The following is a 57,671-nucleotide window of genomic DNA, read 5'->3' on the forward strand; positions in this document are numbered from 1 at the left end:
GGTGAGGTGGTCGACGAACTGGCTGAACACGAGCGCCTTGTGGCGGTTCTCCAGCAGTTCATCCGCGAGGCGCGCGAACGTCTCCAGCTTGCTGCTGCGGATGCCGCTCTCCGGCGCGACGAGCGCGGGATTGCAGCACGCGCGGCGCAGCTTCATCATCTCGGCCAGGATCTGGATCTGCTTCTGCGATTGCGGTGCCTCCAGCGCGGCGATGCGTTCGAGCGCTTCGCGCCGCAGCGATTCGTACAGCGCCGTCTCTTCTTCCGACAGCTGCACCGGCAGATCGACCTCCGTGCGCGGCGGCAGTTCGGACAGCACCTGCGCCTTCGTGCGGCGCAGGATGAACGGCTGCGTGAGGCGGCGCAGGCGCGTGCGCGCCGCCAGTTCCGCGCGCTTGTCCGATGCCTTTTCGATCGGGCCGGAGAAGCGCAGCTGGAACTGGTCGCTTGTCCCGAGCAGGCCCGGATTGATGAAGCGGAACAGGTTCCACAACTCGCCCAGGTGATTCTCCAGCGGCGTGCCGGTGGCGACCATTTTGAAATCGCCCGTGAGCGCCATCACGGCGGCCGAGCGGCGCGTGTACGCGTTCTTGATGGCTTGCGCCTCATCGAGCACGATCGTGCGCCAGCGGATGCCGTCGAACAGCGCGGACTCCAGCTGCAGCAGGCCGTAGCTCGCGACGATCACGTCGAACGGTCCCGCGTCCTTCAGCATTGCGGCGCGGTCGCCGGGCCCGAACAGCTTCATGTTCAGCGTGGGCGCGAAGCGCTCCGCTTCCGCCAGCCAGTTCGTCGCGACGGACGTCGGTGCCACGACGAGCGTCGGCCCGCCCGGCGCGCGCGACAGGATCAGCGCCAGCGCTTGTAACGTCTTGCCGAGGCCCATGTCGTCCGCGAGGCAGGCGCCGACGCCCCAGTGCGCAAGGCGCGACAGCCATTCGAAGCCTTCGACCTGGTAATCGCGCAGCTCCGCCTGCAAGGTGTTCGGCAACTGCGGCCGGTATTCGGCGTTCTCCTGCATGTGCTTCAGGTGCGCGCGCCACGCTTTATCCGCGTCGACGCCGCCCGCTTCCAGCGCCATCTCTTCCAGCGCGAAGCTGGCGAGCGGGTGGAAGCGCAGCGCCTCCTGGTCCGCATCGCTGTAGGCGGAGAGATCCATCAGGCGGCGGTGCAGCTCGTGCGTGAGCGCGAGAAACTGGTTGTCGCCGAGGGCAATGAAACGGTCTTCGCGCACGCGTGCGAGCAGCTCGCGCAGGTCCATCACCTTGTTCTCGTCGACCTGCACTTCGCCGTTCGCGGCGAACCAGTCCTTGTCGCGCCGGATCTGGAGGCGCACGGACTTCGACGTGATTTTCTTCGACACGCGGAACGATTCGCCCTCGGGCCACGCGACGACGACCTTCGCTGCATCCAGTTCCTGCAGCTGGACGACGAGTTCCAGGCAGTGGATCGGCGCCGCGAGCAGCCATTCGCCATGCTCGTCTTCCGCGTGCTCCAGCGCCGGCAGGTCGGCCAGGAGCTGGCGTTCGGCCTCGCGTTCGGCATTCAGGTCGCGGCGCGCTTCCGTGCGCACGCCGCCCACGTCGGCGATCACGCTTTCCGCGCCGTCGCCCGGGCGGAAGTAGGGGCCCGCATCGGGCAGCGGCCGCACCATCACGTGGATGCGCAGGCCCTGCTGGTAAGGCAGCAGGTTGATGTGCAGGCGCGGATCGGCCGTCACTTGCTCGATGTCCGCCGCGCTGCCGCCGATATCCGACTGCACGGTGACGATGGACGAGATGGCGCTGATCGCCTGCAGCACGCGCTTCTCCGCTTCCAGCGGCACTTCGAGCCCGTCGCCGACGATGGCGCCGATGCGCCGGTGCTCGTCTTTTACCCGCACGATGCGCAATCTCGTCGGCGTCTCCTTCGTGACGACGACCTCGCCCTGCTGCTCGCGCAAGGGCGGCACCAGCGTGATCATGACCTTGCCGCCGCCGGCGCGCACGACCAGTTGCGGCTCGCCCGGCAGCAGTTCGATGCGCGTGCCCGGCGCATCCATCCAGAACAGCAACGGGTGGCCGGCCAGCGCGGCCACGGCCTTGTCCAGGTCGAATTCGTAGCGCGTGCCCGTGCCGCTGTAGTAGCGGTAGGCGCCGATGCTGCTCGCGACCTGCACGTCCTGCGCGGTCAGGAAGTCCAGCTCCGCCGCCTCTTCCGCGAGACGCTTGAGGCCCAGCGGACGGCCGCGCGTCCAGCCGCCCTGCACGTCGCGCTTCTGTTCTCTCGGTTCGATGGCGCGGATGCCGAGGTGCGCGTCCCAGCTCACGAGCCACGCGAGACGCGATTCCTTCACCACCTCCACGTTCACCGCGGGCTGCAGGTTGATGAGGGCGTTCAGCTGGCGTTCCCACGGCTGCTCGCGCTCGAACCACAGCGCGAGGTCGACGAAGCGGTGCCGCTGGCGCAGCGCGATCGCCTGCTTGTCGATGCCGACCATGCCCAGCTGCCCCAGCACGGACGCGATCTGCGCCGCGATGAAGTCGAAGCCCGCTTTCCCCGCTTCTTCGAACTGCCGTTCCAGCATGGCGCGCTGGTCCGCCAGCTGCGGCATGCCGAGCCACCAGTGCAGCAGGGCGCGGAACATCACGGGCTGCAGGCTCGTCTCCCAGTTGCGCGACGGGAGCACCTCCGCATCGACCGTGCCGCCGCGGATCTGGCGCAGCATCGACAACTGCTGGTACACGGCCGTATCGTGGCTTTGCACGGCGCGCGTGGCGCTGTCCAGATACGACTCCACGGCCTTCGCATGCCTGGTGTCGGCGCTCCTCAGCAGCGCCGTCACGTACAGATGGCCGCCGATGCCCTCGAAGATGGCCTTGCGTTTGCCCGTCTCGCGCCGCAGCGCTTTCAACGCCTTGTCGAAGCCGGCCAGCGCGGGCTCCGTGTCGCCGCGCAGCAGTTGCAGCACGCTGCGGTAGTACAGCGTCGCGGATTCGTCGAGGTCGACGAGCAGGTCGGCCGCCGCGTCGAGGCGCCCGCACAGGATCAGGTGCTCCGCCAGGGCCGTGCGCAGCGCCATCGATGCGCCGCCCTGTGCCACGTGTTCTTCCGCATACGCGCGGATCGCGGGCGCGCTGGCCGGCTCGCGCTGCGCGTGGTTGACGAGGACCGCGAGCACGTCGTCGCGTACAAGCCCGTTGATGCGCTCCATCAGGTCCGGTTCGAACGGCCGCGCGCAGATGTCGACGAGCGGATGCAGGTACGCCGCTTCGTGGCAGCGCAGGCACGCGGCCAGCAGCGGCGCGACGGCTTTCGGGCCATCGCCGGCGAGCAGGGCGAAACGCAGCAGCGCGACGCCCTGGCGGTAGCTGCGCAGCATGGGCGTGCCCTGCCAGTCCACGCGCAGCGGCGTCACCTGCTGGTAGACCTCGCGCAGCTCGTTGAGCCGGCGCGTGCGCAGCGCCCACTGGATGGCGGGCCAGGCGACATCGGCGGCGATCGTGTAGCCGCGCGACGGCAACTCGCCGACCAGGCCATCGGCGCGCAGGCGCTCCATCGGCTCGGCCAGTTTTTGCTCGCCCGCGCTGGCCTCCAGCGGCGCCAGGTGTTCGTGGATGCGTCGCCGTCCCATCGGCTCGCCGGCCAGCGCCAGCAGCGCGAGGATCAGCTTGCGTTGCTCGTCGCAGGCTTCCACGACCGCGTGTAACACCTCATCGCTCATGCAGGGAGATTCTCGATCTCGACGGCTGGCAGGCTTTCGGGGACCGGGATGCCGAACACGCGCAGATAAAAATACAGCTCCGCTTCCAGCGTGCGCACGATGCTGTCCGCCTTGCGGAAGCCGTGGCCCTCGCCGGCCAGCGTGATGTATGCGACGGGCACGCCACGCGCGCGCAGCGCGGACACCATCACTTCGGATTGCGGCGGCGGCACGACCTTGTCGTCGAGACCCTGGAAGAAGATCATCGGCCGGTGCAGTTTATCGGTGTGGTTGATCGGCGAGCGCTCGGCGTAGACGCGGTCGGCGCTTTCCTTCGGCGCGATCAGGTATTCGTTGTAGTGCGATTCGAACTTGTGCGAATCCGCGTCCAGGCCTTTTAAATCGGACACGCCGTAGTAGCTGGCGCCGGCCTTGAACACGTCGTGGAAGGCGAGGGCGCACAGGGTCGTCAGGCCGCCGGCGCTGCCGCCGCGGATCACGAGGCGCTCGCGGTCGACGAGATCGTTGTCGACGAGGTGCTGGGCGCCCGCGACGCAATCCTCGACGTCGACCACGCCCCATTGACCCTTCAGCAGGTCGCGGTAGGCGCGGCCGAAGCCCGTGCTGCCGCCATAGTTCACGTCCAGCACGGCGATGCCGCGGCTCGTCCAGAACTGCGTCGCCAGCTTCAGCGTGCTGGCCGCCATGCTCGTGGGGCCGCCGTGGCCGATCACCATCAGCGGCGGCAGCTCGCCCGGCTGCGGCGCGAAATCGCGGTTCGTGGGCGGGTAGAAGAACGCGTACGCCGTTCTCCCATTCATACTCGGATAGCGGATGCTTTGCGGGACCGACAGATAGCTCACGTCGGGCAGCTGCTCGATCGAGCGCGCCAGCACGTCGCGCTGCCCGGTCGCGAGATCGATGCCCGCGATTTCCGCCGCCAGCGTGGGCGCGCCGCCCAGCAGCGCGACCGTGTCGCCTTCGATCTTCAGTTCGCTGATCTGTTCGTAAGGCGTGGCGATGGGTGTGAGGTGGCCACTGCGCGCATCGAGGCGTGCCAGCTTGCTCACGCCATCCTCGATGAACGTGCAGACGATTTCCGTGGCCGAGCGGAAGCCGTACATGCTGTTCCCGAAGACCCAGTGCGGGCCGCCGAATTCCGCCGCGCGCGGGCACACGGGATGCACGACGCCGTGCTCGTAGCGGTACAGGTTCCACCAGCCGCTGCGGTCGGACACGAAGTGGAGTGTCCCGTCCGGCGACCATTCCGGCTGCACGATCGCTTCGTCTGCCCCGCCGGCGATCAGGCGGCCGTCCAGCAGCGTGCCGTCGTCGCCGATCTCGGCCAGCCACAGTTCGGTGCCTTGCCACGGCATGCGCGGATGGTCCCAGCTCAGCCACGCGAGGTGTTTGCCGTCGGGGGAGATGCGCGGCGACGAATAAAAATCGTTGCCGTCGACGAGGACGGTGACCGTGCCGTCCGCGCCGAGCGCGCCAAGCGTGTTGTCCGGGTACGTGCCGCCGGCAGAGTGATCTTCGCGCACGCCGATCAGGCGCCGGTGCGCGCGGTCCAGCACGAAGTCGGCCCAGCGCTCGCCGCCGCCCGCGCTGACGGGGACGGGTTCGCCGCTGCCGGCGCGGTCGAGGCGGTAGACGCGGTTGTCGGCGAAGTTCGAGAACCAGATGTGGCTGTCCGCGACGAGCGTGGCGCCGCCGCCGTACTCGTGCACGCGGGTGCGGACGTTGAACGGGGCCGGCGTCAGTTCGTCGACCTGGCCGCCGCGGCGGCGCAGCAGCGTGTTGCGGCCGCCTTCGCTGGCGCGGCCGGCCAGCCAGAACACGTCGCCGCCGTCGAGCAGCACCTGCGACAGCGGCGTGGCGCCGGCCGCGACGACGGCGGCGGTGATCGGAGAGGTCCAGGTGCCGCAGGGCGCGGCCTGTTTGCGGGTGGTGTCGGTCATGGTCGGTTCTGGAGACGGGCAGCGGGAAGACAGCCATTATAAGTGTCTGCCGCGCGGGTGTATGTCCACGTGGATGCGGTACGGGGGGCCAGTGATGCGATAATAGAGGTTTGCCCACTCAACCCGCGAACGGATTGTCAGCCATGCCACAATTTGCCCCGCTCCAGAACGACACCTTCCTGCGTGCGCTGCTGCGCCAGCCGACGGACTACACGCCGGTGTGGCTGATGCGCCAGGCGGGGCGCTACCTGCCGGAATACCGCGCCACGCGCGCGAAGGCCGGTTCGTTCCTGGGCCTGGCCAAGAATCCGGACTTCGCGACCGAAGTCACGCTGCAGCCGATCGACCGCTATCCGCTGGACGCGTCGATCCTGTTCTCCGACATCCTGACCGTGCCGGACGCAATGGGCCTGGGCCTGTATTTCGAGGATGGCGAAGGCCCGAAATTCGAGCGCACCGTGCGCACGGAAAGCGATGTCGCCGCCCTGCGCGTGCCCGACATGGCCTCGTTGCAGTACGTGTTCGATGCCGTGACGTCGATCCGCACGGCGCTGAACGGCCGCGTGCCGCTGATCGGCTTTTCCGGCAGCCCGTGGACCCTGGCCTGCTATATGGTGGAAGGCGGCGGCTCGCGCGAATTCCACACGATCAAGAAGATGCTGTATTCGCGTCCGGACCTGATGCACCGCATCCTGGAGATCAACGCGGAAGCCGTCGCGCAATACCTGAACGCCCAGATCGACGCGGGCGCGCAGGCCGTCATGATCTTCGACTCGTGGGGCGGCGCGCTGGCCGACGGCGCTTATCAACAGTTCTCGCTCGCGTACATGGAGAAGGTCGTCGCGAAGCTGCAGCGTGAAAAAGATGGCGTGCGCATCCCGGCCATCGTGTTCACGAAGGGCGGCGGCCTGTGGCTGGACGCCATGGCCGATATCGGCGCCGACGCGCTGGGCCTGGACTGGACCGTCAACCTGGGCCGCGCCCGCGCGCAGGTGGGCGACCGCGTCGCCCTGCAGGGCAATCTCGATTCGGCCATCCTGTTCGCCGGCCCGGACCAGATCCGCACCGAAGTGGAAAAGGCGTTGGCCAGCTACGGTACGCCGTCCGCAGGCCACGGCCACGTGTTCAACCTGGGCCACGGCATCTCGCAATTCACCCCGCCGGAATCCGTGACGGCGATGGTCGACGCGGTCCACGACTTCAGCCGCCGCCAGCGCGCCTGATGTATCTTCAGGCACCTCGAAAAACCGTCGCGAGCGGCAGCAATGGTGTTCCAGACGCGCAGCTGTACGAAAGTACAGCCGGTCCGCCGTCGCGGAGCATCGCAGGACGCCAGTGCAACGCGCAGCAGGTTTTGCGACGTGCCTGCAGCACGGTGAGCAGGCAATCACACTTATTCACAAAAAATCGGATTCGATCAGCGTGGACTGTAGAAATGTACAGTGCCCGTCCCAATATGGTAAGTGATTGATTTTATTGGATTTAATGCTGGGTCAAGGGCGGCCTGGCGAGGTGCTCCCAGAGGAGTGACCAGTTATCCACCGAAGCTGTCAGCCTATTGTTCACAAAGTTATGCACAGGTTCTGTGAATAATCCGGAAAAGTGCTTGGTTTACCGTGGTTTACGAGTTTTCTTCAAGTGTTGTATCAAGAATTTGCTGCACTGCGCTCAAGTTTTTCACCGGAAAGGCACAGTTATGCACAGAAGCGCGCAAGCGATGGGATATTTCACCTGCTCAAAGTAGAAAATCGTAAGTCATTGAATTTATAGAGAAAATTTCTGACTTTATGTAGAGAATTTCCTAACGTTTTGATCTAGCGTAAACCTTCTCCACGGTCAACTTTTCCATTTTCCACAAAGTTTTCCACAGTTTTCCACAGCTTCTCGACAAGGTACCGGATTGTCCCACTGCATCCTGCAAATCGCGCTCGACACGCCGCTCGACAGCCTGTTCGACTACCGCTGGGCATGCGAACCCGGCAGCGAGCCGGAAGTCGGGCAACTGGCGCTCGTGAACTTCGGGCGGCGCGAGGCGGTCGGGCTGATCGTCGCGGTCAAGCACGAGACGGACGTCCCGGCCGACAAGCTGAAGGATGCGCTCGCCGTACGCAGCCAGTTGTCTCCGCTGCCGGAGCGGTGGATCGCGCTGGCGCGCTTCGCCGCCGCGTACTACCACCGGCCGCTGGGCGAGGTGGCGATGCCGGGCTTGCCGAAGAATCTGCGGCTGTCGACCACGGTGGCGCTGGACCGGGCGCTGAAAAAACTGAACAAGGTCGAAGACGCCCACGATCCCACGCCGGCCGATATGCCCGTCCTGAACGCGGCCCAGCAGCAGGCGGCGGATGCGATCGGCGGCGCGCAAGGATTCAGTCCGCTGCTGCTGTACGGGGTCACGGGCAGCGGCAAGACCGAGGTCTATCTGCAGGCGTGCGCCCAGGTACTCGCGCGCGATGAAGACGCGCAGATCCTGATCCTGGTCCCCGAGATCAACCTGACGCCGCAGCTGGAAGCGAACATCCGCGCGCGCTTCCCCGGCGTGATGCTGGCCACGCTGCACAGCAGTCTCTCGGAAGGCGAGCGCATGCTGCACTGGCTGGCCGCGCACACGGGCCGCGCGCGCATCGTGCTCGGGACGCGGCTGGCGATCCTCGCGTCGCTGCCGAATCTGAAGATGATCGTGATCGACGAGGAGCACGACCCGTCGTACAAGCAGCAGGAAGGCCTGCGCTATTCGGCGCGCGACCTGGCCGTGTGGCGCGCGCGCCAACTGGGCATCCCCATCGTGCTGGGCTCCGCGACGCCGTCGCTGGAAAGCTGGCACCACGCGCAGACGGGCCGCTACCGCAGGCTCGAACTGCGCGAGCGCGCCGTGCGCGACGCCGTACTTCCGCGCGTGAAACTCATCGACATGGAGCGCGACAAGCCGAAGGAGGGCCTCACGTCGGCGCTGATGCAGGCGCTGCGCCTGCGCATGGAACGGGGAGAACAGTCGCTGCTGTTCCTGAACCGGCGCGGCTATGCGCCCGTGCTGTGCTGCGAGGCGTGCGGCTGGATCAGCAACTGCACGCGCTGCACGGCGTTCATGGTCCTGCACCGGCCGGAGCGGCGGCTCCGCTGCCACCACTGCTCGCTCGAACTGCGCATTCCGCACGCGTGCCCGACCTGCGGCAACATCGATTTGCAGCCGCTGGGCCGCGGCACGCAGCGCATCGAGGAAGGCCTGCAGGCGCTGTTCCCGGACGCGCGCATCCTGCGCATCGACGCCGATTCCACGCGCCGCAAGGGCAGCGCGCAGGAGGCGTTCGACACGGTGCACCGGGGCGACGTCGACATCCTGATCGGCACGCAAATGGTCGCGAAGGGCCACGATTTCAAAAGGCTGACGCTCGTCGGCGTGCTGAATCCCGACACGGCGCTGTTCTCGCAGGACTACCGCGCCAGCGAGCGGCTGTTCGCGCAGCTGATGCAGGTCGCGGGCCGCGCCGGTCGCGCCGGATTGGAATCCGAGGTGCTGATCCAGTCGCGCTACTGCCAGCATCCGCTGTACGGCGCCGTGATGCGGCACGACTATGACCGCTTTGCCGGCAGCCTGCTGGAAGAGCGTCACCAGGCGGCGCTGCCGCCCTACATGTACCAGGCGCTGCTGCGTGCCGAGGCGCCCGAGCTGGCGACGGCGATCGAATTCCTCGGGGCGGCGCGCGACGCGGTGCCGTCGGACACGGTCGTCATCAACGAGCCGATCCCGATGACGATGACCCGCGTGCACAACGTCGATCGCGCGCAGCTGCTCGTCGAATCGAATTCGCGGCCGGCGCTGCAGGCGTTTTTGACCGAGTGGGTCGACGTGCTGCGGGCGATGAAGTCGCGGGTGCGGTGGTCGCTGGAAGTCGATCCTCTTGATATTTGAGGCATGTGCCGGTTTCCCTGGAAAAGAAAAGACGACGGCGTGGCTCTATTACCAGGGCACGCTCTGAGCGCAAAATGAAATGCCTTGTAATTGGATTTTACAATTACCCCGTCACTATCTGTCGAGAGTATTTACACTAAATCAGGAAGCGCCAAATCCAAATCAGCAAGCACTTGATTTCATTGAAAATTTAAAATTGGCATGGTAATTGCTGAATCTCAATTCGCAGTAAAGGGAGTCTTGATTACCAACCGAATGGAGAATGATATGTCTAGTGCACTGTATCGAGTCAAAAGAATGCTCGGATCATTCATGGTGATGCTGGCGACCCTGTTCGCGGCTCAGTATGCCTCAGCAGGTGCTGTTTTCCTGATCGGGAGCGATGCGATCGGCTTTCACGGCGACGCGAGTTTCGTCAATCCTGTCATCAACCAGCTTGCGGCCTCGGACCCTTCGAAGCCGGTTCTATTTTTGAACAACGTGGGGCGCACGTCGGTAAATTACACCGCAGGTACTGCCCTGATCGACTTCCAATCGTACGGGTTCCTGACAACGGCAAACCTTGCCAATTACAGCGGTGTGTACGTCGATTCACCGTATAACTGCTGCAGCGATGCCGGCCCGTTCATGACCCCTGCAGATAGCACGAAACTCGCTGCTTTTGTCGCGGCCGGTGGCAGCCTCGGCGTGGGTGACTATCAAGGTGATTCGTTCTGGGATGCCACTTTGGGCTTTTCCGGCAGCCCCGGCGTAACTGTTCCCGGCCCCACCTGCGTCGACCCCGGCGTTTCCACCGCATCCGGCCTCGCCTTCGGATTTGCGCCGTCGTATTCTGAAGGGTGCTTCGTGCATCAGGAATATGATCCCGCATTCTGGTCTGCCCATGGTTATTTTGCGCTGCAGGTGACGGACAGTGGCAGCTGGGTCACGATGGCGGCGGGCTTCGTGGAGCCGGGCACCGTGCCCGAACCGGCAACGCTTGGCCTGCTGAGTGCTGGTTTGATCGGCCTGGGCTGCGCGCGCCGTCGTAAATCCGCTTGCGTCTTGTAATATTCAAAGCGGTGAAAATCGCATAAAAGCCTGAAATCCATCGAAGACGATCTTTCCCCCCCCAGAATCCGTGATTCGGGGGGAAAGAGCCCGAATAGTAATCTGCAGCTTTTCCTTTGTTCCTCCCTGCATGCCCCGGCCTCGCGCTGTCGAGCCATCAGCGGAAACTCCGAAAATGGCGTATCGTCATGGGCGAACCAAAGGAGTGGAGATGCAAAAAATAATGGTCGACGTGGCCGTAATCGGCGCCGGCACGGCGGGGCTGGTCGCCTACCGCGCCGCGAAGGCGCAGGGGGCGCGGACGGTGCTGATCGAACGCGGCGTGTACGGCACCACGTGCGCGCGCGTGGGCTGCATGCCCAGCAAACTCCTGATCGCGGCCGCCGAGGCTGCCCACATGCTGCACCTGGCCCCCCAGTTCGGCGTCCATCCCGGGACGACCCGCATCGACGGCGTCGCCGTGATGGAGCGCGTGCGGCGCGAACGCGACCGCTTCGTCGGCTTCGTGGTCGACGGCGTCGACGCGATGCCGGATGAAGACAAGGTGCGTGGCCATACCCGCTTCGTCGATCCGCACACGCTGCAGGTCGACGACCACACGGAGATCGACGCCCGCCGCATCGTCATCGCCACCGGGTCCAGCCCCACGCGCCTGCCGACGCTGGAAAATGTGGGCCCCGGCGTGATCACGAGCGACGACGTGTTTTACTGGAACGACCTGCCGCGGTCCGTGGCCGTGATCGGCACGGGCGTCATCGGCCTGGAAATCGGCCAGGCCCTCGCGCGGCTGGGCGTGCGCACGCGCGTGTATGCGCGCGGCGGCAGCGTGGCGCAGTTGTCCGATCCGGTCGTGCTCAAGACGGCGTCGCGCGTGCTGTGCGAAGAACTCGACATCCATTTCCAGTCGCGCATCCTGAAAGCGGAACAGGACGGCGACGACGTCGTGCTGACGACGGGCCGCCACGACGAGGCGATCACGGAACGCTTTCAATACGTGTTGCAGGCGGCAGGCCGCACGCCGAACGTGCACGACCTGGGCCTGGAAAACGCCGGCATCGCGCTCGACGCCAGCGGCGTGCCGGTCTTCGACCCGCGCACCATGCAGTGCGGGAACAGCCACATTTTCATCGCGGGCGACGCCAACCAGGAGCGCCCCGTGCTGCCGGAAGCGGCCGACCACGGCAAGATCGCGGGCGACAATGCCGGCCGCTTCCCGGACATCCGCCCCGGCCTGCGCCGCGCGCCGCTGACGGCCGCGTTCACGGAACCGAACATCGTCACCTTGGGCGCCAGCTACAAGGCGCTGTGCGCGCCGGGCAAATCGAAGTTCGCGGTGGGGCAGGTGTCGTTCGAGAACCAGGGCCGCAGCCGCGTCATGTTGCAGAACAAGGGCATGCTGCGCGTGTACGGCGAATACCGCACGGGACGCTTCCTCGGCGCCGAGATGATCGCGCCGCGCGGCGAACACATCGGCCACCTGCTCGCCTGGGCCGTGCAGTCGCGCCTGACGGTGGACCAGATGCTGGAGATGCCGTTCTACCACCCCGTGATCGAGGAGGGCGTGCGCACGGCGTTGCGGGATCTCGCCGCCAATCTCGCGAAGGGAGAAAGCGATATCGATCCCGACGAGGTGGAACCCGGCACGTAGGGTGGGCGGCCTCCGCCCACGCGGATGCGGACATTACGCGTGGGCACGTATCATTTGAGGCCCCCGGCCTCAAATGCCCACCCTGCGAACGCATTTACGCGATCGGGCGCGTGCGGTGCCGTTTCATTCAATTCAAGAGCGAAGCGTCCAGCTTCCCTTCGGACGCCAGTTGCCGCACGATCTTGATCGTATCGATGTCGGCTTCCTGATACGCCGACTTCTTGAAATCCTCGTACATGCGGCCCGTCTCGTCGGTCGCCGACGCATTGCCGTCGTCGTACAGGAAACGCACCCACAGCACACCTTCGGACGGCGCCTCGATGGTCATGGTCAGCAGCGACTGGGCAATATCTCCCTGCGCCGGCACTTCGTAGCGCACTTCGTGCAGCGGGTGCAGGACCACCTTGTCGTCGATGACGAGGTCGCCGTAGCGCAGGCGGCGCATGAAGCTGCCGCTTTCGCGCTCGCTGATCGTGCATTCGTCCAGATGCGGCACGAACATCTTCGGATCTTCGGCGCGCAGCACGAGGCCGCGCCACAGTTGTTCGCGTGTCATGGTGTCCGCCAGCGGATTCAGCGGGTCGTTAATCTCGATCAGGTGTTCAAATTTCATGTCGTATCCCTCGTTGGCTGCTGCCCGGTCATGTTAGCGCATGCGTGGCGGGACTGATGCAAAAGGCACATGTGGAGGCGGCTTGCGGTTTACTCAAGCGGCGTCGCCGATTCGACACGAACGTTACGCATGAGGTCCCAGCTTCGCTACAATGCTGGGCTGTCCTCTCCAATATTTCCAATGTCCAACACCCCGAACTTCGGCCTGAACGGTCCGCAAAGCGAAGCCGTGCTCTATCTCGACGGTCCGTGCCTGGTGCTGGCGGGCGCCGGGTCGGGCAAGACGCGCGTCATTACGCAAAAGATCGCCTACATGATCGAGCACCGCGGCTACGACCCGCGCACGATCGCGGCGCTCACCTTCACGAACAAGGCCGCGCTCGAGATGCAGGAGCGTATCGCCAAGCTGCTCAAGCAACCCAAGCAGGCCAAGCAGCTGACGGTGTCCACGTTCCACTCGCTGGGCGTGAAAATCCTGCGCCAGGAAGCGGCCGGCGTTGGTTTGAAGGACAAGTTTTCCATCATGGACAGCGACGACTGCTACACCATCGTCTCCGACCTGGCCGTGACCACCGACAAGCAGGAAATCCGCCGCATCCAGAACGCCATCTCGCTGTGGAAGAACGGCCTCGTCGACCCCGAGGACGCGATCCGGGACGCACGCGACGAGGACGAGGCCCAGGCCGGCCGCATCTACCGCAGCTATGTCGCGACCCTGCAGGCCTACCAGGCCGTCGACTTCGACGACCTCATTCGCCTGCCGGTGGAATTGTTTCGCAATAACGAGCCGATCCGCGACCGCTGGCAGCGCCGCCTGCGCTACCTGCTGATGGACGAGTACCAGGACACCAACACCTGCCAATACGAACTGGTCAAACTGATGGTGACGGGCCTGGGCAAGAAGCCCATGTTCACGGCCGTGGGCGACGACGACCAGGCGATCTATGCGTGGCGCGGCGCGTCGGTGGAAAACCTGCGCACGCTGCAGACGGACTTCCCCGACCTGAAAGTGATCAAGCTGGAGCAGAACTACCGCTCCACGACGCGCATCCTGCAGGCGGCCAACGCCGTCATCGGCAACAACCCGAAACTGTTCGAAAAGTCGCTGTGGTCCGAGCACGGCTTGGGCGAGCCCATCAAGGTTCTCGGCATGCCGAACGACGAGACGGAAGCGGACCAGATCGCGATCATGATCTCGGCCGACCATTTCCAGCGCAAGAATAAATGGTCCGACTTCGCGATCCTGTACCGCGGCAACCACCAGGCCCGCGTGATCGAGCAGGCGCTGCGCAAGGAGCGCATCCCGTACACGATCTCGGGCGGCCAGAGCTTCTTCGACAAGGCCGAGATCAAGGACATCATCGCCTACCTGCGCCTGATCGCGAACCAGGACGACGACCCGGCCTTCATCCGCGCCATCACCACGCCCAAGCGCGGGGTCGGCATGACCACGCTGGAAAAGCTGGGCGAATTCTCGCGCCAGTGGAATTGCTCGCTGTTCGAGGCGGCGCGCAAGGGCGGCATCGAAGCGCTGCTGCAGGAGCGCCAGCTGTACCCGCTGCGCGAGTTCTGCCACTGGATCGACGAACTGGAATCGCGCGCCACGCGGCCCGGCCCGTCGGGCAGCGGAGACAATGCCGCCGAGCTCATCGACGACATGATGAAGGAGATGAATTACGAGCACTACCTGTACGAAAACTTCGACGACAGGGCCGCGCAGGGTAAATGGCAGAACGTGCTCGAGTTCCTGAACTGGCTGAAGGAGAGGGGCCGCGGCGGACGCGACCGCGACGGTGAAGAGAAAAACCTGCTGGAACTGACGCAGATGGTGGCGCTGATGTCCATGCTCGAGGGCCAGGACGAGGAGCCGGACGCCGTCCGCATGTCGACCCTGCACGCCTCCAAGGGCCTCGAGTATCCGCACGTCTACCTCGTCGGTTGCGAGGAGGGCATCCTGCCGCACAAGGGCGATCCGGACGACCCCGTCGAAAAGATCGCTGCCCGCATCCAGGAAGAACGGCGCCTGATGTACGTGGGCATCACGCGCGCCCAGCGCAGCCTGCACGTCACGTGGTGCAAGAAGCGCAAGCGGGCAGGCGAGCTCGTGCATTGCGAGCCGTCGCGCTTCATCAAGGAAATGGCACTCGACGTGGGCGATGCGCCGCCGAAGGAAAACGAAGTGCTCACGCCCAAGGAACGTCTTGCCAGCCTGAAGGCGTTGCTGGCCACGCCGAAAGTGTGACGTTCACCCGCAGGGGGGGCGCACGATTGAAATTCTTATTTGACTTCAACTGTTGCGCGGGAAATACTTTCATGAATCAATTTTCAAGCAGCAAGCATCGTTAATTTCATGGCTACCGTATCTGACATCACGACCACGCCCGTGTCCGGGTTGAACCACATCGATGCCCTGCTCGATACCGGTCCAGACTGGAACTATTTGACGGATGAATTTGGAAAGCCCGTCTATCAGCTGACTTACACGTTTTCCATCGCGTCCGGTAACGAAGATCCAAAAGATACGCAAAAGAATTTCACTGGCGCCCAGCAGATATTCACCGCTACACAGCAACAGGCTGCTCGAGCCGCCTTTGACTATCTCAAGCAAGTCACGGGCATCGAGTTTGTCGAGACCCCCATAGGTAGCGATGCGCAGATTCATCTGTCATACGCTAACCTGATAGCCACGAACGTGACCGGCCTGTGCAGCTGGCACAGCAGTTTCACAAACTATCAAAGTGGCCAGCTGATGACTTACGACGCGGACGCCTACGTCTACCTCGACAACGACGCGACCTGGGGCGCACAGAACGCGAACCTGAGCAAAGGCGGCGACGGCTACGAGACGCTGCTGCACGAGCTGGGCCATGCGCTGGGTTTCAAGCACCCGTTCTATGAGCCTGACTACACAGGCGACAACAAGGCCGTGCTGCCGGACGCACAGGACAACACGGCCTATACCTTGATGTCCTACGACGCCAATGGCGGCCCGTACGCGACATACCGCGACTACGACCTCGCCGCATTGCACTGGCTGTACGGGGACGATGGCCTCGGTGGCGCGCAAGGCATGAACTCGACCGGCGGAGGGCGCTATATCACGGGAACCGGCGGTACGGACACCCTCACCGGAACGAGCGCCGATGACAAGCTTGCAGGAAATGGAGGAAACAACATGATCGACGGAGGAGCAGGAAACGATACCGCCGTATTCAGCGGCGCGCGCATCGATTACACGTTCACGAAGCTTGCCGACGGCGACTTGCGGGCCGTCGACAAGACCGGTACCACGACATTGCATTCGATCGAACTGATCCAGTTCGGCAGCAGCAAGGCCGTCAGTGCCAGCACGGTCCTCAGCAGCGACACGACGCCGCCCGGCGCGCCCGTGATGGCGGTCACCCGCAACGGCGCCGGTTATGCGCAGGGCAGCCAGCCGTACGTGAGCGGCACCGCGGAAGCCAATGCCGTGGTCAAGATCTACACGGCCAACAACGTGCAGGTCGGAACCGCCCAGGCCGATGCGAAAGGCGTGTGGAGCACGAACCTGAGCCCGTTCGCCGACGGGCTCGGCTACACGATCTACGCGACCGCCACCGATGCGGCCGGCAATACCTCGACGCACAGCGGCACGGCGACGTTCAACGTCGACGCGACTCCGCCCGTCATCCCGACCTTCAGCATGCAGTACGCGTCGGGCGACAACATCGCCACATTCAGCGGCACCGGCGAAGCCGGCACGCTGATCCAGGTCGTGCGCGCGGGGGCGACCGTCGACGACTACATCGACATCGCCACCACCACCGTCCGCCTGGACGGCTCGTGGTCGGTGACCACGTCGCCGCTGCCCAATGCCGGCTACCAGGTCAACGTCGTCTCGTCCGACAAGGCGGGCAACGCCACCGCCAGCTTCAACAGCGCAACGTTCACGGTGGCGAACAGCGCCTTCCAGGGCGGTACGGCCAAGGACGACGTGATCAAGGTGACGACCGCGAACGGCGGTCATGCGATCGACGGCGGCGCGGGGCGCGACACGGCGGTTATTGCGGGCAAGTTTGCTGACTACAAGGTGGTCAAGGAAACCTGGGGCTACGGCGTCACGGACAAGCTGGGCAGCGGAGGACACGATTCGCTCATCAACGTCGAGCGTCTGCAATTCAACGATGTCAATGTCGCGCTGGACATCGATGGTCCCGCGGGCCAGGTCTACCGGCTGTACAAGGCCGCGTTCGACCGTGAACCCGATCCCCAGATCAATTACTGGATCGATCGGGTCGACCATGGCCTGCAACTGGAAGACATGGCGAAGGAGTTCATGACCAACCAGCCCGAGTGGGACAGGATGTACGGCAAGACCCCGTCCAACGCGGACTTCCTGACGAACCTGTATGCCCACGTCCTGCACCGCGGGCCGGACGGCGAAGGTTACGCATTCTGGCTGAATGCGCTGGACACCAAGATCGCCACGCGCGAACACCTGCTCGCCTTCTTCAGCGAAAGCCCGGAAAACCAGTTGCAGGTGATCGGCTCGATCGAGAACGGCTTTACCTATACGCCTTTCGGCGCCTGACGCCGATGCACGCAGAAGGCCGCCGCGACTGGCGGCCTTTTTTTCGCCCACGTATCATGCAGCTTTTACTTCACCGGACATCCACGTGAGCGACGAGAACCGTTTCATCGACATCGAAATCAAGCTGGCCGACCAGGAAAACCTCGTCGATACCCTCAACCGCACGATCTACGAGCAGGGCCGCCGCATCGACCAGCTGGAAGCCATGGTGGCCAAGCTGGCCGACCACGTGCGCGCGCTGCGTGACGCGGGGCAGGGCCCGATCAACGACCGGCCGCCGCATTATTGACGCATCACCGGCAGTCCATATCGATTTTTACAAGATGTCACCCGCGGTCCTTGCCTAATCTGTGATTTTTTTGGCGGGGGGCTGACATGATGGCCATACGGAGTCTCGGGACGAGTCCGCGCGCGCTGCCTGCGCCTTGGGAAGCGCGTCCCCGCGCGGCGCGTTGCCCGGACAGGTTCGAGCTGAACGTCGCGACCGCCTATCACGACCGCCCGGACATCCTCGCGGCGTGGCACCGGATGCTGGCTGCGGCGGCCGGTCCGGAAACGCTGTACCAGTCGCCCCAATTCTTCAACCACCTGATCGACATGGATCAAGGGCGGGACGCGAACCATGAATTGTTCCTCGTCCGCCGCAGTGTCGATTACGCGATCGTCGGCTTCATTCCCGTGCGCATCCTGCCGTGCCGGATCGCGTTCCATGCCGGCCCCGTGCCGCTGTTCGGGCGGACATTGCGCGCCTGCCAAATCCTCGGCAGCGTTCCGTTGCTGGACCCGGCGGAACCGGGCCTCGCCGAATTCATCGCGCGGCAGCTGCTCGTCCGCTTTGCGCAATGCCACGTGCTGTACCTGCAGGCCGTGCCGCAAGATGGCTGGAAAGGCATCGCGGGCGTGGCGGCGTACGTGCTGAACGGCTGGCGCGCGTGCCATACGCAGCCGCTGCCGGACGGCGTCGACGCCTATTTGAAGCATTTCAGCGCCAAGAAGCGCTACAACCTGTCGCGCCAGGTCCGCCTGCTGACGGAAGCGGCCGGCCCGCTGCACGTGCTGCGCATCGACCAGCCCGGCCAGGTCGGGGCCATGCTGGACGCCATGGTCGCCACCGACGCCTCCCGCGCCGCCGGGCGCGCCGGGGAGCAGGCGCGCCTGCAGAGCCTGGCGCGCCATGGCCTGCTGCTGTCCTACGTGATCCGTTGCGGCGAGAACGATGTCGCCGTCGTGTACGGCATGCGCTCGGCGTCCGTCTGGCATGTCTACAAGATCCTGTGCCGGCAGGACTATATGCATCTGTCGGTCGGCACCAGCGCGATCCACCTGGCCGTGCAGGACGTGCTGGCCCATTGCACGTTCGACCATATCGACTTCGGCTACGGCACGCCGCACGCGGAATTCCGCTCCACGCACGTGCTGGAGACGCGCGGCCTGGTCCTGCTGCACCGCGCGCGCAGCCGGACGGCCTGGCTGCTGAACGTCCACGGCCGGTACGATGCGCTGAACGGCGCGCTGATCCGCCAGGTGAAGCGGTTCCGGAAATGACTGTTATAGTGGCGCACCTCCACCTCAATCCACGATGACTCATGAGTGACAACGCCCCCAGCCCGGAATTCTTCGACCGCGCCAACGCCCTCATCAACCTGGCGAACGACCAGTGCGCGTCGACCCATCCGAGCGAAGTCAGCGCATCGACGCTGTACGCCTCGGCGCGCTTCAACGCCTTCATCGTCGCGGCAACAACCGGCAACGCGGAGACCATGACTTCGGAAAAGGCGCGGGCGCTGGAGTATTTCACCGACCAGTTCCGCAAGATGATGGAAGCGAATCTCGACGATTTCATCGAGAACTTCGACACCTACATGAAGCGGGCGGACAAGTAAGCGCCTTGCGCTCTACACATGGCCGCCGCGTGCGGCCATTTTCTTGCGCAGGGAAATGGCGTTCAAGCGGTACGCCCGTGGTGGCGGCTATCATGATGTCATTGTGAACTGAAGAGGTATCGATGGTGCAATTCGAATTCAGGCCGCAGTGGAAAGAGGAACTGCTTTGCTCTTGCGCCCTTGGTTCATTCACGTTGGACATGCCGATGGGCGTCATGTCCGTGTACCTGCCAATCAAGGCGTGTTGGCATGAAGTTGCGCCACCATGGGCATCGGAACTTTGGGACACGTTGCACCAGCAATTGCGAGCGTGGTGTGAGGAGAGAAACATCCCTCTTTATTTTTGTTAGTGCCACAACAATTACCACAAGGACTTCGTATGAAACCTGCCGAATCGGTACAAGCATTCCGGGACTTCGCTGCATCAAAAGGCATTGATTTGAATGCGTCAACGCCCCGAGTAGGCATCGAAGCAATGCTTGAGTTTCGTGCCCAGGCCGGATGCGTTGCATGTTCCGATGATATCTTGCTGTACCAGTGGGGAACCTACGACTGGGGAAACGGAAAATACTTCGAACTTGACATCACGCGTCAATTCATCGAAGCAGAGCTCGAGGATGACGGCGCGATCAGCCAGCTGAGTCTTACATACAAGTACCAGCCAGGCGCTGAGCTGGATGCGCTCGGAACGAGTAACTGCTGGGAGGATGCAACACCGGACTTTCGCCGGTTCATCCTTGAGTCCGCTTCATTTATTTCGGTTGCAGACGCAAAAGCGGAGCAGATCGATCTCCGCCATTCTTACGTATAACGTTCACGAGAAAAGAGATGGGCAAAAACCGGCTGGAAGCCTTCAGCGACGGCGTCATCGCCATCATCATCACCATCATGGTGCTGGAACTCAAAGTCCCGCACGGCGCCACGTTCGACGTGCTGCTGCCGCTGTGGCCCGTCTTCATGAGCTACGTGCTCAGTTTCATCTACGTCGGCATCTACTGGAACAAGCTCCAATATTGGAGTTACCCCGCACGGACGAGCGTTGCAAAATAGCAACTCCAGTGCACAGGAGACATAAATTTCCTTGCATTGCCCTTTTGCAACTTGGTTCGGTATAAGATTGTAATTTCCCTAACCATTAAATCAACATGATAGTTCGCGAATATATTATTTGTGATACCTGTCAACATTCGCACATGGCGCGTATTCAGGTAGGACATGGAGGACGTCAGGAACATTCTTTCCTGTGCGTTAATTGTAAAGAACCTATTCGTCTCGCAATGGACGTCGATAACGAAAATGTTACTACTTCGGTGCATTTGCTGTCGAACTGTACTCCAGGCGCAGGGGAAAATCCGACTCCCGTATATCTAAGCTCGGACTTTGTGGCAGACGAAAATAAAATCAATGATCCATTTTATTTTGGATCTTTTGATTTTTTTAATTCGGTTGCGGCTTCCGGTCAAATTAAAAACATGCTTAGTCCCGTTGACGGAGAAACGAAAAGTATTCCGGAAGCTTGGGGGAAGTTGCAAAAAATATGGCGTTTAGAGAATTCTAAACAATATAAAATTTCCACACCTCTTAATATTGCCTTTGCAAAAGAGTTTAATATTGAGGCGGCAGGCCTTCGAGATAACTTGTGGGCCTTTTTAAACTCAACTTTCAAGCTTGACAAACCATTAATTGACGAGTTGAGGGAAATCGCATTGGGAAACCAGCCAGAATTTCTCCGGTTTCTTAATTTTTATCAAATGGAATTGCGACCTAATCATCGGCGCAGTCAGTTCGACATAATTTCCGATTATTTTGATAACTACAAGGCATACTCTCAAGTATTTCCATACGTCAGGACGGGTATGCCACTGCCTCCCTCCGCAAGAGCAACCTCTACAAATTTTGTAAGCATAAAATCGTTTTATGCAAAGGTTTATGAGTTTTATGCTGGCGCGATTTGCATATATACATGCTTAAACAATATCAAAGAAGGTAGGCCGTTTGATGAGTTGAAGAAAATAACATTGAGAGACTATCTTGCTACTGATAAGGCCAAAAGACGTATAAGCTTTTCATCGAACGAAGTATTTTCGGATGCCTCAAGCGAATTCGATAGTAAACTAAGAAATGCTTCCTATCATAATTGGTTTTTCTTGCGGGACGATAACAAAACAATCGAATTTCGTTCAGGTGGTACAGGTGCACTAGAAACCATCAGCTATACCGAGTATTTGTATAGGTGTGTTGTTATGCTTTCTCAATTTTGGAAATTATTTGCATTTGAACTAATTATGGATGGGATGGCTTGTGAAATGGCGTTGGTTACTCGTCTTCCTTCGAATGGTTAAGGAAATTTGATGGGGAAAAACCGGCTAGAAGCCTTCAGCGACGGCGTTATTGCCATCATCATCACCATCATGGTGCTGGAACTCAAAGTCCCGCATAGCCCCGATTTCCAGGCCTTGTTGCCGTTGTGGCCGGTGTTCATGAGCTACGTGCTCAGTTTCATTTACGTCGGGATTTATTGGAATAACCATCATCATTTAATCCATGCAGTGCAAGAAGTCAGTGGAGGTGTTCTGTGGGCCAATCTCCACTTGTTGTTCTGGTTGTCGCTGATCCCGTTCGTCACCGCGTGGATGGGCGAGAACCATTTCGAGACGGGGCCGACTGCGGCCTATGGATTTGTCCTGTTCATGTGTTCGGTGGCCTACCTGCTGCTGGTGCGGGAACTGATTGCCAATCACCCGAAGAACGCCAAGCTGGCCGAGGCAATCGGCAGCGATCGCAAGGGCAAGCTGTCGTGCGTCTTGTATCTCTGCGGCGTGGCCTTGTCGTGGTTCGGTGCCTGGCTCGGGTTCCTCGTCTATGCGGCCGTCGCCATCATGTGGCTGATTCCGGACCGGCGCATCGAGAAGAAAATAATCGAGCAAGAAGAGGATGAGCAGACGCCCGGTCGACCTTGAAACTAACGGCAGAGTGGGGGCAAGCAGACAGAAATTTTTACGCTACGTGCTTTCTGAATTTAATGTATTGACGCAAGCGCGATATGTGAACTACTTGACGGACTGGCCACAGGTACAGGCGAGTAGTGCTATAGGTCGCTGTCACTATTTCGAGGGTCAAATATTGCATTTCTCTGTTCCAAATGACAGAGAAAAGCGGTTGGGTTAAGCAAAACTACCTTTTTACGCCCTCCAGCAAATCAGAAATTTTCTTCCGTGTTCCCCTCCTGCCGGTGCTCATGCTCGATCATATCCTTTGAAGAACTGTACAAAACCTAAACCACCCTCTGCGATTTATAAGCACAAATTCATGATGGTGTCAAGATTTTTTTTGACGCAGCAGGAAACCTGTGCGAGAATGCCGTCTCCGAGTGACAGCGGCATCTAAATGTTGCTGCCCCTCGTATCAACTGCGGACTGCTTCCCAACAATGGACAGTTCGCTTTTTTTTACCCCTACGGAACTTGCTATGCACAAGAAAACCGACGCCGTTCACGGCACTTTTGTAAAGGATAAATATGACCCCCACTCCCTTGCTCCTCCAACACGGTGAGTATTCGCCGTTCCTCTCGTCGGACTTCTATGAAGCTCCGCAGTACAGCGCATACGTTCCCCCAACGCCAGTACCACCAGCACCCGCAGCACCATCGGCAAAGCGACGATCTAGTAAGAAGGCATCTCCCGAGCGACCAACCAGGGCTAAGCGCAGGGGGCGCCCACCTATCATTCAAACCAACACGCTCAAGCCCTACTTGCAGGACTACAGTTCTCCGGGACACGCGTTGGCGAAGCTTCCCAAACTTGGTCATATTGTTACCGGAGCTGTCAGCTTGGATTACGGCGACAATGCGAAGCCGTTAGGTGTAAAGACTGCACTCGTTCTCCTTCGGCGTCTCGACGTTATTTCAACGGAGACAGTCCTAGAGTACATGGCCCTGTCGCTGCGGCCATGCTGTGAGCGTCATGCACAGCGTCTGGCTCAATGTATACGAATCATCGAGCGAGCTGCGCGAGCAGCGAAAAATGAATGGCCTGCTCCCGGTCAGGTAGACGCAGCAGATCCGTACTCGACAGTGCACAGTATCGTGCCGTGCAGCGATCAGGGCTGCGCGATATGTAGACCTTCGGCTGAGGTTGAGCAAGCTTGGAGCCTCGCGGCAGCCGAACAGGATGACCCGACAAGCACCTCGGCGACAAGGAACTTCGAAGCGACCAGCGACGACAATTGGGCCGATTTGGAAGATGACCTCTTCGCTGCCGATTAAACGACACATATAAAAGCCGTGCGTTAGCGAGGCTAGTGCCCTCCAAAGTTGACACCCAGTGACCCGAGAGTTCTAGCCTAACTTCAAAACCGCACGAAGGTCAGGACATTCGTGTTCATCACCATCGCAGTATGCGGTTAGTGATGGCTGATTAAACGACACATATAAAAGGCCGTGCGTTAGCGGAGGCCAGTGTTCGATCAATCGCGGTAAGTGTCATAGGCACTAACATAATAAAGTGCCATAGGCACAGAGCGTCAATCCGGCCTATGGCGACCATGCGAAAGCAGCTTTTCTACTTTCCATTGGCCCGCTTCCACGGGCCCGTATTCTGTGCCTATGGCACCATTCAAGTATTGCTATCTATCCTCGCGCAGGCCCTGTGCCCATGGCACGTCGTGGTCATGCACAGTATAGGGTTCGTGCCATGGGCACAGAAAAAAGGCCCGTGGAAGCGGGCCAAAGAATAGAAAGCGGATGGCAGGAGGATATTCTTCGCTGATCAAGGCCGAAGGCCGGAATTTATGTCTGTGCCAATGGCACAGTTCAGCACGACGTTTGTTTGTTCGCGCTCCAGGACAAGAGGGGCGTACGGCCCCGCTTGCTCAAGAGTCCCATCGATGGGCCGGGAAGCAGAGTTGTTTGGTGTCCACCAATTAACTCGAAGGCGGCGACAATGCGGGGCTGAACTGGTACGCATAACGAATGCGCCCTTGCGTCAGACAATGAAGGTAATTGTCCAAAGCTGCACATGTAGGGTAGGACAACATCACGATAGCCTTCTGTTTGCAGGAGATGAGTTGCAATTTATAGGAGGTTTCATCGTTGACGCTTAAGCCCGAGTAGATTGGATACAGCGCGCCCCAGATCGCTTGTAAGCGGGGAAACCTATCGTTGAGCGTCTGCGCAGTTTGTAGTAACCGCCCGTTGGCGAGGTCTTCCACCGTTGCACGGGCAAACCAATGATCAAGCACGCTGCGTGTCGCTGTGCCGGGTTCGTAGTGCTCATCCAACACGTGCACAAGCTGCTCAAGGTAAAAATCGCTGTCAGTTCGGGCAGTCTGCAAATATGCCTGATCGTACATGTGCTTGTTCGTCGCTTGCTGAAGCAAAACTTGCCTGATAAGCACGAAGAGCGTCAAGGCAGTTAGGATCGGGCCATAGATGCCTGACATGGCCGACCCCATCTCGCTCCAGCGCGTATGGTTGGTACTTAGCTCGCCGCCAAATACATGCCTGTAGACGAGTATCGGTGCTTCCAGCACGAGTACCAAAGCGGCTCCCCACCAGCCGCGACGAATCATTGCCCAGAGTTTCCGCATGATGCATCCATAAAGTCTTGATGTGCGAATTGTCGCACCACTAGACCAACGGAAACATCAGTTGCAACCTGTGATGAAGTTCGAAAAAACACGGTGAGCTGGGTTAGAAGGTGAACGAGCGCTTGTACGTCAGGGGACGATTCTGCAAGTCCCGCTCCAGCACCTCACACAGGATAGAGCAGATCAGCGCCAAACGCGGGTATTCGTAATCGTAGAGTCCGACCTGATCGTATCGAGCGCTTTGAAAGAGGTAGCGAGAATCAACGAAGCCGTGCTTGTTCCGCTCTAGCAGCGTGTCAAGCTCTGGATCGAACTCCACACGAACATGTGAAGGTTCTAGCTCCCCGTGTACTTCCGTCAGTTGGAACGCCGATTCAATGCGTATGCGCATCTGCCCGGGATTTGCTCTGTCTCCCTCGTCATAGAGGCGAATGCAGTGTTCACGGAGCCGTTCAGGCAATGCGTTGAAGAGGGTTACAAGGTTGTGCTCCATTGGCACAGGCATACAAGCCCCGACCATGAACGCCTTCATGTAAAGCTCTAGAGCGAGAATTCGATTGGTCGCCGATGCAACGGATTCGTACATGTCGGGATTCTGGATTCCCTGCCTCTGCATCTTTGACGTAAAAACTGCGGACAGCTCGTAGTAAGCGTTTGCAGCGTCTAGGACGCTCCACGGGCTGTACTTCGATCCGTCAAATGGTTCACGCTTCTTTCCCATTGCTTCCCCTTATTCGGTACGCCTCACCTAGCTGCGTTTGTTGTGAACACTAACGATGGTGTAGCAAACCATTCCGAGTGCAGCTAACCCGCCTATCCACATCGCACCATGCGGGTATTTTTCGAATGCTTCAGGCAACGCTGCCAGAGCCGTTAAACACGCCGATATATCGAATTTGCCCATTCCTGGTCTCCATGCTGTAGGTAGCGAAGCGCTAACTGTGGGCAGAATTATTGCAGCGTTTGCGGTGCGTGAAACGAAGATTGGTCTTCATTCTGGCCCGTTTGCTCTTTATGACAGGGGGCACGAAGCATCACGATGTAGTCACTTAGGCGCCTGCTCGGAACCCGTTCTCATAGAGGAAATCGTCCCGGTAACATCTGACCAATTTCACCCTTGATCTGGCACATCTCGATGTCCGCGCAGTGCGAGACGATCTCGTCGTTCTTGTTGAATAAAAGCAGCTCAGTGCGGCGTTTATGGGCGAACGACAAGCTTGCTATACTGTGCATGCATACAGTATTTCCGTGAGGAAAAAGTGAGAGTCCGGATGGTGAAGATGTTCAAGAATGGCGTAGAGATTGAGAAACGCCTCCTGAGCGACAGGTACACGCCTGTCCAGCGTGGACGCCTCACCATAGCCGACGAAACGAACCAAGGACGCCACAGGCCGACGAAGATAGCCCGTCTGGTAGGGGACTACGGCCCCAAATGCCAACTCCACGACGTGACACTGGTATGGCTCAACGAAAGCCGCATGACGCTGACAGGCGACGAACGAATTCCGAACGAACAAGGCAAGCTCGTCTGCTACCGGCAGTCATGGCTGGTCATGCTAGACGCTGAGTAGCCGCCCCGGCTCATCCAACCAAGCCTGCCATGAGCGAACGGCGGACCGACCACTATTTCAACATCGCCTTGCGAAGTCTGAGGGCTGCGGGGTGGTCGGGCACTAGGTTCAGTGCCGACTCAACAGCGGTTAACGCTTCGTCCCGATCATTCTGTTTGGTGTACTGGTTTGCCGACTTCACATACCACTCAGCAGCAACCAGCTTGGAAGGCGTAACACCAAAGCCATTCTGGTACAGACGGGCGATATTAAAGGTCGCATCGGCTATCTGACCATCCGATGCTTTTTTGAAGGTTGACATAACATTTCGCCAGCACTCAGACGCTTGCTTTGCCCAAACATCACCTGTCTGTTGTTGCATTCTCTGGCAGAAGTCCCATTCACGTACAGCATAAAAGAATGAGGCGTACGAATCGCCGCTCTCGCTTCGCTTCTGTAGCACAGTTGCGTACGAGATTGCGCGCATGTCGTCATCGTTCATGACAAAGGCGGCGGCGAAGATTTCCTCGGGTTTTGCAAGGGCAATACGTGACTTCTTCGCAGCGTCGAGGCGTTCCAGTTCCTTGTAAAGCTCGCGGGTTTGCAAGGCTTGCCCATCCCGTTCATAGCTCGCGTACTTTGCTTTCGCCGCCAGCGCTTCAGGGCTGTTCAGATCGTATTTGAATTCCGGCTTCTCCCCAGCGTGAGCCGAAGCAGCAACCATCAAGGTAATGAGCAGTATTTTCATTTGAGCATTATTGCAGGGTGCGAGTGGAGTGCAACAGTCAAATAGGGTGGTCAACGCCCAAACGGTCAGAAACTCAACAATTTAGCCCCTGCCATGCCCTAGGGATCGCTTGTAAACGATAGGGTATTTAGGGTATACTTCAATTAACTTATCAAACAAGCAAATGAATATAACGTGAGCAAGCCCATCGCCCGAATTTACCAACGTGTTTCAACGGAAGGTCAAGACCTGACCCGTCAACAGTTGCTACGTGCCAATGCGGAAGCGAAGGGCTATCAGGTAGTCGCTACCTACTCGGAGAAGGAATCCGGTACGTCCGAAGCTCGTCCGGAACTGCTGCGAATGATGGCTGACCTCAACGAAGGCGACACGATTATTGCCGAACACCTTGACCGTATCACCCGTCTCCCGCTTGACAAAGCCCAAGCCTTGATGGACCTGATTGAAGAGAAGGGAGCCAAGGTATCGGTTCCCGGCCTGATCGAACTCCCTGAAATCAAGCTGGAAGGTATTGGCGCTATCGTGTTCAAAGCTGCACAGGAAATGATGCGCGACATCTGCCTGTACCAATGCCGTGCTGACTGGGAAACCCGTCGTGAGCGCCAGCGTCAAGGGATCGAGGTAGCGAAGGCAAAGGGAGTGTACAAGGGCCGGAAGCCTGACACGGTAGCGAACGCGAAGATTGTTGAACTTCGCGCCATCGGATACACCATTGCCAAAATTGCATCGACCTTAAATGTCAGCGAATCACAGGTAAAACTGATCCTCAAGAAGGCGAAGGCCGAGCAGACGACAGAGGCGATAGGAGGCCCATAGCAGCTTTCCAGTCCATCATTTGATACCACCCAACCATATCATTGCCAAGTCGCTCCACGGGCCTACAAACCGCGTCGGAATCGATTACCCTTTAGATAAAGGCTCTAGCCTTAGCGAATCCTGGCCCTGTCGATGGCCCACGGACGCGAATACAGGCCCGTAGAGCTATTTTCGACTAAACAGGCGAAAAACCCCTGTCCGTCCTTCCGGACGGCCCTATCGATATTTCATCACGGTCTGCGACCCCGAACCCAGCCCCCGGCGATGTGTTAAGCCAGCAATTCGCCCTTGATACATTTCTGGAACTGGTAGCGAGTTCCCGGACAAGACCCTGTTATCCAAATTTTATTTTTGAAAAATCACGGCTGGAGAAACACAGGTCAAGCCCTACCTCGTAGTTACGCAGTCTGTATTGTGGACGGAACGAACTTGTGTCCGCAGGAGCCGCACATGAATGTGTCGGCCCACGCTTCTTTCGCCGCACGCAGATGCTTTGTTCGCTCGTCATAGTCCCGCTGTTCGATTTCTGTTGGTTTGACGGGTACAGCAAACGAACCAACGATCACCACAATCCCGAAAATCGCTACAACCGTCGCACTATTGATCATGCCTCCCACGCACATGACGATGCCGAGTGCGATCAGCATCCCTTGAATCCACATCCCGGTCGTTACCAATTTGGGTACAACGGGCGGAGCCGCGTCTTTGGATGCCTGTGTTTGCTGGGTGCCGTTGGCCGTGCCTTTGGTTTTGAACTTTTGACGCCCCAATGTATTGAAGGTGCTGACCGTGTTGATATCGGTCTGGATGGTCGAAAGCCCCTCCTGATAGATGACAGAAAGCTTCTTTGCATGCGGAGTCGAGCACACCGGGCAAGTGGTATTGATCGTTGCCATAGTTACCCCTTTCGTTATTGATTGGCAACTATCGTAACATATGCTATCTAGAGTCGGTCGTCCCAAAGTCGACAATGCTGCAACCTTGCGGCGTGCCGACTACATACACCAAGAACGAAAGCGGAACACCAGCCCGGATACTGTTCGGAGCTGCGTTACGTCGTGCGCGCCTCGAACTGAAGATGTCGCAGGAAGAGCTTGCCTTCCGGGCCGGACTGAACCGAACGTATATCGGTCACGTGGAACGAGGCGAGAAGAACATTTCTATTGGGAATATGGAGCACTTGGCCCATGCGGTAGGAATGCCGTTGTGGCAGATGATCCGTCCACCGGAGCCAGCAGACGGATCGTAGAACAGTGTGAGCACCTGAGAACGGTGCTCATTTGTCGTTTAAATCAATTGCGGCGATTGTTCAGCCAAGTCACCGCCACCCAGCACAGCAGGCCAACAACGATTAGGAATGCAACCGTTGCGCCTCCCTTGGGGTACTCTTCAAATGCCTGTGGCAAGGAAGTCACGCCAGAAAGAGCTGTTGCTACCGCACCGGCAGTCGCTGCTGCATTGTGCGTAGAGCTATGACCAGAGTTTGTTGCTATAGATACATCATCTGAAGTCATGATAGTCCTGTTTCGAAAATCTAAACATGTTGTGGATTTCGAGGACTTGGACTTACAATGTTCACGCATAGCGTTAGCATTTGCTTCATCCAAGTCCTCTCCTCTCGGAGTTCGACTATGGGTGTGCTGGTTAGACCTCCCTTCGTTATCAATCCGCCTGCCAGCGGTGGGGTTTAACTCAAGGCAAGGGAGCTGGCCTGAGAAACCAGCTTCCGAACCTTCCCTTCCTCTTCCCTTTCATTCAAATCAAGAACTGTTCGAAATGGACATGCCCTCTTTTTGCGCATCAGGTTGCAAGAGTTAGACGTAATTTTAGTCGCAACTTCGAAATTTTATGAGCTCTGCTACTAAGATTTTTTTCTTGACATCATTCCTTTGAGCTCAGCTCTGCGTTTGGTGCGAAGTAAGCACTAACATTGATTTGTCGGCGCGAGTTGCGCTGCTTACGGCCTAGGCTACAAATTCACAGAAACGTTGTAATTGCTGTAGTGCACTGTGCAAAAACAGTGTCCATTGATTCGATCTGGTAATGCATTGTCGTAGTCCGCCCCAGTCGGTTTCTCTGGTGGTTTTCCCGTCCTAGTGTGAGCCCGATGGCAGTATGCCTATCCCGGCCCCGTCGATTCCTCTTGTGGTTTTTCCAATCCTATAGTGAGCTATCGACGGGTATGCACGCTTCCTGTTGCTGACACGTTAGGACGGCGGTTGAGCTGTTTCCTTCAGCGCCCTGACGCCAGCCAACGTCGCTACTGTGAAGTGGAGCAAGAATCCCCGTTCCACTATCAACGGAGGAAGACATGCTTGACGCTTATTTGCAGATCGGGGACATCAAGGGCGAGTCGATGGACGATAAGCACAAAAACTGGGTGGAGGTTCACAATGTCTCGTGGGGCGTAACCCAGCCGAGAGCTACGGCCGTATCGACAGCCGGTGGACACACTAGCGGCAAGGCTGAAGTTCACGAAGTCGTGTTTGACAAGCTGGCCGACATTGCAAGCCCGGTCCTCTTCCAAACCTGTGCAGCAGGGAAGACGTTACCTAAGGCCAGGTTCGAATTCTTCCGGGCGGACGGCGATGGCACCCGCGTCAAATACTTCGAAATCGAGCTTGAAAACGTGATGCTTTCCAGCGTCGTCCCGACGAGCGGAAATGGTGGGATCATCACGGAGAAGGTTCACTTGGCGTCGTCCAAGCTTAAATGCACCTACACACAGCAGAAGATCGGCGGTGGTGCTGGTGGTAGCACGGCTGGGGGTTGGGATTCAGCAGCGAACAAAATCTACGCCTGAGGGGGGGCCAACATGCCGCATCCCGTTGTGTATCCTCATAACTTCAACGCATTGTTAAAGCAGTGGGACGAACAGAGAGCCAAGGATAGGGAAACCGGAACACCAACGTTCATTGCCAATGGAGAGTGTGCAAGGCTCCCGCAGGAGTTGACGAATGTAGGGCATACAACACGTTGGCAACCCGGTCCGCCCGTTGTCGAAGTGGCGAGAACACTAAAACCCGGCACAGTCATCGCAAACTTTATGTGGGAATGGAACACAGGCTGGTTCCCGAGTACGCACACGTACCATGCCGCCTTGTTCATCCGGGGCGAGGGGTACAGTACAGTCACCGGGAAGCCAAGCCAAATCGTCGTATTCGACCAATTCAAGGGACATGGGAACGCGCATACTCCTGGCCCTCGTACGATAAGGGCTTATACCTACGAGCAGGCCAAGGAGGTTGAGAGGGTGTGGCGAACGAAAATCTACCCGTGCGACAACGCGAACGAGTTCTACGTAGTGCTAGTGCGATGAGAAGACTCGCCCTTGCCGTTTTCTCCCTGGCCTCCGCCATCGCAAACGCGCAGGTCTACACGTGCCCTCAAACCTACCCTGGCAACGATAGGCCCGCAGCTTCCTTAACTAGCGCCACAATGGCGTGGGGCGAGATTCATGGAACTGGCCTGTTCGCAGGCGACCACTCCGAACCAGCGCAAGACGGTTTTAATCTCCGTTTCCCGTTCATGGAAGATCAGCAGGCGTGGCTTGTCTGTTCGTACGGTAGCAAGAAGCGAAACAGGGGCCAATTCCATGAGGGGCGGGAGTGGAATCAGTACATGGAGTGGACCCCGATTGAATGGTGGGTCAAGGTCGCCGCGAAGGTGCGGGCATGTGACGTACAGGTTCGGGAAATCAAAACTCGTGTCCCAAACGGCAGCACTTGGGCGGCGACAGCAACCTGCACAGATCAGCCATGAAGCGATACCGGCGAGAGAACTCCCACGGTCGATCCGATTGGCGTAATCAGGCTTGCTCCGGGTTAATTGCCCGTTGGCGTGTACTCGTCAACATAGTCGTGCTCGTGCAGCGGTTCGTCGTAGTTGCTCCAGTCTGGTCCCGGCTCCGTGGAAGATAATTGTTGGCCTTCGTTCGTTCGGTTTTTGAACGGTTTTTCGATAGCCAATTCCGGCCAAAGCGTATCCCCAAGCTCGTATGCCCGAACGGCTGTCTCTTTGGTGTACGCCATTAAAGGAGGAGCCTTATCACCAGTCTGACGACCCTTGAGGATCAGTTTGCCGTCCTGCATGATAGTGTAGAGGATATGCGGGTCTTGTCGTTGAATCTCGACACTAATTTTAAGCCGTCTCAGGACGCTGTTAGCTTCCATGCGTGCTGTGTTGCTGGAAAGGTCGATCTTCGCCTGTAGCGCTTCCCTGCTACGTGACAGGTTGACCCGCTGAATGGCTGCTTGGTCAAGGGCTGCTTTCTGTTCAGTGAGCACTGCCCGTTCAGAGTTAATTTTCTTCAATGCCGCCGCTATCTCGGGCATAGGATCATCTTCAAGCATCGCAAGCAGCGTCTGCCGTTTCCGGTCCACTGCGTCAATCTGGCCTTCCAACTCGCGAGCCTTCATCAATTCTTCGCGGTTGTCTTCTAGGAAGTAATCAGCGTTGACCGCGTTGAGGAGGACTTCACGGAAGCCAATCTCGGCTTTGTCGGCTCTGATATTGCCAGCTTTGCATGCTCCACCGATCTTGCCGCTACAGACGAGATAGACATGACCAGCCTTCCCCTTCGGCAAACAATGGTAAGCCCTGCCACAGAGAGCGCAAACACCTACCCTCGTCCAGAGGTTATATACCGGCCCCCTACTGGTTTCCTTAGCCCGCTTCCGTTCGACCCTGACCCCTTGTGCAGCATCGAACACCGATTTCTCGATGATCGGTGGGAAGTAGAGTGGTAGCGGCGGGCCTCCATCGTTCGGCTTATACGTCCCAAGCACAGCTTCATTCCTGATGAGCGCGTATAGGCTCGCTGTGATCCACAGTTTGCCGTCACCGTCCTTCTTGCTCCTGAACGGCTTCACGCCTCGCTGGTTCAGCATCTTGGCGATAGCCGCGTAGCTGTAGCCTTCCGCCGCTCGGTCAAAGATTTCCTTCACAATCGCTTTTTCGGCTTCCTTCACCTTGTACGGCTCGTAGTCGCCGACCCATTCAAGCCAGCTCGGAAGCAGCACCTTGACCTTCTTCCCGGCTCTAGCCGCTGCATACCTGAGTACGTAACTGTCCGCTACGCGCCCGGCCTTCTTCCGGCTCTCGTCGTGCGCAAGCTCCTGCTTGATCAGCGACATCAAACCGCTCGACAGGTTGAGCTTGCCAGAATACCGCTGGCCGTCACGTAGCGTCACTACAGTGATTCCGTTCTCCGTCAAGTCACGAAGGTTCTCGGACGCCTCCCACATATCAGCGCGCGATAGGCGGTCAAGGTCTTCAACCAGTAGCGTGCTGCCCGTAGGCACTTTGCCGCTTCTCATATCATCACGGAAGCGCCGCAGTTCCCCGCCTTCAGCCAACTGTTCACCCTTGTACGCGCTCTTACCTGCATCAAAATAGATATGCTGGTCGTCTGCGATAAACGCTGGGTACTGCTGCCTTGCTAACTTCAGTTGGCGGTCGTAGCTGGAACCGTCTTCCTGCTTGTCAGTACTGTAACGGATGTAGAGGTATAGATTTTCCATAACTCGACTGTAACACACGTGGGGTAACTCAAATAATAGAGGAACCACCACCACATGCTGCACGCCGTGAAGGAAGTCAGCGGCGGCGTCCTGTGGGCCAATCTGCACCTGCTGTTCTGGTTGTCGCTGATCCCGTTCGTCACCGCGTGGATGGGCGAGAACCATTTCGAGAGCGGGCCGACCGCGGCGTACGGCTTCGTCCTGTTCATGTGCTCCGTCGCCTATCTGATCCTGGTGCAGGTGTTGACGGCGAATCATCCGAAGAACGCGGCGCTGGCCGAGGCGATCGGCAAGGATCGCAAGGGCAAGCTGTCGTGCGTTCTGTATCTCTGCGGCGTCGCCCTGTCGTGGTTTGGCGCCTGGCTCGGGTTCCTCGTCTATGCCGCCGTCGCCATCGTGTGGCTGATTCCGGACCGGCGCATCGAGGACAAAGTGGCACAGGAAGAGCAATCGGAGCGGGGCTGAGTCTCCCGCAAAGCCTTTTTTTAGGCCGTAAATATGTAACTTACGGCAATATCCCTGCTATCCTTAGGGCGCACTTCGCCGCCGGGTTCGTCCCGGCGGTTTCCATTATGGAGTGCACGAGCAAGAAGAGATCGGTCCGTGGCACAAGCACGGTCGGATCCGACAACCCTCCGGAGAGCCCAAAGAATGAACCGTTCGCACATCCTGGCCGTCGCTGTTACCGCAGCCGTCGCCAACCTGGCCCATGCCGCCCCTGCTTCGCTGCTGCCGGCGTCCAACCCGTTCGCCAAGCCGAGCACCCTGCAGTTCCAGTACCCGGCCTTCGACAAGATCAAGAACGAGGACTTCGCGCCGGCGTTCGAAGAAGGCATGCGCCAGCAGTCGCTGGAGATCGATGCCATCGCCAACAGCAAGGCAGCACCGACCTTCGACAACACGATCGTCGCGATGGAGCGTTCGGGACTGCTGCTGAACCGCGTCTCGACCATCTTCTACAGCCTCGTCGGCGCCAACACCAATCCCACGCTCGACGCGCTCGACAAGGATCTCGCGCCGAAACTGGCCGCCCACAGCGACAAGATCCGCCTGAACGACAAGCTGTTCAAGCGCATCCAGACGCTGTACGACAAGCGCGCCAAGCTGCACCTCGATCCGGAATCGGCCTACCTGCTCGAGCGTTATCACACCGACTTCGTGCGCGCCGGCGCGAAACTGTCGGCCGCCGACAAGGAAAAACTGAAGGCCTATAACGGCAAGATCGCCGCCCTGCAGACCCAGTTCAGCCAGAACGTGCTGAAGGAAGCGAACGCGTCGGCGCTCGTCGTCGACACACGCGCAGAACTCGCCGGCATGTCCGACAAGGCCATCGACGCCGCCGCCGCGCTGGCGAAGAAGGATGGTCTCGACGGCAAGTTCAAGGTGCCGGTCGTGAACACGACGCAGCAGGCGCCGCTGTCCGTGCTGACCAACCGCGCGACGCGCGAAAAACTGCTGGCCCTGTCGCTGGCCCGCGGCAGCCACGGCGGCGATTATGACAACCGCCAGGTCGTGCTGGACCTGGCCAAGGCCCGCGCCGAGCGCGCGAAGCTGCTGGGCTATCCGAACCACGCCGCCTACATGCTGGAAGACCAGACGGCCAAGACGACGGACGCCGTCAACAATCTGCTTTCCGAGTTCGCCAAGCCGGCCGTGCGCAACGCGAAGAAGGAAGCGGCCGAGATCCAGAAGGTCATCGATGCCGACGGGGGCAAGTTCCAGGCGACCGCCTACGACTGGAACTATTACACGGACAAGGTGCGCCAGGCGCGCTACGCGTTCGACGAGAACCAGCTGCGTCCCTATTTCGAGTTCAACAACGTGCTCGTGAACGGCGTGTTCTTCGCCGCCACCAGGGAATACGGCATCACGTTCAAGGAGCGCCACGACCTGCCGGTGTACAACCCGGACGTGCGCGTGTTCGACGTGTTCGATGCCGACGGCAAGCAGCTCGCGATCTTCCTGCACGATCCGTATGCCCGCTCGAACAAGCGCGGCGGCGCGTGGATGAATGCGTATGTCGGCCAGAACAAGCTGCTGGGCACGCACCCGGTCGTCGCGAACCACCTGAACATCCCGAAACCGGCCGCGGGCGAGCCGACCCTGCTGACGTACGACGAAGTGCGCACGATGTTCCACGAGTTCGGCCACGCGCTGCACGGCATGTTCTCGAACGTGAAATACCCGCGCTTCTCGGGCACCCGCGTGCCGCGCGACTACGTCGAGTTCCCGTCGCAGGTCAACGAGATGTGGGCGACCTGGCCGGACGTGCTGGCGAATTACGCGAAGCACTACCAGACGGGCGCGCCCATGCCGAAGGAGCTGCTGGATAAAGTGCAGGCCTCGTCCAGGTTCAACGAGGGTTATCGCACGACCGAATACCTGGCCGCAGCTATCCTCGACCAGAAATGGCACCAGCTGGGCGCCGCGCAAATCCCGACCGACGTGCTGGGCTTCGAGGCGACGGCGCTGCACGACGCCGGCGTCGACTTCCCGCTCGTCCCGCCGCGCTACCGCACGACGTATTTCTCGCACGTGTTCTCGGGCGGCTATTCGGCCGGCTACTACGGCTACCTGTGGGCCGAGAAGCTGGACGCCGACACCGTCGAATGGTTCAAGGAACACGGCGGCCTGACGCGCGCGAACGGCGACCGCTTCCGCCAGATGCTGCTGTCGCGCGGCGGCACGATGGACGCGATGGACATGTACCGCAACTTCCGCGGCCGTGATGCGAAGATCGAGCCGCTGCTGGAGCGCCGTGGCCTGACGGGCGAGTAAATCCACGTGCGCGCGCCGCTCCCGTGCCGGCGGGAGTGGCGCGCGCCAATCCGCCGCCATCGCTGCCCCATCGGGTGTAGACTTCTCACAACATCATGACGTGAGAAAGCCATGCTGCCCGAAAACGAAAATACCCTGAAAGCGCACCTCAAGACGCTGCACCGCAGCCTCGAGGAAACCGGCGAAGTCGACGACGAACTGGAAATGCTGCTGCGCCAGCTCGACGGCGACATCAAGCACGTGCTCGACAAGCGCTCCCAGGATCCGGACGCGAACACGTACGGCCTGGCTTCGCGCACGCAGGAGCTGACAGCGCGCTTCGCCATCCGCCATCCGCACCTGGAACCGGCCCTGCGTGAACTCGGCAACATCCTCGCGAGCATGGGGATTTAACGACAAGCCATTGAAAATTAAGCCATTTTTCGAGGGGTCCGCAGCTTAAACAGGCGTTTTCCGGTAAAATGCCGGCCAATGAACTCCCCTGCCAATCTTTTCGCGAACGTCGCCAAGCGTTCCAGCCGCGCCCCTGCGGCCCCGTTCCTGCCCATGTCCCGTGCCGAGATGGACAAGCTGGGCTGGGATTCGTGCGACATCATCCTGATCACGGGCGACGCCTACATCGACCATCCGAGTTTCGGCATGGCCCTCGTCGGCCGCCTGCTGGAAGCGCAGGGGTACCGCGTCGGCATCATCAGCCAGCCGGACTGGACCTCCGTGGAACCGTTCCGTGCGCTGGGCAAGCCGAACCTGTACTGGGGCATCACGGCCGGCAACATGGACTCGATGGTCAACCGCTACACGGCCGACCGCAAGATCCGCTCGGACGACGCCTACACCCCGAACGCCGAGCCCAATAAACGTCCGGACCGCGCCGTGACCGTCTACTGCCAGCGCGCGCGCGAAGCGTTCCCGGGCGTGCCCGTCATCGCCGGCTCGATCGAGGCGTCGCTGCGTCGCATTGCCCACTACGATTACTGGTCGGACAAGGTGCGCCGCTCGGTGCTGTTCGAATCGAAGGCCGACCTCGTCATCTTCGGCAACGCCGAACGCGCGCTCGTCGACGTCACCCGCCGCATCGCGGCCGGCGAGAACATCAAATCCATCCGCGACCTGCGCGGCACGGCGTTCCTCGTGCCGCACGGCTGGCTGCCGGACGAAGAGTGGACGGTGCACAATTCCACCCGCGTGGACGTGCCGGGCCGCATCGACGCGCAGCCGAACCCGTACGCGATGGCACTGGAAGATCCGAAGCAGTGCGCGCTGGACAATGCGCAGCCGGAACCGGAAGTCAAACCGATCGTCATCATGACGCGCGAACAGCGCCAGGCCGCCGCGCGCGAAAAGGCGCAGAAGACCGTTGTCCGCCTGCCGTCGTTCGAGACCGTCAGCGAGGATCCGGTGATGTATGCGCACGCGTCGCGCGTGTTCCACCTGGAATCGAACCCGGGCAATGCGCGCGCGCTCGTGCAGCAGCACGGCGACCGCGACGTCTGGCTGAACCCGCCGCCGCTGCCGCTCGCGATGGACGAGATGGACGGCGTCTACGACCTGCAGTACGCGCGCGCGCCGCACCCGAGCTATGGCAAGGCGCACATCCCGGCCTGGGAAATGATCCGCTATTCCGTGAACATCATGCGCGGCTGTTTCGGCGGCTGCACGTTCTGCTCGATCACGGAACACGAGGGCCGCATCATCCAGAGCCGTTCGGAACCGTCGATCCTGCGCGAGATCGAGCTGATCCGCGACACTACGAAGAATTTTGCTGGCACCATCACGGACCTGGGCGGCCCGACCGCGAACATGTACCGCCTCGCGTGCAAGGACAAGAAGGTCGAGGAGAGCTGCCGCCGCCTGTCGTGCGTGTACCCGACCATCTGCAGCAACCTGGGCACGGACCACAGCAAGCTGATCTCGCTGTACCGCAAGGCGCGCGCGATCCCGGGCATCAAGAAGATCCTGATCGGCTCGGGCCTGCGCTACGACCTGGCCGTGCGCTCGCCGGAGTACGTCAAGGAACTGGTCACGCACCACGTCGGCGGCCTGCTCAAGATCGCGCCGGAGCACACGGAAGAGGGCACGCTCTCCAAGATGATGAAGCCGGGCATCGGCGCGTATGACGAGTTCAAGGCGCTGTTCGACAAGTACTCGCGCGAAGCGGGCAAGAAGCAATACCTGATCCCGTACTTCATCGCCGCGCACCCGGGCTCGACGGACGAGGACATGCTGAACCTGGCCCTCTGGCTCAAAAAGAACAACTTTCACCTCGACCAGGTGCAAACGTTCACGCCGACGCCGATGGCCATGGCGACGACGATGTACCACTCGGGTAAAAATCCGCTGCACAAGGTTACCGAGGATTCGGAAGAGGTTCTCACCGCCAAGAGCGGCAAGACGAGGAAACTGCACAAGGCGTTCCTGCGCTACTACGACCCGGAAAACTGGCCGGTGTTGCGCGAGGGCCTGAAGCGCATGGGCCGCGGCGACCTGATCGGCAACGGCGAGCGCCACTTGGTGCCGCCGGCCGGCTCCGAACAGGAAGTTGCGCCGCAGCGTGGCGAGCGCCGGCCGCCGGTGGCGCCGCGTAGCGAGGCGCCGAAAGGCCGCGTGATCGAAGTGGCGCCGCGGCGCAACGGGCGCGGCGGCGAGCGCCGCAGCGAGCCGGCACCGTTCATGGCGCCGCCGCCCAAGGCGAAGGCGGGCATCCTGTTGACCATCAAGTCCAAGCCCAAGGCGGGGCGAAAATAAGCCGAGCACAAACCGGAGCAGCGTCTCCGGTTTTTTTTCGTCGATTGCCATGCCGCCCTGTTAGATTTCGAGAAATTTGCTCGACCACCCCAGTGTTATACTCGGAATTTTGTAAAGTTAATATTTCCGGATATTAACATTCTGGGGTGGTGAGGATGACGGGGATATTTGAGGCTACGATCTCGGCATTGGCTGGGGAAATTGCCGGACGGTTCACCCAACACCGGCGCATCCTGCGCCTGTCGTTACCGAACGGCCCGGACCTGTTGGCCGAAAGCCTGCGTGGCGAAGAAGGGGTCGATCAAGGCTATCGATTCCAAGTGACGGCATTGGCGCTGGACGCCGACATCCCATTGAAGACGCTGCTCGGACAGAGCGTGCTGGTCGAGCTGGAAACCACGGCCTTCGCTGCGCCGCGCGCGTTCCACGGCCACGTCACTGCAGCCGAACTGCTGGGCGCGAACGGCGGCTTTGCGCGCTACAGCCTCACGATCGAACCCTGGACCGCGTTCCTCGCACTGGGCCGCGACAGCCGCGTCTTCCAGGACAAGACCGTCTTCGACATCCTCGACGCCGTCTTCAAGGCTTACGACGGCAAGGGCTGCCTGGCACCGGGCTGGCGCTTCGACATCGGCGACCGCAGCCGGTATCCCCAACGCAGCCTGACGACGCAGTACCAGGAAAGCGACCTCGCCTTTGTCGAGCGGCTCATGAGCGAAGAAGGCCTGTTTTATTTCTTCGAGCACGAGAGCGCGCCGGACAGCCCTTCGCTCGGCCGTCACACGCTGGTCATCGCCGACCACAACGGGGCCTTCAAGCGCAATGTCCAGGCGGACGTACGCTTCACGCAGCCCGGCGCGGTCATGCGCGAAGACAGCCTGGACCGCTGGCGCACCGAAGTGCGCATGCAGACCAATACCGTCGAGCTCGCGAGCTGGGACTATCGGACGCGTTCGGTGCGCGCCGTCGCCAGCGCGGGCGGCGATGGCGACGTGCTGGCGATCCGCGACGTCCCGGGCGCATACGCGTACACGAACCGCGCGCATGGCCAGCGCATCGCCGACAACCAGCTGGAAGGGCTGGAAGCGCGCCGCAAAACCTTCGTCGGCGCCGGCACCGTTCGCACCTTCGCGCCGGGCACGACGTTCACGCTGCACGATCACAGCCTTTACGATGGCGGCGACGAGGCCGGCTTCATCATCCTGCGCGTCAGCCATCTGGCGCACAACAACCTGAACGCCGACACCGGCAATGCGCTGGAGCGCCTGCTGGGCGCCGGCCACGTGCAGCGGGCGAACGATGCCGATCTCGCGACGAGCCTGCATGCGACCGGTCGCGGCCCTGGCGAGCGTCCGGTCTACCGCAACCGCATCGACGCCATCCCGGCCAGCGTGCCTTACCGCCCCAGCCGGACGGACGGCCACGGACAATTGCTGCATCCGCGACCGAGCGTGCGCGGGCAGCAGACGGCGATCGTCGTCGGTCCTCCCGGCACCGTCATCCACACGGACCGCGACCATCGCATCAAGGTGCAATTCCACTGGCAGCGCGGCGAAGCGAGCCACAGCCGCCTCGACCACCCCGCGCCGGACGGCCACACGGGCGCCCCCGCGGACGACCGTGCAGGCACCTGGGTGCGCGTGGCCACGCCACTGGCCCCGGTGGCCGGCGCCAACTGGGGCAGCCACGCGCTGCCACGCGTCGGCCAGGAAGTGCTCGTCGATTTCCTCGACGGGAATATCGACCGACCCGTGGTGATCGGCACGGTTTACAACGGCGCCGGCCAACAGGACGCACAACACAACCAGGCCGCCTACGGCAGCGGCGCCGCGACGGGGAACGCGCCGGCGTGGTTCCCGGGCGAGTCCGGCGCGCATGCGCACGCTGCTGTCCTGTCCGGCATCAAGAGCCAGGCGCTGCAATCGAGCCAGAGCGGCACGGGCGCCTACAGCCAGCTCGTGTTCGACGACACGCCGAGCGAGGCGCGCGTCGCGCTGCAGCACCATGCGACGGCGCACAAGGGCACGGCCGAACTGAACCTCGGCCACCTGCGCCACCAGACCGACAACCAGCGGCTTGCGCAAGTCGGTCGCGGGGCCGAACTGAAGACCGAACATGCGGCCGCCCTGCGCGCCGGCAGCGGCATGCTGCTGACCACCGACCGCGCCGGCGACGCGCAACCGCACCTGGATTCCAGCCCCGCGAGCCAGCAAATCACCGCGGCCGCGCAGCTGCAAAGCGACCTGGCAGGCACCGCGCAAAAGCACAACGCCAAGCTGGACAAGGAGCCCGATCCGGACAAGCTGCCGGCCATCGAAGCCATGCGGCGCAGCGCGGACGTCGTGCAGGCCTCCGATGAAGGTGCGGTCGGTTATACGGAACCGCATCTGCAAGTGTCGGCGCCGGCCGGTATCGCCGCGACGACGCCGGCCAGTGCCGTGTTCAGCGCGGGCGCATCGACGTCATTGGTCGCGGGGCAGGACCTGAACTTTGCGGCGCAGGGCAATCTGCATCACGGCGTGAAGGCTGGGATCAGCATGTTCACGTATGGCAAGGGTAGTAATGCCAGCAAGCCGAACCAGGAAACAGGCATCCGGCTGCATGCGGCCAGCGGCAAGGTCAGCAGTCAGAGCCAATCGGGCGCCACGCGGCTGACGGCGGACAAGCTCGTGACCGTTGCCAGTGTCGGGGCAAGCGTCAACGTGGCGGCGCGCGAGCATGTGCTGCTGACTGCGCAGGGGGCTTATCTCAAGCTGGAGGGTGGGAATATTCAGCTGCATGGGCCGGGGAAGATTGAGTTCAAGGCCAGCATGAAGGAATTTGCGGGGCCGGTTTCTGTGCCAAGTCTCGACATCGCTAACAAGATACATGAGCTCAACATTAAATCCGACCTAGAAATTGAATATGTTGACGCAGAGGGGAACGTCCCAGTCGGGGAGCCAATTACATTGCGATTCGCGAACGGCGAAAGGAAAGAAATAACGCTGGACGATAAGGGCAAGGGGGCTTTAAAAGATGTCCCACTTGGACCGTTTAGTGCAGATCAGATAAAGCGAAAATGAGGTAAGCATGACAAGCGCGGCTGCGAAGGTAAAAGAACCGATTGCTCAAGAGGTATGCATTGATTTGCCAGGTGAAACAGTTCAATGCTGGCGCTCAGGCGACAAACTTAAGGTAATTTTGCGGAAACATCGAGACGTTATACTTGACCTAAATCTTGGCCATGGGAAAACTTACACAGTACACGCGACGAAGTCAGACTTTTACAACGCGCGTGATAAAAAATTAGTATATAGGAAACGCCATGATGGGGTGAGTTTTGTCGATGGTGAGCGGCTGCATTTATGGATTACACGCGGATTCAAAGGCTCCCTCATAGTGAAATGCGAAGACCATATTATTATTAAAATAACGCCGAGCGAAATCGATCCTCACGTATATGACGAGGCGCCGAAAACCAAGCCGTCGCCAATTATTATTGCATTGGGAAAGTCTTCAACACCAGTTGCTCCGGTTCCGAAATCAAATAGTAAACCTTTGATAAAGATGCCTGCGCCGGCTGCCGCTCCTGTTGATGAAGAGTGTGCAATTGTTTGCGTGGTTGATGGTACGGTGAAGGGTATGCCGGCTCACATCGCTCAGTTCTTCGCTAAAGGTGGAGGGAATTCAGGGCTTGCCGAAATAGATCCATATCAGATACCTACTCGAAACTGGATATGGGGTCAAGTGGCTGCTCTAGGAGCTTACATTGGCGACAATTGGAAGTGGCTGCGAGAGAGCTTGGATGGCAGAACTCACAAAGGATTCCGTTTAGTGAAAGCACAGGTCCATTTGGTGAGGGGTAAAGTCAGATTCTATTTTTCTGGATTCAGCAAATATAATAGTGTTTTTGGTCCTGGGGGATTTGGTCCTGCTCATGATCGGATTATGAGCATATTTGCTGGCGCTGGAAAGACCAAAAGTTCTTTTATGGCGATGGCAAAGGGAGTCGTTGGCACATTCAAAGGGTATGCTGCGGTAAGCTTTATATTTGGCGCTGCCACTTCTTATGCTGAATGGAAGGATGATGCAAAGAAAGATGGATATGATTTTGCGACTAGCTTTGTAATGGGGGTTGTAAAGAGCATTATTAGCGCGGCAATCGCTGTTGCCGTGGTTTCGGCTCTTGTAATGTTCCTCATGGTTTTTTTCGAAATTTCTGTCTCGGTCCTACTTGTCGGGGCGCTAACTATCTGCATTGGTACGGTAGTGGGATATCTCGTAGAAGCCGCCGATAGGAAACTAGGGCAGGTCGTAACAGGCGATAAAACAAATTTTGATGGAAGCTCTTCCATTATAGCCCCATATGTACGTAAATTTAGTTCGATGGTAGAGTCATCTTGGGCAGAGTTAATGAAGAAATTTCCCGCCGATTATCTGGAGATCGGATTTTGAAAAACTTGGAGAAGATTAATCCAGAATTCTCTAAACCAGAGCGGATTTTGCCTATTGGCACCATAATGCCATTTTTTGTAGGAGGGATAGGATGGTTTTTTTCTAGCGAAGCCGCGCCAAACATCCCGTTATATAAGGACCCACTCTCAATATTTTGCGTCATTGTAATGCTGTCGTCGTGTTTGTTGGCACTAATTTCAAAGATAAAAAGATGGGGGTGGCACGCGAAATATTTCGGGGTGGGCGCGTTGTATGTTGGCAGTGTCAGCCTATTAGGGATTGTCCCGTTTCTCTGTATTGTCTTGTACAGTTATCTGCCGTTGCTTGCTCGTTTAGTTTTGTTTTTAAGCTACAGTTCGGTCGTATTATGGTGGTGTTGGCGATTTGTTTTGTTTTATCGTGCGATAACGGCTGGCGAAAGATGGAATGAAAAGATATATGTAGAAGATGAGGATGTGGTTTATTATCTTCAAAAGAACGATACTTGGTTTCTGAAAAATCGATATAGATTCAGGCAATTGCCTTTTACTCCGTTTTTCGTAATAATGGCTTCCCTCGGTTTTTCTCTATTTCCATTTGGTAAAACCATATCGTCATCGATTGGTATGCCGGTCATTTATCTTTTTATGACAGTAAGTTTTTTTCCGTTTGTTCTTATGTTGTTGGGATTGATGACGCGCGGCTATCTTATTTATTACTTTTACCCAAGAAAGATCAGGGAAAGCACTGGTAAGAGCGTGTATATTGACATGGTCACAAGGACGCTGCACTAAAACCTATCTATATTAATTGAAAAGAATAAATGTACAGCTTTGGCGTGTCTCGAATTGCCGGTTGCGCGCGACGTCAAAATTATATTGACGAGAGGACCCATAGCAACACGCTCGCTCATCACGAACGCGAGGAGAATTTTATAATGATTTCTTGAGTAGGCCAGAAGCGCATGTGCGTAGCCATGCGACAGCACTGCGGTATCGCGCATTCGACCTCTGGAATGCTTTCCAGCTTAAATACACTTCTGGAGAAGATATTTCGGAGCTGACTCAGCATTAGAAAACGCTGTTGCGGCATACGGAAGATATGTTGACAAGAACGAGGAAATTCCTCGAGGGAGATAATCCGGATCATCGAGCTCGCCGGTGAACTCGACCTGAGAATTCAGCGGCGATTCGCGTGACGGCGATGCTCAGACACTCAAATCCGCACTCGCCTGCTTGTCCCTCAACCTGCGCGCATACCGATGCCGCGCCCTGAGCCTTGGATTGGTCATCAGCCGCCCCATCGTCTCGCCAACAACCATCACGACCCCCAATAACGGCAGCACGAGCATCAACCCAGCCACGCCGGACAGCGCCCCGCCGATGAAGATCATCAGCACCGTCACCAGCGGGTGGATATGCAGGCTGCGCCCCAGGGTCAGCGGCATGAAGACGAAGTCGTCCAGCAGGCGCGCGAGAATGAAGACGACGATCGCGCCATACGCGATCAGCGGATTGTTCGGCGCATCCGTGGCGGCCACGACCACGACCATGATGCAACCCACGACCGAGCCGACGAACGGCACCCACGCCAGCAGCGCCGAAATAAAACCCAGCAGCAGCGGCGACGAGACGCCGATCACCCACAGGCCGAAGCCGAGCACGATGGTGTCCAGCACGGTCAGCTTCAATAAACCCTCGAAGTAGCGGCGCGCGGTCTGGTCGACCTGGTGCAGCAGGAACAGCGTCCGTTCGAAATAGGCGTTCGGCACGGCGCGCGCGAGGAATTTTTTGAAGCGCAGGCCGTCGCGCAGGAAGAAGAAGGCGAGGAACGGGGCCAGCAGCAGCGACGGCAGCCAGCCCGCGGCCCCCAGCAGGATGGTCGTCAGGTGGCGCTGCGCGAAATTGTCCGTGTAGGCCTTGAAACGCTTGTTGACGATGGACGTCAAATGCATCTCGGCCAGGATCGGGAACTTCGCTTCCAGTAGCGTCATCGTGTTGCGCACGAAGGCGACGCCGCCGTCCAGGTAAAGGGCGCCCGTCTCGTGCCAGCCGTCGGCGTCGCCGGGCGCCGAGGTCCAGGTCATCGCCGCCATCACCAGCAGGACGGTGGCGCCGTAGAACACGATGCACACGAGCGTCGCGGAGACGTTGCGTGTAAAACCGGCGCGCAGCAGGCGTTGCATCGGGCCCAGCAGGATGTAGTACATGACGGTGCCGAGGATGAAGGGCAGCACCAGCCACAGCATGTGCTCGAGCAGCACCAGCAGCACACACGTCACGCCGATGATGCCGGTCCAGACGAAGGGACCGCTGCGCTCGTCGCGGAGGGCGCCGTGGATCACAGCGCCTCCACCTGGGCGTTGCCGTCGAGCCAGCCGCGCAGCCGCTGGCCGATGTGGCGGGCCAGGGCGAGCGAGATCTTGTAGCCGATCACGGCATCCGTTTCCATCAGGGCGAGAAAGTCGTCGCGGAAGAAGACGGCCAGTTCGCACGTGTCGAGGGCACGGACCTGGGCGCTGCGCGGGGAATTGTCCAGCAGGGCAAGGTCGCCGAAGAAACTGCCGGCGCTCATTTCGCCCACGATCTGGCGGCCCCGGCTGTGGCTGCGGCTGATCTGCACGCGGCCGCTCATCACGAGATACAGCGCCTGCCCTTCCTCGCCTTCGTCGAACACGATCTCGTCCGGCAGGTAGCGGCGCTCATGCATGAGGCCGTCGACAAACTTGATTTCCAACGGTTTGAGGGAACGGAACAGCGACGTGTTCTGCAGCCGAAGCTGGCGAGGGGACAGCGTGGACGATTTCAGGAAACCAAAGATCACGAATGCTCCAGGACGATGCAACCGAGTGGCTGCTTTGTCAATTATGAACGATTCATTTGTGCTTGCGCAGCAACGAATGCTCAGTTGATTGGACGCGACACAACACCCTCCAGCCGTTATGCATACCGTCCAACCGTTGGTGCAAATCGTGCGTGCACCTGCTTGAGAAACGTGTAATATAATTCCTTTGGGAAATATTCATTACATTCATGGCATCATCTCACCACTTCCTGCCAGGAGGAACCGAGTGATCGATATCCAGACCTTCATGCTGGCTCTTGGCGTCGGCAACACGGCGTTTGCGTTGCTGATGGCGGGTTACATGCGCGGTGCGGCGCCCAATCCGGGCCTGCGCACCTGGATGTGGGCGCGGCTGTCGTCAGGGCTGGCACAGATCTGCTGCTGGGTGGCGCCGCATGTCGGGTTGCCCATCGTGGAGGAACTGGCCGCGTTCGGCTGGGTAGGCGGCGTCGCGCTGGAACTGGCGTCGTACTGCGTGTTCTTCGGCTTTCGCAACTGGCGCCGCATTCTTGCGCCCGCGGCCGTTGCGGCATTGATCATCGTCGCGGCCGCGGCGCTGGTCCAGGCGTCGCGCGAGCAGATGACGCAGGTGGTGGCCGTGATCGTTGCCCTGTTCGCCTCCGGCGCCGCCGCGATCCTGCTGCGTCCGCAGGCCGATGCGCCTTTGCTGCAGCGGATCATCGGCGTCAACGATGCCCTGTTCGCCATCGCGATCTGGATCTGGATGGCGGTGGCCAATGGCGGCGTGGGCCCGTTCAATGCGAATCCGGTGTATGGCTTCGCGTACCTCGCCAGCTATCTGCTGATGATCGTCAACGGGTTCGGATTCCTGTTGCTGTGCAAGCTGAAGGACGACAAGCGCATGCAGCGCCTGGCCACGATCGACGGCCTGACGGACATGCTGAACCGCCGCGCCTTCTTCGAGCGAGCCGAGAGCGCCCTGCAGACGGCGGTTCGCCTGCGCAAGCCGATCGCGTTGATGATGCTCGATCTCGATCATTTCAAGCAGCTCAACGACGGCTTCGGCCATGCCTGCGGCGACGAGGCCCTGCGGTTGTTTGCCGACACGGCGCGCGCCACCTTGCGCGAGAACGACGTGATCGGCCGGCTGGGTGGGGAAGAGTTCGCGCTGGCGATGCCGGGTACGTCGCTGGCGGGCGCGCAGTATGCGGCCGAGCGCCTGCGCATCGCCGTCGCCGAAGCACCTGCGCTCGCCTGCGCCGCTACCTATCGCATGACGGTCAGCATCGGCCTCGTGATGATCGATCCGAACGAGGAATTGACGGCCGCCCTGGCGCGTGCCGACCATGCCCTGTACGCGGCCAAGACGGGCGGCCGCAACCGCGTCGAGATCGGCGCGCCGCTGCTGAGGCGGGCTTAAGCGAAGATGGAACGAAAAAAGGTCCGACGAATCGGACCTTTTTTCTTGATGCTGGCGGAGCGGACGGGGCTCGCCCACGTTCCGCGGGCGCGGTTTCGCTTGCAAGCGAAACCCTTCGAGCCCCAAACCGTGCCTCCCGCAGGGGAGGCACTCCGATAGAACGAAAAAAGGGTCCGACGAATCGGACCCTTTTTTCTTGATGCTGGCGGAGCGGACGGGGCTCGCCCACGTTCCGCGGGCCGCGGTTTCGCTTGCAAGCGAAACCCTTCAAGCCCCAAACCGTGCCTCCCGCAGGGGAGGCACTCTGATAGAACGAAAAAAGGCCCGACGAATCGGACCTTTTTTCTTGATGCTGGCGGAGCGGACGGGGCTCGAACCCGCGACCCCCGGCGTGACAGGCCGGTATTCTAACCAACTGAACTACCGCTCCGTTTACTCTGATCGGTGCTTCACTTGCAAGACTTCTGAAACTGACTGGTGGGCGCTGAGAGGCTCGAACTCCCGACCTAATCCTTGTAAGGGATCCGCTCTACCAACTGAGCTAAGCGCCCGTTTCAGGGTTTTTCTTGCCGACGTTTGTCATCACGTCCGAAGAGGCCCGAATCATAGCGTATCCCTTCGAAAACCTGCAAGGGGTTTTCGGAAAAAAGTGAACAGGGATGTGACACACCACGTTCTCATATACAACAAACTGTTGTATGGATGTGTAAGCCAATTCGTATTCCTTGCATAAGGATATACACATAATCGACAATTGCCGGTTTACATGCCGGCAATATTTAGACATCAACAATCAGGTGCGAGTTTGCCGAGGCAGGAGAGACTGGCGGAGACAACGCGGCAGTTTTTTTCACTCTTCCCAGCTAGGAAAAACTCAATGATCAAGATGTCCAAGATGCACAAGCGCGTCATCGCCGCGCATGGCGCAATGCTGGCGCTCGCAGCCGTACCCGGCGGCGCGGCCCTGGCCCAGACTGCGCAGGCGACCGAACTGCAGACGGTGACCGTGACCGCACAACGCCGTACCGAGAACATCAAGGAAGTCCCGGTGTCCGTCACCGCCATCAAGGGCGAGAAGCTGGACGTGCTCGTGTCCGGCGGCGCAGACATCCGCCTGCTGGCCGGCAAGACCCCCAGCCTGAACGTTGAGTCCTCGAACGGCCGCACGTTCCCGCGTTTCTACATCCGCGGCTACGGCAACACGGATTTCTCGACCTTCGCATCGCAGCCGGTGTCGCTGATCTATGACGACATCGTCCAGGAAAACCCGATCCTGAAGGGCTACCCGATCTTCGACCTGGCCGGCGTGGAAGTGCTGCGCGGCCCGCAGGGCACGCTGTTCGGCCGCAACACCCCGGCAGGCGTCGTGAAATTCGAATCCGAGAAGCCGAACCTCAAGAAGACCGAGGGTTACTACAACCTGTCGTACGGCACCCACGGCACCGCCAACGTCGAAGGCGCGATCAACGTGCCGCTGTCGGACAAGTGGGCGATGCGCGTGTCGACCCTGCGCCAGCACCGCGACGACTTCGTCGACAACTATAGCGACGTCGCCAAGACGAACAAGACCGGCGAACTGGACGGCTACAACGAACACGCCGAACGCGTGCAGTTCCTGTACAAGCCGGACACCACGTTCAGCGCCCTGTTCAACGTGCACCAGCGCACGACCAACGGCAGCGCCCGTCTGTTCCGCGCGAACCTGATCAAGAAGGGCACGAACGATATCGCCGACGGCTACGATCTCGACAGCATCGTGACGAACGCCCAGAATTTCCAGAGCCTCAAGACGAACGGCGCCAATGCCCGCATCACGTGGGACCTGGGTCCGGTCATCTTCCACTCGATCACTGGTTACGAGTCGGTCGGCAGCTACTACAGCCGCGGCGACATCGACGGCGGCACGCCGCAAGGTCCGGGCTTCATTCCGTTCCAGTCCGAGACGGGCGGTTTCATCGACGACCTGAAGCAGTATTCGCAGGAATTCCGCGTCGAGTCGAAGAGCACGGGCCCGCTGAACTGGCAGGCCGGCGTGTACTATTTCAAGGAAGACGTGACGGGCGGCAGCGACGGCTACAACAGCGCCACGGGTGCCCGCACCTCGCGCCAGGCCAGCGAGCAGAACAACAAGGCCTGGGCCGCGTTCGGTTCCGTGACATACAACATCAACGACGCCCTGTCGGTGCGCGGCGGTATCCGTTACACGGACGACAAGAAGGACTTCCGCACCGTCACCGCGATCGGCTTCACGCCGGTGGGCCCGAACAGTGTCGGCGAAAGCAAGGACAAGATCAGCTGGGACCTGTCGAGCACGTACAAGCTGAATCGTGACGTGAACCTGTACGCGCGCGTCGCGACCGGCTTCCGCGCCCCGAGCATCGCGCCGGCCTCGACCTTCGCACCGGTGGGCATCACCGTCGCCGACGCCGAGACCATCACGTCGTACGAAGGCGGCATCAAGGCCGACCTGTTCGAACGCCGTGCCCGCGTCGCGTTCTCGCTGTACGACTACGAGATCAAGAACCAGCAGCTGACCGTGGTCGGCGGCAACACCAACGTCACCAAGCTGATCAACGCGAAGAAGACGGCTGGCCGCGGCGCCGAGTTCGACCTGGAAGGCCTGGTGACGCCGGACCTGCGCGTCGGCGCCAGCGCGTCGTACAACTTCACGGAAATCCGCGACGCAAGCCTGTCGCTGACGAAGTGCGCAGCCTGCACGATCACCGATCCGCTGAACGCCGCCGGCAACGTCCTCATCGATGGCAACCCGCTGCCGCAGGCACCGAAGTGGATCGTCAACCTGAACGCCCGCTACAGCATGCCGGTCGCCAATGGCGAGTTCTACGTCTACACCGACTGGTCGTACCGTTCGAAGATCAATTTCTTCCTGTACGAAGCGAAAGAGTTCACGGGCAAGCCGCTGACGGAAGGCGGTCTGCGCCTGGGCTACATCTGGGCCGACGGCAAGTATGAAGTGGCCGCCTTTGGCCGCAACATCCTCGACCAGCGCCGCATCTCGGGTGCCATCGACTTCAACAACCTGACGGGCTTCACCAACGAACCGCGCACCTACGGTGTCCAGTTCAAAGGCAATTTCTAAGTTTTACTAAGTCGTCAGACAGAAAGGCCGCGAGCGATCGCGGCCTTTTTTTTAATTCGGGGTCAGAGCACATTTCGGATCAATTTTCTTGCGCATCCCGAATCGTTCAAGTCCGCAGGCGCCGTCGGTGTATCGCTTTGAGAGGCAGGCGGCGCCCCGATCTCGAATTGCTTTAAAGCTCGAGCACCAAAAAGTGCTCTGACCCCGAATTTCTTCTTTGGTGACGATTGAGATATCTCAATGTTGAGGATGTGCATATGTGCGCAACGCCTGACAGTCACGGAAAATTGTTAATTAATGGGTTCTGTCGATGCGATATGTTCTTCTGCTGAGTTCACAGTTTTCCGAAGAATCTAGGTTTTAGCGCTATCAATCGGTGAAAGTGTTGTATAGACATCGAATCCAATTGTGAAATTTCTACACGTTCATTTCTTTCGCGCTAATCTGGCACTCCCGCTTTTCAGACGGGAAATCGACGCTAAAAAAGCGTCGAGACAAAAGATCTCAGGCAATCACGCCTGCGGAAAATCAACTTTTGTGTTTTTCTAAAAGGAATAAACATGAAGTCTCAGCAATCGAAGTCTCCGGCAGTGTTGAAACTGTGCGCCGCGGCCGTCCTCGGTCTCGGCGCCGGCGTTGCGGGCGCGGGGGTGCCTGCGGACGTGCCGGCCACACACGCCGCGCAGCGTGTGGCCGTCTCGGACCAGACCGACCGCATCATCGTCAAGTACAAGGACGAGAGCGCACCGGTCGTCTCCAAGGGCGGGCAGGTATCGGTCGCACGTGCAATGCCGCTGTCCGCCTCGCGCAAGGCCGTGGTCGACCGCGCCGGCCAGCAGTTCGGCATGCTGGTGAAGGCGTCGCATTCGATCGCCACCGGCGCCCGCGTCTTCAAGCTGGACCGCAAGGTGTCGCTGGCCGATGCCGCCAAGCTGGCGGCAGAGCTGAAGTCGCGCGATCCTTCCGTCGAGTATGCCGAGCCGGACCGCATGATGCATCCGCTGTTCACGCCGAACGACTCGATGTACAGCCAGCAGTGGGATTTCTTCGAAGCGAACGGCGGCTTGAACGCGCCGGCCGCCTGGGACAAGTCGACCGGGACCGGCATCCGCGTGGCCGTGATCGACACCGGCTACCGCCCGCACGCCGACCTGTCGGGCCAGATCCTGGCCGGCTATGACTTCATTTCCGATACCGCTATCGCGAACGACGGCAACGGCCGCGACAGCGACGCCAGCGATCCGGGCGACTGGACCGCGGCAGGCGAGTGCGGGGCCGGTGAACCGGCGTCGAACTCGAGCTGGCACGGCACCCACGTGGCCGGCACCATCGCCGCGGCGACGAACAACAGCACGGGCGTCGCCGGCGTCGCATACGGCGCCAAGGTCGTGCCCGTGCGCGTGCTCGGCAAGTGCGGCGGCTACACGTCCGACATCGCCGACGGCATCATCTGGGCATCGGGCGGCACCGTGTCCGGCGTGCCGGCCATTGCGGCGCGTGCCCAGGTGATCAATATGTCGCTGGGCGGCGGCGGCGCGTGCGACACGACGACGCAGAACGCGATCAACAGCGCCCGTTCGCGCGGCACCGTGATCGTCGTGGCGGCCGGCAACGAGTCCCAGAACGCGAGCAACAGCAACCCGGCCAACTGCGCGGGCGTGATCACGGTGGCGGCAACGAACCGCTCCGGCGGCCGAGCCTCCTACTCGAACTACGGCACCGTGGTCGACGTCGCGGCACCGGGCGGCGACAGCGGCGCGGCCATCCTGTCCACCTTGAACGCCGGCACCAAGTCGCCGGGCGCCGACAGCTACGCGGGCTATATGGGGACGTCGATGGCGACGCCGCACGTGGCCGGTGTCGTCGCGCTGATGCTGGCCAAGAACCCGAACCTGACGCCGGACGAGGTCGAGTCGCGCCTGAAGTCGAGCACGCGTCCGTTCCCGGCCAGCTGCTCGGGCTGCGGCACCGGTATCGTGGACGCCTCGGCCGCGGTGGATGCGGCGGCCGGCACGGGTGGCGGTACGGGCACGACGATTTCGGAAACGGAGTCGAACAACACGCTCGGCACGGCCAACGGCGTGACGACGTCCGGCACGACCGTCAATGCCGCGATGGGCAGCTCGACGGACACGGATTATTTCTCTGTCCAGTTGCCGGCCGGTAAAACCCTGAGCGCGACGATGACGCCGAATTCGAGCTCGGACTACGACCTGTATATCTACAACAGCGCGGGCACCTTGCTGGCACGTAGCGAAAACGGCAAGGGCAGCGCGGATACCGCCACGTCGTCCAACACGGGCTCGACCACGGTGACCCGTTATGTACGCGTCGTCTACTATAGCGGCGGCACCGGTTCGACCAGCGGCAAGTACACGCTCAAGCTCACCTGGTAATGCGTTATGACTGGACTCATAATCGTTAAAATTCAATTACTTAACGAAACTTTCCTGTTGTAAAAACCCCGAAAAACGGCCCCATGCGGGCCGTTTTTCGTTACGCTGCACAGTTCGGTTTACTGAAAAGGATGCAGCATGACGCAGCGCCACAAGATCTCTTCGTTGTTGAAAATTTGTGCAGCGGCCCTCGTTGCCGCCGGTTTCGCCGGCCCGGCCGTGGCGCAGACCAATCACGCCGTCGTCCAGACCGACCGCATCATCGTCAAGTACAAGGGCGACAACGACACGTCGAAGACCGGCGTGGCCGCACGCGGCATCGACCGCGCACGCCAGGCCCTGATCGACCGCGCCGGCCAGACCTATGGCGCCACGATGCGCGCGCTGCGCGCGACGGCGAACGGTGCGAACGTGCTGCAACTCAACCGCACGATGTCGCTCGACGAGGCGCGCCAGCTGGCCGCCGAACTGAAGTCGCGCGACGCCAACGTCGAGTACGCCGAGCCGGACCGCATCATGGTCCCGCTGGCCACCCCGACCGACCCCAGCTATACCCAGCAGTGGGACCTGTACGAAGCCACCGGCGGCATCAACGCGCCCGCCGCCTGGGACAAGTCGACCGGCGCCGGCATCAACGTGGCCGTGATCGACACGGGCTACCGTCCGCACGCCGACCTGTCGGGCCAGATCCTGCAGGGCCATGACTTCATCTCGACGACCACGATCGCCAACGACGGCGGCGGCCGCGACACCGACGCCAGCGACCCGGGCGACTGGGCCCCGGCCGGCAGCTGCGGCACGGGCGTTCCGGCCGCGGACCAGAACTCGAGCTGGCACGGCACGCACGTGGCCGGCACGATCGCCGCGAAGACCAACAACGGCCTCGGCATCGCCGGCATCGCGTACAACGCCAGGATCGTCCCGGCGCGCGTGCTGGGCCGTTGCGGCGGCTACACGTCCGACATCGCCGACGCCATCGTCTGGGCCTCGGGCGGCACCGTGACCGGCGTGCCGGCCAATGCGAACAAGGCGCGCGTGCTGAACCTGTCGCTGGGCGGCACCGGCGCCTGCGACACCACGACGCAGAATGCGATCAACAGTGCCCGCTCGCGCGGCGCCGTGGTCGTCGTCGCGGCCGGCAACTCGAACACGAATGCGATCAATTCGAACCCGGCCAACTGCGCGGGCGTGATCACCGTCGCGGCGACGAACCGTGCGGGCGGCAAGGCGTCGTATTCGAACTACGGCACCAACGTCACCATTGCGGCACCGGGAGGCGACAACGGCGCCGGCATCCTGTCGACCTTGAACGCGGGCACGACCACGCCGGCATCGGACAATTACGCGTACTACATGGGCACGTCGATGGCGACGCCGCACGTGGCTGGCGTCGTCGCGCTGATGCTGTCGGCGAATCCGAACCTGACGCCGGATGACGTGGCCGCCAAGCTGAAGTCGACGGCGCGCGCCTTCCCGGCCGCGTGCTCGGGCTGCGGCGCCGGCATCGTCAACGCGGCCGCCGCCGTGAACGCGGCGCTGGGCTCGACGACCACGACGACGACGACCCCGACCTGGACGTATTGCGCCGGCGAGAACGGCACCTGTTCGTTCACCGGCACGCGCGACGTGCGCTACGGCACCGCCACGAGCTATGTGACGAAGACCTTCACCGGCTCCGTGAAATGCTCGAACTCGGTGTTCGGCGATCCTGCCTATCGCATCGCCAAGTCGTGCAGTTACTCCAGCGTCACCAAGTAAGTCCTCTCTACCCGCCGCCGCATCCCCGCGGCGGCGTTCCCCCTTGCACTATTCCTAATTCCCAGCGATACTGTATGCAATTACAGTAGTCGCTCGGCGCGGGCGACCGCCACCGTGAACGCCCCCGTCCGCAAGATCATCCACTGCGATTGCGATTGTTTTTACGCATCCGTCGAGATGCGCGACGACCCGTCCCTGCGCGGGCGGCCGCTGGCCGTCGGCGGGCGGGCCGAGCAGCGCGGCGTGGTCGCCACCTGCAACTACGAGGCGCGCCGCTTCGGCATCCATTCGGCAATGGCCACCGCGCAGGCGGTCAAGCTGTGCCCGGACCTGATCCTGATTCCACCGAACATGGAAAAGTACCGGGTCGCGTCGCGCCAGATCATGGACATCTACCGCGACTACACGGACCTCGTGGAGCCGCTGTCGCTGGACGAAGCCTATCTCGACGTGACGAACTCGCCGCATTGCAAGGGCAGCGCGACATTGATCGCGCAAGAGATTCGCCGCCGCATTCATGAAACGGTCGGCATCACGGCGTCGGCCGGCGTGGCGCCGAACAAGTTCGTCGCCAAGATCGCCAGCGACTGGAACAAGCCCGATGGACTGTTCCTCGTGCGGCCGGATGAGGTCGACGCGTTCGTCGCCGTGCTGCCTGTGAAGAAATTGTTCGGGGTAGGGAAGGTGACGGCCGCGAAGCTGCATCGCCTCGGCGCGCAGACGTGCGGCGACCTGCGCGACTGGAATATGGACAAGCTGCAGCAACACTTCGGCTCGTTCGGCGCGCGGCTGTATGACTTGTGCCGCGGCATCGACTACCGCGACGTGAATCCGGTGCGCGAGCGCAAGTCGATCAGCACGGAGGAGACGTACACGCCGGACGTCCCCGACCTGGATGGCTGCCTCGCGTTGTTGCCGGACCTGTACGAGCATCTGCTCGGCCGCATCAAGCGCAACAATGCTGAAAAATTCATCAATAAATTGTTCGTGAAGATCAAATTTGCCGACTTCCAGCGTACGACCGTCGAGTGCGTGGGCTACGCGCCGAACATGACGACGTTCCGTCACCTGATGGAGACGGGCTGGCTGCGGGCGAGCCGTCCCGTGCGGCTGCTGGGCGTCGGCGTGCGCCTGAGCGATACGGAAACGGTCGAGCAGCTGAGCTTGTTTGACGAACGTGCAACACAATAAAAATCCCTTGTCGACGACGTGAATTTTGCCGCCAGTCAGCGTGTAGAATGTCGTTCCTTTGAAATATCGAGATAACTGGAAGCAACGTTATGTGGTTCAAGAATCTTCAGATCTACCGCCTGCCCGCACCGTGGAATTTCTCCCCTGAACAGATGGAAGAGGCCCTGCAGTCGCAGGCGTTCACGCCCGCCAGCAGCAACGAATTGCTGCGCCAGGGCTGGGATTCTCCACGCGGCAACGGCAAGCTCGTTCACGTCGTCAACAAGCAGATGCTGATGATGCTGGGCACGGAAAAGAAATTGCTGCCGAGCTCGGTCATCAACCAGGTCGCCAAGGCCAAGGCCGCCGAGCTGGAAGAGCAGCAGGGCTTCCCGCCGGGCAAGAAGGCGATGAAGGAACTCAAGGAACGCGTGGCCGACGAGCTGCTGCCGCGCGCGTTCTCGATCCGCGGCAACGTGTGGACGTGGATCGATACGGTCAACGGCTGGCTCGTCGTCGACGCCGCCAGCCCGAGCAAAGCCGACGACGTCATCAAGCTGCTGCTGAAGGCCGTCGACAAGCTGCCGCTGGAATCGCTGCGCGTGCAAAAGTCGCCGGTCGCCGTGATGACGGGCTGGCTGGAATCGGACGAGGCGCCGTACAACTTCACGATCGACCAGGACACGGAACTGCGCGCCACCGGCGAGAGCAAGGCCGCCGTCCGCTACGTGAAGCACTCGCTGGATCCGGAAGACATCCGCCGCCACATCGCCAACGGCAAGCAGTGCACGCGCCTGGCCATGACGTGGAACAGCCGCATCTCGTTCGTGCTGACCGAGCAGCTGGCCGTCAAGGGCATCAAGCCGCTGGATGTGATCAAGGAAAACGAAACGATCACCTACAGCGACGACGAGCGTTTCGATAACGACATCATGCTGATGACCGGCGAGCTGGCGAAGATGCTGACCGACCTGGTCGAGGCACTGGGCGGCGAAGCCAAGGCGTAATTTCGACGGTGATGCATGGTGGGCACGTGTCATTTGGGACCCCCAGGCCCCAATGCCACCCTACCGCTCGATCGCCAAACGTTGGGTGTGCACCCCGTGCCCACGCGTAACGCCTATTTGACCGACGCCACTTCTTCCGTCGTGGCCGGTTCTTTCTTGCCGCCGCCGCTTTCCGGCTGGCCGCCCGAATAGGTCGAGCCCGGGCGATTCTCTCCCGGCGCCGGCTTGCCCGGCAGCGGCTGCAAGGCTTTCGCCTTTTCCAGGTCGATGCCAGCGATCCCGGCGACGCGACGTCCGTAATCCTCGTCGCAATGCCACAGGTGCCATACCATGCGCAGCTGGATCACTTCCGGACATTTCTTGAGGTCGTTGCCGACATTGTTGACGAGGTCGTCCCGCTCCCAATCCGCGAACGTGCGATAGCGGTCGCCGGCCTGCTTGTAGTCGTCGGCCGTGCGGCTCGTCTGGTAGCGGCCCAGGTGGCCTTCGACGTGCTGGTGGTAATCCTTCTCGGGCTGCGGTGCTTCGGCCAGGCCGCCCAGCAG

Annotated in this window: 44 protein-coding genes, 2 tRNA genes and 1 pseudogene (2 of these 47 running past the window's edge); 32 read left to right on the top strand and 15 right to left on the bottom strand. The window is 60.4% G+C overall.

The annotated features are described in order from the left end of the window. Together ACEN98_RS02395 and ACEN98_RS02400 are read right to left on the bottom strand one after the other, a co-directional pair. Positions 1-3,702 carry the 5' portion of an SNF2-related protein gene (locus tag ACEN98_RS02395; RefSeq protein WP_413381126.1) on the bottom strand. Its footprint begins 471 nt before the window's first position, so the window shows 3,702 of its 4,173 coding nt (coding positions 1-3,702); the start codon lies at positions 3,700-3,702; its stop codon lies beyond the left edge, outside the window. Beyond that, positions 3,699-5,642, bottom strand: coding sequence for a prolyl oligopeptidase family serine peptidase (locus ACEN98_RS02400; protein WP_413381128.1), 1,944 nt, complete (start codon positions 5,640-5,642; stop codon positions 3,699-3,701). Before ACEN98_RS02400 ends, ACEN98_RS02395 begins: the two co-directional genes overlap by 4 nt. Positions 5,643-5,785: 143 nt before the next feature. On the opposite strand from ACEN98_RS02400, the gene hemE reads away from it, so the two are divergent. The 4 genes from hemE to ACEN98_RS02420 all read left to right on the top strand — a co-directional run bounded on the left by hemE (position 5,786) and on the right by ACEN98_RS02420 (position 12,247). After that, positions 5,786-6,865: a uroporphyrinogen decarboxylase gene (hemE, locus tag ACEN98_RS02405; protein ID WP_413381130.1), complete on the top strand. Its 1,080-nt coding sequence runs from the start codon at positions 5,786-5,788 to the stop codon at positions 6,863-6,865. Between the two features lie 677 nt (positions 6,866-7,542). After that, positions 7,543-9,549: a primosomal protein N' gene (locus ACEN98_RS02410; RefSeq protein ID WP_413381132.1), complete on the top strand. Its 2,007-nt coding sequence runs from the start codon at positions 7,543-7,545 to the stop codon at positions 9,547-9,549. Between the two features lie 312 nt (positions 9,550-9,861). Then, a complete protein-coding gene (locus tag ACEN98_RS02415) occupies positions 9,862-10,599 on the top strand; it encodes a PEP-CTERM sorting domain-containing protein (protein ID WP_413381134.1) in 738 nt (245 codons plus the stop codon). Positions 10,600-10,810: 211 nt separating this feature from the next. Beyond that, positions 10,811-12,247 (top strand): dihydrolipoyl dehydrogenase, encoded by a 1,437-nt coding sequence (locus tag ACEN98_RS02420; RefSeq protein ID WP_413381136.1) that lies wholly within the window; start codon positions 10,811-10,813, stop codon positions 12,245-12,247. Between the two features lie 127 nt (positions 12,248-12,374). On the opposite strand, the gene ACEN98_RS02425 is transcribed toward ACEN98_RS02420, so the two are convergent. Next, positions 12,375-12,860 carry an SRPBCC family protein gene (locus tag ACEN98_RS02425; protein WP_413381138.1) on the bottom strand — a complete coding sequence of 162 codons (486 nt, stop codon included), beginning with the start codon at positions 12,858-12,860 and terminating at the stop codon, positions 12,375-12,377. Positions 12,861-13,040: 180 nt separating this feature from the next. On the opposite strand from ACEN98_RS02425, the gene ACEN98_RS02430 reads away from it, so the two are divergent. Beyond that, on the top strand, positions 13,041-15,101 hold the full coding sequence (locus ACEN98_RS02430; RefSeq protein WP_413336819.1) for a UvrD-helicase domain-containing protein: 2,061 nt from the start codon (positions 13,041-13,043) through the stop codon (positions 15,099-15,101). A gap of 69 nt (positions 15,102-15,170) precedes the next feature. Here the strand turns inward: ACEN98_RS02430 and ACEN98_RS02435 are convergent, their stop codons facing one another. Then, positions 15,171-15,521, bottom strand: coding sequence for a hypothetical protein (locus tag ACEN98_RS02435; RefSeq protein ID WP_413386005.1), 351 nt, complete (start codon positions 15,519-15,521; stop codon positions 15,171-15,173). Here ACEN98_RS02435 and ACEN98_RS02440 point away from each other — a divergent pair. From ACEN98_RS02440 to ACEN98_RS02475, 8 genes and pseudogenes are all read left to right on the top strand, one after another. Then, the gene (locus ACEN98_RS02440) at positions 15,411-17,429 is read left to right on the top strand and encodes a DUF4214 domain-containing protein (RefSeq protein ID WP_413385941.1); all 2,019 of its coding nucleotides are present in this window, start codon (positions 15,411-15,413) and stop codon (positions 17,427-17,429) included. The two genes, ACEN98_RS02435 and ACEN98_RS02440, sit on opposite strands and share 111 nt — an antisense overlap. A gap of 85 nt (positions 17,430-17,514) precedes the next feature. After that, positions 17,515-17,718 carry a SlyX family protein gene (locus tag ACEN98_RS02445; protein ID WP_413336820.1) on the top strand — a complete coding sequence of 68 codons (204 nt, stop codon included), beginning with the start codon at positions 17,515-17,517 and terminating at the stop codon, positions 17,716-17,718. A gap of 86 nt (positions 17,719-17,804) precedes the next feature. Beyond that, complete coding sequence (locus ACEN98_RS02450) at positions 17,805-18,974, top strand: GNAT family N-acetyltransferase (protein ID WP_413381140.1); 1,170 nt, start codon at positions 17,805-17,807, stop codon at positions 18,972-18,974. A 41-nt stretch (positions 18,975-19,015) separates the two neighbouring features. Beyond that, positions 19,016-19,312, top strand: a complete 297-nt coding sequence (locus ACEN98_RS02455; protein ID WP_413381142.1) for a DUF3144 domain-containing protein — start codon at positions 19,016-19,018, stop codon at positions 19,310-19,312. Positions 19,313-19,691: 379 nt separating this feature from the next. Beyond that, entirely contained in the window at positions 19,692-20,123 is a 432-nt protein-coding gene (locus tag ACEN98_RS02460) for a hypothetical protein (RefSeq protein ID WP_413381144.1), read from the top strand. A gap of 17 nt (positions 20,124-20,140) precedes the next feature. Then, positions 20,141-20,314 (top strand): annotated as a pseudogene (locus ACEN98_RS02465) (TMEM175 family protein); the annotation flags it as partial. A 191-nt stretch (positions 20,315-20,505) separates the two neighbouring features. Then, positions 20,506-21,654, top strand: coding sequence for a hypothetical protein (locus ACEN98_RS02470; RefSeq protein WP_413381146.1), 1,149 nt, complete (start codon positions 20,506-20,508; stop codon positions 21,652-21,654). A 9-nt stretch (positions 21,655-21,663) separates the two neighbouring features. Further along, a complete protein-coding gene (locus ACEN98_RS02475; protein ID WP_413381148.1) occupies positions 21,664-22,272 on the top strand; it encodes a TMEM175 family protein in 609 nt (202 codons plus the stop codon). A 1,960-nt stretch (positions 22,273-24,232) separates the two neighbouring features. On the opposite strand, the gene ACEN98_RS02480 is transcribed toward ACEN98_RS02475, so the two are convergent. After that, on the bottom strand, positions 24,233-24,898 hold the full coding sequence (locus ACEN98_RS02480) for a hypothetical protein (RefSeq protein ID WP_413381150.1): 666 nt from the start codon (positions 24,896-24,898) through the stop codon (positions 24,233-24,235). A gap of 103 nt (positions 24,899-25,001) precedes the next feature. Beyond that, on the bottom strand, positions 25,002-25,619 hold the full coding sequence (locus ACEN98_RS02485; RefSeq protein WP_413381152.1) for a hypothetical protein: 618 nt from the start codon (positions 25,617-25,619) through the stop codon (positions 25,002-25,004). Positions 25,620-26,169: 550 nt separating this feature from the next. Here ACEN98_RS02485 and ACEN98_RS02490 point away from each other — a divergent pair. After that, positions 26,170-26,469, top strand: a complete 300-nt coding sequence (locus tag ACEN98_RS02490) for a hypothetical protein (protein ID WP_413381154.1) — start codon at positions 26,170-26,172, stop codon at positions 26,467-26,469. 52 nt (positions 26,470-26,521) lie between these two features. Here the strand turns inward: ACEN98_RS02490 and ACEN98_RS02495 are convergent, their stop codons facing one another. Then, positions 26,522-27,196, bottom strand: coding sequence for a hypothetical protein (locus ACEN98_RS02495; RefSeq protein ID WP_413381156.1), 675 nt, complete (start codon positions 27,194-27,196; stop codon positions 26,522-26,524). A 174-nt stretch (positions 27,197-27,370) separates the two neighbouring features. On the opposite strand from ACEN98_RS02495, the gene ACEN98_RS02500 reads away from it, so the two are divergent. Beyond that, positions 27,371-28,012, top strand: coding sequence for a recombinase family protein (locus ACEN98_RS02500; protein WP_413381158.1), 642 nt, complete (start codon positions 27,371-27,373; stop codon positions 28,010-28,012). A 398-nt stretch (positions 28,013-28,410) separates the two neighbouring features. On the opposite strand, the gene ACEN98_RS02505 is transcribed toward ACEN98_RS02500, so the two are convergent. Then, positions 28,411-28,908, bottom strand: a complete 498-nt coding sequence (locus ACEN98_RS02505) for a hypothetical protein (RefSeq protein ID WP_413381160.1) — start codon at positions 28,906-28,908, stop codon at positions 28,411-28,413. Positions 28,909-28,982: 74 nt separating this feature from the next. Here ACEN98_RS02505 and ACEN98_RS02510 point away from each other — a divergent pair, with 74 nt between their 5' ends. Continuing rightward, complete coding sequence (locus ACEN98_RS02510; RefSeq protein ID WP_413381162.1) at positions 28,983-29,261, top strand: helix-turn-helix domain-containing protein; 279 nt, start codon at positions 28,983-28,985, stop codon at positions 29,259-29,261. Positions 29,262-29,304: 43 nt separating this feature from the next. Here ACEN98_RS02510 and ACEN98_RS02515 read toward each other — a convergent pair whose 3' ends face one another. Continuing rightward, positions 29,305-29,619 carry a hypothetical protein gene (locus ACEN98_RS02515; RefSeq protein ID WP_413381164.1) on the bottom strand — a complete coding sequence of 105 codons (315 nt, stop codon included), beginning with the start codon at positions 29,617-29,619 and terminating at the stop codon, positions 29,305-29,307. A 704-nt stretch (positions 29,620-30,323) separates the two neighbouring features. Here ACEN98_RS02515 and ACEN98_RS02520 point away from each other — a divergent pair. The 3 genes from ACEN98_RS02520 to ACEN98_RS02530 are packed head-to-tail and all read left to right on the top strand — an operon-like array spanning position 30,324 to position 31,774. Beyond that, complete coding sequence (locus tag ACEN98_RS02520; RefSeq protein WP_413381166.1) at positions 30,324-30,815, top strand: Hcp family type VI secretion system effector; 492 nt, start codon at positions 30,324-30,326, stop codon at positions 30,813-30,815. Positions 30,816-30,827: 12 nt separating this feature from the next. Then, complete coding sequence (locus ACEN98_RS02525; RefSeq protein ID WP_413381168.1) at positions 30,828-31,331, top strand: BPSL0067 family protein; 504 nt, start codon at positions 30,828-30,830, stop codon at positions 31,329-31,331. Next, positions 31,328-31,774, top strand: coding sequence for an STY0301 family protein (locus ACEN98_RS02530; RefSeq protein ID WP_413381170.1), 447 nt, complete (start codon positions 31,328-31,330; stop codon positions 31,772-31,774). Before ACEN98_RS02525 ends, ACEN98_RS02530 begins: the two co-directional genes overlap by 4 nt. A 62-nt stretch (positions 31,775-31,836) precedes the next feature. Here ACEN98_RS02530 and ACEN98_RS02535 read toward each other — a convergent pair whose 3' ends face one another. Further along, positions 31,837-33,534 carry a recombinase family protein gene (locus ACEN98_RS02535; RefSeq protein ID WP_413381172.1) on the bottom strand — a complete coding sequence of 566 codons (1,698 nt, stop codon included), beginning with the start codon at positions 33,532-33,534 and terminating at the stop codon, positions 31,837-31,839. A 54-nt stretch (positions 33,535-33,588) separates the two neighbouring features. On the opposite strand from ACEN98_RS02535, the gene ACEN98_RS02540 reads away from it, so the two are divergent. The 7 genes from ACEN98_RS02540 to ACEN98_RS02570 all read left to right on the top strand — a co-directional run bounded on the left by ACEN98_RS02540 (position 33,589) and on the right by ACEN98_RS02570 (position 44,264). Beyond that, positions 33,589-33,999, top strand: coding sequence for a TMEM175 family protein (locus ACEN98_RS02540; RefSeq protein ID WP_413381174.1), 411 nt, complete (start codon positions 33,589-33,591; stop codon positions 33,997-33,999). 186 nt (positions 34,000-34,185) lie between these two features. Further along, positions 34,186-36,312, top strand: a complete 2,127-nt coding sequence (locus ACEN98_RS02545; RefSeq protein ID WP_413381176.1) for a M3 family metallopeptidase — start codon at positions 34,186-34,188, stop codon at positions 36,310-36,312. 111 nt (positions 36,313-36,423) lie between these two features. After that, positions 36,424-36,705, top strand: a complete 282-nt coding sequence (locus ACEN98_RS02550; protein ID WP_056126187.1) for a DUF4404 family protein — start codon at positions 36,424-36,426, stop codon at positions 36,703-36,705. A gap of 78 nt (positions 36,706-36,783) precedes the next feature. Next, positions 36,784-39,057: a YgiQ family radical SAM protein gene (locus ACEN98_RS02555; protein ID WP_413381178.1), complete on the top strand. Its 2,274-nt coding sequence runs from the start codon at positions 36,784-36,786 to the stop codon at positions 39,055-39,057. 188 nt (positions 39,058-39,245) lie between these two features. Beyond that, on the top strand, positions 39,246-42,119 hold the full coding sequence (locus tag ACEN98_RS02560; protein ID WP_413381180.1) for a type VI secretion system Vgr family protein: 2,874 nt from the start codon (positions 39,246-39,248) through the stop codon (positions 42,117-42,119). A gap of 7 nt (positions 42,120-42,126) precedes the next feature. Next, complete coding sequence (locus tag ACEN98_RS02565; protein ID WP_413381182.1) at positions 42,127-43,491, top strand: hypothetical protein; 1,365 nt, start codon at positions 42,127-42,129, stop codon at positions 43,489-43,491. After that, positions 43,488-44,264 (top strand): hypothetical protein, encoded by a 777-nt coding sequence (locus tag ACEN98_RS02570; RefSeq protein ID WP_413381184.1) that lies wholly within the window; start codon positions 43,488-43,490, stop codon positions 44,262-44,264. The genes ACEN98_RS02565 and ACEN98_RS02570 overlap by 4 nt, the downstream gene beginning before the upstream one ends. A 413-nt stretch (positions 44,265-44,677) precedes the next feature. Here the strand turns inward: ACEN98_RS02570 and ACEN98_RS02575 are convergent, their stop codons facing one another. Next, complete coding sequence (locus tag ACEN98_RS02575; protein WP_413381186.1) at positions 44,678-45,814, bottom strand: AI-2E family transporter; 1,137 nt, start codon at positions 45,812-45,814, stop codon at positions 44,678-44,680. Further along, positions 45,811-46,293 (bottom strand): cyclic nucleotide-binding domain-containing protein, encoded by a 483-nt coding sequence (locus ACEN98_RS02580; protein ID WP_413336828.1) that lies wholly within the window; start codon positions 46,291-46,293, stop codon positions 45,811-45,813. The genes ACEN98_RS02575 and ACEN98_RS02580 overlap by 4 nt, the downstream gene beginning before the upstream one ends. Before the next feature lie 247 nt (positions 46,294-46,540). Between ACEN98_RS02580 and ACEN98_RS02585 the strand changes: the two genes are divergently transcribed. After that, a complete protein-coding gene (locus ACEN98_RS02585) occupies positions 46,541-47,695 on the top strand; it encodes a GGDEF domain-containing protein (protein WP_413381188.1) in 1,155 nt (384 codons plus the stop codon). Positions 47,696-48,048: 353 nt separating this feature from the next. Here ACEN98_RS02585 and ACEN98_RS02590 read toward each other — a convergent pair. Continuing rightward, positions 48,049-48,125 (bottom strand) — tRNA-Asp (locus ACEN98_RS02590). A gap of 45 nt (positions 48,126-48,170) precedes the next feature. Then, positions 48,171-48,246 (bottom strand) — tRNA-Val (locus ACEN98_RS02595). Positions 48,247-48,572: 326 nt separating this feature from the next. Here ACEN98_RS02595 and ACEN98_RS02600 point away from each other — a divergent pair. The 5 genes from ACEN98_RS02600 (at position 48,573) to ACEN98_RS02620 (ending at position 57,126) form a co-directional block, all read left to right on the top strand. Further along, positions 48,573-50,795 carry a TonB-dependent receptor gene (locus tag ACEN98_RS02600; RefSeq protein WP_413381190.1) on the top strand — a complete coding sequence of 741 codons (2,223 nt, stop codon included), beginning with the start codon at positions 48,573-48,575 and terminating at the stop codon, positions 50,793-50,795. A 560-nt stretch (positions 50,796-51,355) separates the two neighbouring features. Next, complete coding sequence (locus ACEN98_RS02605; RefSeq protein WP_413381192.1) at positions 51,356-53,191, top strand: S8 family peptidase; 1,836 nt, start codon at positions 51,356-51,358, stop codon at positions 53,189-53,191. A 138-nt stretch (positions 53,192-53,329) separates the two neighbouring features. Further along, on the top strand, positions 53,330-54,949 hold the full coding sequence (locus ACEN98_RS02610; RefSeq protein ID WP_413381194.1) for a S8 family peptidase: 1,620 nt from the start codon (positions 53,330-53,332) through the stop codon (positions 54,947-54,949). A 114-nt stretch (positions 54,950-55,063) separates the two neighbouring features. Then, positions 55,064-56,140 carry a DNA polymerase IV gene (gene dinB / locus ACEN98_RS02615; RefSeq protein ID WP_413336833.1) on the top strand — a complete coding sequence of 359 codons (1,077 nt, stop codon included), beginning with the start codon at positions 55,064-55,066 and terminating at the stop codon, positions 56,138-56,140. Positions 56,141-56,229: 89 nt separating this feature from the next. Next, positions 56,230-57,126, top strand: coding sequence for a recombination-associated protein RdgC (locus ACEN98_RS02620; RefSeq protein WP_413381196.1), 897 nt, complete (start codon positions 56,230-56,232; stop codon positions 57,124-57,126). A 113-nt stretch (positions 57,127-57,239) separates the two neighbouring features. Here the strand turns inward: ACEN98_RS02620 and ACEN98_RS02625 are convergent, their stop codons facing one another. Then, positions 57,240-57,671, bottom strand: the 3' portion of a protein-coding gene (locus ACEN98_RS02625; RefSeq protein ID WP_413381198.1) for a catalase. Its footprint extends 1,191 nt past the window's final position; only the last 432 of its 1,623 coding nucleotides appear in the window; its start codon lies beyond the right edge, outside the window; it ends in the stop codon at positions 57,240-57,242.

The sequence above is a fragment of the Massilia sp. CT11-137 genome (assembly GCF_047302885.1).
Lineage (GTDB): Bacteria > Pseudomonadota > Gammaproteobacteria > Burkholderiales > Burkholderiaceae_D > Telluria > Telluria orientalis.

Coding starts and splice junctions, on each gene's coding strand:
- ACEN98_RS02400 (WP_413381128.1), bottom strand. CDS start 5,642: ATGACCGACACCACCCGCAAACAGGCCGCGCCCTGCGGCACCTGGACC.
- hemE (WP_413381130.1), top strand. CDS start 5,786: ATGCCACAATTTGCCCCGCTCCAGAACGACACCTTCCTGCGTGCGCTG.
- ACEN98_RS02415 (WP_413381134.1), top strand. CDS start 9,862: ATGGTGATGCTGGCGACCCTGTTCGCGGCTCAGTATGCCTCAGCAGGT.
- ACEN98_RS02420 (WP_413381136.1), top strand. CDS start 10,811: ATGCAAAAAATAATGGTCGACGTGGCCGTAATCGGCGCCGGCACGGCG.
- ACEN98_RS02425 (WP_413381138.1), bottom strand. CDS start 12,860: ATGAAATTTGAACACCTGATCGAGATTAACGACCCGCTGAATCCGCTG.
- ACEN98_RS02430 (WP_413336819.1), top strand. CDS start 13,041: ATGTCCAACACCCCGAACTTCGGCCTGAACGGTCCGCAAAGCGAAGCC.
- ACEN98_RS02435 (WP_413386005.1), bottom strand. CDS start 15,521: ATGAATCTGCGCATCGCTACCTATGGGGGTCTCGACAAACTCGATGCC.
- ACEN98_RS02450 (WP_413381140.1), top strand. CDS start 17,805: ATGATGGCCATACGGAGTCTCGGGACGAGTCCGCGCGCGCTGCCTGCG.
- ACEN98_RS02455 (WP_413381142.1), top strand. CDS start 19,016: ATGAGTGACAACGCCCCCAGCCCGGAATTCTTCGACCGCGCCAACGCC.
- ACEN98_RS02460 (WP_413381144.1), top strand. CDS start 19,692: ATGAAACCTGCCGAATCGGTACAAGCATTCCGGGACTTCGCTGCATCA.
- ACEN98_RS02470 (WP_413381146.1), top strand. CDS start 20,506: ATGGCGCGTATTCAGGTAGGACATGGAGGACGTCAGGAACATTCTTTC.
- ACEN98_RS02475 (WP_413381148.1), top strand. CDS start 21,664: ATGGGGAAAAACCGGCTAGAAGCCTTCAGCGACGGCGTTATTGCCATC.
- ACEN98_RS02480 (WP_413381150.1), bottom strand. CDS start 24,898: ATGCGGAAACTCTGGGCAATGATTCGTCGCGGCTGGTGGGGAGCCGCT.
- ACEN98_RS02485 (WP_413381152.1), bottom strand. CDS start 25,619: ATGGGAAAGAAGCGTGAACCATTTGACGGATCGAAGTACAGCCCGTGG.
- ACEN98_RS02490 (WP_413381154.1), top strand. CDS start 26,170: ATGGTGAAGATGTTCAAGAATGGCGTAGAGATTGAGAAACGCCTCCTG.
- ACEN98_RS02495 (WP_413381156.1), bottom strand. CDS start 27,196: ATGAAAATACTGCTCATTACCTTGATGGTTGCTGCTTCGGCTCACGCT.
- ACEN98_RS02505 (WP_413381160.1), bottom strand. CDS start 28,908: ATGGCAACGATCAATACCACTTGCCCGGTGTGCTCGACTCCGCATGCA.
- ACEN98_RS02510 (WP_413381162.1), top strand. CDS start 28,983: ATGCTGCAACCTTGCGGCGTGCCGACTACATACACCAAGAACGAAAGC.
- ACEN98_RS02520 (WP_413381166.1), top strand. CDS start 30,324: ATGCTTGACGCTTATTTGCAGATCGGGGACATCAAGGGCGAGTCGATG.
- ACEN98_RS02525 (WP_413381168.1), top strand. CDS start 30,828: ATGCCGCATCCCGTTGTGTATCCTCATAACTTCAACGCATTGTTAAAG.
- ACEN98_RS02530 (WP_413381170.1), top strand. CDS start 31,328: ATGAGAAGACTCGCCCTTGCCGTTTTCTCCCTGGCCTCCGCCATCGCA.
- ACEN98_RS02535 (WP_413381172.1), bottom strand. CDS start 33,534: ATGGAAAATCTATACCTCTACATCCGTTACAGTACTGACAAGCAGGAA.
- ACEN98_RS02540 (WP_413381174.1), top strand. CDS start 33,589: ATGCTGCACGCCGTGAAGGAAGTCAGCGGCGGCGTCCTGTGGGCCAAT.
- ACEN98_RS02545 (WP_413381176.1), top strand. CDS start 34,186: ATGAACCGTTCGCACATCCTGGCCGTCGCTGTTACCGCAGCCGTCGCC.
- ACEN98_RS02550 (WP_056126187.1), top strand. CDS start 36,424: ATGCTGCCCGAAAACGAAAATACCCTGAAAGCGCACCTCAAGACGCTG.
- ACEN98_RS02555 (WP_413381178.1), top strand. CDS start 36,784: ATGAACTCCCCTGCCAATCTTTTCGCGAACGTCGCCAAGCGTTCCAGC.
- ACEN98_RS02565 (WP_413381182.1), top strand. CDS start 42,127: ATGACAAGCGCGGCTGCGAAGGTAAAAGAACCGATTGCTCAAGAGGTA.
- ACEN98_RS02600 (WP_413381190.1), top strand. CDS start 48,573: ATGATCAAGATGTCCAAGATGCACAAGCGCGTCATCGCCGCGCATGGC.
- ACEN98_RS02605 (WP_413381192.1), top strand. CDS start 51,356: ATGAAGTCTCAGCAATCGAAGTCTCCGGCAGTGTTGAAACTGTGCGCC.
- ACEN98_RS02610 (WP_413381194.1), top strand. CDS start 53,330: ATGACGCAGCGCCACAAGATCTCTTCGTTGTTGAAAATTTGTGCAGCG.
- ACEN98_RS02620 (WP_413381196.1), top strand. CDS start 56,230: ATGTGGTTCAAGAATCTTCAGATCTACCGCCTGCCCGCACCGTGGAAT.